The sequence below is a fragment of the Geobacillus jurassicus NBRC 107829 genome, from assembly GCF_001544315.1.
GTDB lineage: Bacteria > Bacillota > Bacilli > Bacillales > Anoxybacillaceae > Geobacillus > Geobacillus jurassicus.
This window is the reverse complement of the sequence record NZ_BCQG01000025.1, coordinates 1-50,413: the sequence shown is the minus strand read 5'-3', so window position 1 is coordinate 50,413 and position 50,413 is coordinate 1. Positions and strand designations below refer to the sequence as shown.

Below are 50,413 nucleotides of genomic sequence, written 5' to 3'. Positions count from 1 at the left end.
TTCGCAACCCGAACATATGTCAACACTTTCATTCTATGATATAATATTGAATGATTTGCGGCAAAAAAAGGAGTGCACGTCCATGTCAGTCAAACCGTATGTATTGACCGAACGCGGCATTGTCCGGTATGAACAAGTAACATATCCGATGGAAGAGCGCGGCTTGCAATTTGGCGACGGCGTCTACGAAGTCGTCCGCTTATATAGCGGGGCATACATTTGGCTTCGCGAGCATCTTGACCGGCTGTACCGTTCGGCGGCCGCCATTCGCCTATCCGTTCCGTTTGGCTGCGAAGAGCTCATCGAACGGCTTGAGGAGCTTCGCCGCCTCAACGACGTGCAAGAAGATGCGATTTTGTATTTGCAAGTGACGCGCGGCAGTTTCCCGCGCAACCATGCGTTCCCAGCCGAAAAACGCCCGAATTTGTACGCCTACATCCAGCCGATGGCGCGGAAAACCGAGGAAATGGCGCACGGCGTGCGCGCGATTTTGACAAAAGATGTCCGCTGGGAATATTGCTATATCAAAAGCTTGAACTTGCTGCCGAACGTATTGGCTAAACAGGAAGCGGTCGAGCGCGGGGCGTTTGAAGCGATTTTCCATCGCGACAGCGTCGTAACCGAAGGCAGTTCGTCAAACATTTTTCTTGTCAAAAATGAAACGGTGTACACTCATCCGGCCACTGAGCGGATTTTAAACGGCATCGTCCGCATGAAAGTGAAGCAGTTTTGCGCTGAGCTCGACATCCCATTGGTTGAAGAAGCGTTTTCCACCAACGACCTCGCCGAAGCGGACGAACTGTTTTTAACGAGCACGACGTCAGCGATTATCCCGATCATTCAAGTCGACGAAACGGTGATCCGAAACGGCGAGCCGGGGGCGGTGACGAAGGCGCTGCAAGCCGCTTACCGACAAGCGACACAACCGGCAACCAAAACGATTTGACCGGCCGACCGAACAGAAGAGGTGTCCCCTTGCCAAGAAGGGACACCTCGTTTCGTTTTATGAGCTGAGCACGGTGCGGTCGCTCGCGAACTGGCTGCCGCGGATGCGTTGGAATGCCTCAAGCAGCCGCTCGACCGTCAGTTCCTCTTTCTCCTTTCCTTCTGCGGCAAAAATGATTTGCCCGCCATCCATCATGATCAACCGATTGCCAAGGCGGATCGCCTGCTCCATGTTGTGCGTCACCATGAGCGTCGTCAAGTTGTGCCGCTCAACAATTTTCTTCGTCAACTCGGTGACAAGCTCGGCGCGCGCTGGATCGAGGGCGGCGGTATGCTCATCAAGCAAAAGCACGTCCGGCTTCGTAAACGTCGCCATCAACAAGGAAAGCGCCTGCCGCTCCCCGCCGGAAAGAAGCCCGACTTTGGCGGTGAGCCGGTCTTCAAGCCCTAAATGGAGCGTTCGCAACGTTTCCCGAAACCATTCGCGCTTTTGCTTTGTAACACCGAAACGCAGTGTGCGCCGCTTCGTCCGATTGTAGGCGAGCGCCAAATTTTCCTCAATCGTCATATGCGGGGCGGTGCCGGCCATCGGGTCTTGAAAGACGCGGCCGATGTAGCGGGCGCGCGCATGCTCCTTAAGCGCCGTCACATTGCGGCCGTTGATCCACACTTCGCCGATATCGGGGGACAGCCGTCCGGAAATGATGTTCATGAGCGTCGATTTCCCGGCGCCGTTGCTGCCGATGACAGTGACAAAGTCGCCGGGAGCCAACGTCAGATCGACGCCGCGCAAAGCAATTTTCTCGTCAGCTGTTCCTTCATTAAACACTTTTGTAATTCGTTTCAGCTCCAGCAACGGTCTCCCCCCTCTCCAACTGCCGCGCTCTCCGTTTTTTCCGCTGCCGCTCTTTTTGCGCCGCCAAAACATTGGGCACGACGAGCGCGAGCATGACGATGAGCGCGGTAATTAATTTCACATCCCCCGTCTCCAAAAACTCGACGCGCAAAGCGAGCGCCAAAATGAGACGGTAGACGATGGCGCCGCCGATCACCGCCCACGTCGCGCGCGCGACGGAGCGGGCGCCAAACAACGCCTCGCCGATGATGACCGAAGCCAGCCCAATGACGATCATCCCGATTCCCATCCCAACGTCGCTGAATCCGCCGTATTGGGCGACGAGCGCTCCGGAAAAAGCAACGAGCGCGTTGGATAGACCAAGGCCAGACACAATCAGCCAATCGGTGTTGGCGGAAAAGCTGGCCACCATCGGTTTGTTGTCCCCGGTCGCCCGCAAGGCAATCCCCACTTCCGTTTTCAACAGCCAATCCAACAGCCCTTTGACCACCAGCGCCACAATCGCCATTGACACAAGCACCGCCCATGTCCGCGGCGCAAAGCCGGTAAAGGAAACGAGGTGGTTGAGCGCCGCATCGAGCCCGACTTTCTGCCAGACGGCGGTGATTTTCGTGATGACCGTTTCCTGCTGCAACAGCGGCACGTTCGATTTGCCCATAATGCGCAAATTAATCGAATACAAAGCGATCATCATTAAAATGCCGGATAACAGTGGATTGATTTTCCCTTTCGTATGCAAAAGTCCGGTCAACACCCCGGCGGCAAAGCCGGCCAAAAGCGCCGCGGCTGAGGCGGCGAACGGGTTGGCTCCATTGACAATGAGCACGGCCGCGACGGACGCACCGGTGACGAAGCTGCCGTCAACCGTTAGATCGGGAAAATCCAAAATGCGAAATGATAAATAGACGCCAAGCGCCATCACGGCGTAAATCAAGCCGGCTTCGACAGAACTGAACATCGCTGTCCACACAACTTTCACCTACCTTTTCGGAAACACACCGAAGGCGCATTTGACACATTGAGTGCAAAAACGCACTTTTCCTATTTTCTTGGAAACAAACCCCTCCTTCATAGAAGGAGGGACGGCTGCCTATTCAATATATTCCGCAATGGAATCCCATTCCGGATTGAGCTCGATGCCCATTTCTTTTGCTGCTTTTTTGTTGATGACAAGCTTCAATTTTTGCGGATATTGCACTGGCAAATCGGCCGGCTTTTTGCCGTCTTGCAAAATTTGCGCCGCCATTTCCCCGGCTTCGTAGCCGATGTCATAATAGTCAAACCCATACGCCGCAAAGCCGCCGCGCTTGACCGAATCCAATTCGCCGACAAAAAGCGGAATGTCGTGTTCATTCGCCACTTGAATCACCGACTCGAGCGCCGAGACGACGGTGTTGTCAGTGATGATGTACAGGCAATCGACTTTGCCGACGAGCGACTCGGTCGCCTGCTTCACTTCCGACGACGTCGATACGGATACCGGAACGATTCGCAAATCGGTTCCTTGCATCGCCTTTTTCACTTGTTCGATTTGGGCGACGGAGTTTTGTTCGCCGGCGTTGTACACCATGCCGACGCGGTTGCCTTTGATATATTTATCAATAAACTGCACCGTTTTCGGAATGGCCTCTGGGTGCGTATCCGTTGTGCCGGTCACATTGCCGCCTGGTTTTTCCATCGATTGGACAAGCTGGGCGCCGACTGGGTCGGTCACCGAGGTGAACACGATCGGAATGTCTTTCGTCGCGTTGAGCGCCGCCTGCGCGCTTGGCGTTGAGTTGGCGAAGATCAAGTCGACGCCGTCGGAGACAAAATTGTTGGCGATCGTTTGGTTGTTGCTTTGGTCGCCTTGGGCGATTTGCACGTCATACTCAACGGACAGCCCTTTGTCTTTTAACGCCTGTTGGAATCCTTTGCGCGCCGCATCAAGTGAAGGATGCTCGACAATTTGCGTCACCCCAATTTTGTACGTCTTTTCTTTTCCACTCTGTCCGCCGCTTCCCTGGTTGCTTCCCGTCTCTTTCGCGCCGCCGCAGCCGCCAAGCAACAAAAAACTGGCCGCACACACTGCGGCGAGCCGCCGGATCGATTGGCCCATGATCCCATCCCCCTATGTAGAAAAATTTAGCCCTTTTAAACTTTTATGTGTTAAATTATATAAATTTCTCTCCTCGTTTTCAATATACTATTCAAAAAAAAGAAAAGGCGCTGAAAATTCAGCACCATCAAGCATGGAAAGAAGCGAGCCGTTCTTTTAACGTTCTTCGCAAAATTTTTCCTGTGGCGTTTTTCGGCAGCTCGTCCAAAAAGTCAATCGCGCTTGGCACTTTATATTTCGCCAGCCGCTCGCGGCAGTAGGCAATGAGCTCCGCTTCCGTCAGCTCTGGATTTTTCGAGACGACGCACGCCCGCACCGCTTCCCCGTAATCCGGGTCCGGCACACCGATCACCGCGGCTTCAACGACATCCGGATGGCTGTATAGCACTTCTTCGACTTCGCGCGGGTACACGTTGTAGCCGCCGACGATAATCATCTCTTTCTTTCGGTCGACGATATAGAAATAGCCGTCCTCGTCCATGCGAGCCAAATCGCCGGTGTGCAGCCAACCGTCGCGCAATGCGGCCGCCGTTTCTTCCGGCATTTTGTAATACCCTTTCATGACGTTCGGGCCGCGGACGACGAGCTCGCCGACTTCACCGACGGGCACTTCTTCTCCGTATTCGTTGACGACCTTATTTTCAACGTTTTTAATGCTCGTTCCAATCGAACCGGGTTTGCGCGGCCGGTCGAGCGGATTGAAGCAGGTGACAGGGGACGCCTCCGAGAGCCCGTACCCTTCCGAGATGATGACATTGAACTTTTTCTCAAAGTTTTCAAGCAAGGCGACCGGCATCGAAGCGCCGCCCGAGATGCAAAGGCGGAGCGTCCGCAAATCGTCTGCGCTTCCTCCCTCATGCTGGTAAAGGAAGTTGTACATGGTCGGCACGCCGGCAAAAATCGTCGCTTTTTCCTCGCGGGCCAGCTGGAACAACTTCGACGGGCTGAACTTTGGCATGATGAGCACCGTTCCGCCGTTCATCAGCGGGGCATTGAGCGCCACGGTCAAGCAAAAGACATGAAACATCGGCAAGGCGGCGATGACGCGGTCGTTTTCGTTGATGCCTAAATAATCGGCCGTATCTTGGGCGTTGCTGTATATGTTTTTATGGGTGAGCATCGCCCCTTTTGGCTTGCCGGTCGTCCCTGACGTGTACAAAATGACGGCAACATCGTCATCATCGAGCTCGGGTCCGGTAAAATCCGGGCTGCCGGCCGCCAACACTTCTGCAAACGATTTCATTCCCTCCGACAGCGAACCCCCTTTCTCCTTCCCTTCCGGCGTTTCGCAAACGATCGCATGCTCAAGCAACGGAAAACGCTTTTTCGCCTCGGCAAACAACGGAGCGAGCAAATCGAGGCCGATCACCGCTTTGACGTCGCCGTTATGCAAAATGTAGGCAATTTCCTCAGGCGTGTAAATCGGATTGATCGGGATGACGGTCGCCCCAAGCCGCAACGCCCCGTACAAGCCGATGACAAACTGCGGCGAATTGCCAAGCAACAAGGCGATATGGTCGCCCCGGCGAACGCCAAGCTGCGCCAAGCCATCGGCAAACTGTGACACCGCAGCATTCAATTGCTGATACGTGCGCCGCTCTTTCATGAACACATACGCTTCCTTGTCCGGCAACTGTTTCGCGATTTGCGCCAACCGCGTCGTTACGTTCATATAAGCTCCTCCCCCAAAATGAATGAATGACCATTCATTTTATAAGTAAAAAAATTCGAACTATATTCATTATAAAAAAAAGAACAGCAAAGAACAAGGGAAAGCGTTTCCTTCGCTGTTCTTTTTTGATGATGTCCTATCGCGCCCACGTTAAGCCAGTGCGGGCGAGGCGAATGACACCGCGGAACGTCCGACTGGCCTCGTCGACAAGCTGCTCATGCCGGCCCACATGCGGCAAATGCGTCAGCCATAATTCCCCGACGCCTGCTCCCTCGGCAATGGCCGCCGCCTCCTCGCTCGTCATATGCCCAGCCGGCGCCGCGTTTTGCCCGGCGTAAAAGTTGCACTCGCAAATGAGCAAGTCCGCTCCTTTGGCAAACGGGATAAACTCCGGTATGTAGCTTGAATCAGCCGTATAAACGACCGTCTTGCCGCCGGCGGAGATGCGCATAGCGTAGCATGGCACAGGGTGAACGGTTTTCATAAAGGCAAGCGAAAACGGCCCAACAGCCAGCGTCTTGTTCGGATCATAGGCGATCCCTTCAGTGATGCCGTCGTGCGTCAGGCGGAAAAACGCCGCCTCGTCTTCCGCATGGCCATAAATCGGCAAGACAGGCAAGCTAGCCCCTAAATTTTTCTGAATGAGGCGCGCGTATTGGAGCGGACCGATGTCGGCGATATGGTCGTAATGGTAATGGGAGATCATGACCGCATCCAAGTTTTCCACAGTCGTGTAATTTTGCAGCTTGGCGAGCGCCCCGCTCCCGCAATCGATAAGCAGGCGAAATCCATCGTGCTCGAACAAATAAGACGATGTCGCTTCATTGGCGGCGGGAAACCCTCCCCAATAGCCGATGACCGTTACTTTCACTTTCTTTTCTCTCCTTTCATCCGTTTTGTCTCCATCATACACAACCGCGCCCATTTTTTCATCTTTGTTGATTTTTGTTTTAAAACACCTATTGACATTCCACTTTGTGTTATAATACAATAAAACTACCAAGACAACGGAGGGGATCGGAATGTTGGTGAAAGTGTTGGAATTTTTCAGAAACTTACCGCCAAAAAAATGCATGCACTGCGGCAAAGAAATTGACGAGCAGCATGAATGCTACGGCAACACGTGCTCTGACTGCCTAGGCGCCGCTTACCGCCAATAGGTGAGCGGGACATTTCCTGCGTCACGACGCCGGCTGCCCCGCCGGCGCTAGGCTGTTCCCCAATGCAGCCTGCCTTTTCTCTTTAACGGCCTCCGCAGCTGGGAGGCATTTTTTTTTTTTTTTGCCAATGTCAAAGGTGTCGTCGCACGCATCTGTTCTATATCCCCTTCGCCATAAGCCCCCCAGCAAATGGTTTTCCTTTCAGCCATTTTCCGATATTGGTCAATATGAAAAGGCGCCCCCATCTTTTCGGGACGCCTTCGAGACGGCCTTTATGGTTCAATCATCACGCTTGAGCTGCTCGTTCCGTTTCTGTCCATACTCCCCAACGGCGGCGATACAGAAGGAGAAAATACGCGAGCGTCGCCAAGGCAAAGACCGCAGCCGTCGCAAGCAAGATCTCCGTTTCCTTCCACATGACCGAGAAATCGCCGCTTGAAATGACCGCTCGCAACCCGCGGATCGCATGGGTCATCGGCAGCCACGGATGGAGCGACTGAAGCGCATCCGGAACGAGCTCAATCGGATACGTGCCGGCGCTTCCGATCAGCTGAGCGATCAATAACAAAATGGCGAGGAATCGGCCCGGGTTGTCAAACAAGGTGACAAGAAATTGGACGATCATCATAAACGTCATGCTGATGATCCAAGTAAACAACAGAAAACGCCCGACGCTTTGCACGTGTAACCCAAGCCCATACAATAGCCACGCGTCGGCCAGCAACGTTTGTGCCGCCGCAGCCAAAACGAGCACACCCCATTTGCCGAAAAACCAGGCGACACCCGACGCCGGCCGCTCGACCGGCTCGCGCAGCGGAAAGACGATTGTCAGCAGCAACGCGCCGACAAACAATCCGAGCGACAAAAAGTACGGAGCAAAACCAGTGCCATAGTTCGGCACATGATGGAGCGGGCGCTTATCGTTTTTTACCGGATCGGCAATCATGTTATAGACATGCTCGTTGGCCTGAACGCCAGCGGCATCTTTTGCTCCTTCATCCAACCGATTCGCCAACTCGGCTGATCCTTTCTCCAACTCCACCAATCCGGATGATAACGACTGGCCGCCGCGGAAAAGGCGTTCCACACCTTGATGAAGCGATGATGCGCCGGCCGCCACCGCGCCGACACCATCGGACAGTTCTCCTGCCCCATCAGCCAATTGGCGCGTTCCGGAAACGAGCTGGCCTGATCCATTGGCGAGTTCATTCACTCCTTCAGCCAACCGACTGCTGCCGTCAGCAAGCGTCTGCGCCCCGCGATAAGCCCGCTCGAGCTGCCCAGCCAGCTCGTTTGCCCCGTCCGTTAATTTTTGCTGGGCACCGGCCAATCGATCAGCCCCGGCCGCAAGTTGCTGCTGTCCGTTGGCGATCTTCCCGATCCCCTCCTGCACCGCTTGTTGCCCGCTCGCGAGCGATGATGCGCCATCGGCCAGACGAGCGGCACCGCTTTGAAGCTGTCCGGCTTTCTCGGCCAGTTCCCCGACGCCGGCCGCCACGGCTTGGCTTCCTTCGACAAGCGGCTGCAGCTGTTGCGCCAATGCTTGTAGCGCTGCTTTTTGCTCTGGGTCGCTCGCTTTTTCAGCCAACTCCTGCAATCCTGCGGCGTATTGCTGCAATCCTTCGCTCACTCTATCCGCACCGGCCGCAGCCTCTCCCGCTTTTTGTTTCCACACTGCCATCCCTTGCGCCAATTGCCCAGCTCCTTCATTCACCATGTTTGCTCCGTCGGTTAGAACGGGAAGACGGGATTGCAATGTTTTCATACCATTTAGCGATTCATGGAGACCCGCCGCCAGCGCAGCGGCGCCGGTTTGCGCTTGTTGTTCCCCATCAGCCAAGCGGCGGCTTCCGTCAGCAAGCTTCCCGAGGCCGTCTCGCAATGCGGCCGCGCCAGTTTGCACTTGCGTTGCCCCGTCGCTTACGGATTGCAGTCCGTTTTCAAACACCACTGATTTCTCGGCGAGTTCAGCTAAGTAGCCAGATAATTGAGCGGCACCGTCCTCGGCTTTTTCCGCCCCTGCGGCCAAGCGGGCACTGCCTTGTTCAGCCGCATCCATCCCCTCGACTAGCTTGCGGCTGCCTTGTTCGGCCGTTTGGATTCCATCACGAAGCCGGGAAGCTCCTTCGCTCGCTTTTTCCAATCCTTTTCCAACTTCTTTCATTTTCGACAACATCGTTTCCGCATAGGCTTTGGTTACATTTTTGGCAATTTCTTCTTTAATAGCCGAAACGGCCGAATCGCCGATTTTTCCGACGAGATAGTTCGCTCCTTCATTTGGGATATACGTGAGGCGGAGCGGCTTCGGCGCTTCATTCTGCACAGTCGTCGCATTGGCGGAAAAATCATGCGGGATGATGACCGCCATGTAATAGTCTCCATTTTTCAACCCTTGAAGCGCTTGTTTCCGACCAACGAAATGCCAAGAAAAGGAATCCTTTTCCTTCAACCGCTTGACGACATCGTCGCCGAGATGCATCGCTTCGCCGTCAAGCTTAGCTCCTTGGTCTTCATTGACGACAGCGACCGGCAGACGGTCCAAATGCCCGTACGGATCCCAAAACGCCCATAAAAATGACCCACTGTAGAGAAGGGGAATGAGCAAAACGGCCAAAATCGGAATGAGCACTTTTGGGCGGAACACAATGGACTGCAGTTCTTTCAACAGCATCAGACATTTCCTCCTTTGCACAAATGACCAAATTGTCCATATGGTCAATTTCCGACAAAAAAAGAGGATTATCTACTTCGACAATCCTTGCAAAAAATATAGCGCAAACAATTCAGCAATTTGCTCTTTTGTCAACGGTTCATGATCTTTTTCCCAATCGACGATCAAGGCGATGTACGTCTTGAGCATCAAAAACGCCGTAATTTCCGAATTGCACGGGCGAATCTCCCCTTTTTCCACCGCCGCATCAATTTTTTGCCGAATGAACTCGACCATCGCCCGGTCCAGTTTGGCAAGCACTTCCTGCACCGCCGCCGTACCGATATTGCGCACTTCTTGAAGCAGCTTCGCCGTCAGCTGATGGCGCTGGCGAAATTCCAAAATACGGTACAAGGCGCGGTGGACGTTTTCGAAAAACGGCAGCGACGGATCCATCGCCAGCTCCGCTTCCGCCTTGATTTCCACAATCAATCCGGAGACGATTTCATCGAGCAGTTCCTCTTTGCTTTTAAAAAACGTATAGATCGTCCCTTTGCCGACGTTGGCGAGCTTTGCGATTTGCTCCATCGTCGTCGCCTTGTAGCCAAAAGCGGCAAACGATTGGGCCGCCGCTTCGATGATTTGCCGTTTGCGGTCGCTTGCCATATCCCTCATCCTTCAAACTGACTAAATGAACGATTTGGTCAATCCGTATTTATCATATCATAGAATCTGCCTCGATGTAAAGGTTGAAACAAGCGTGGCCTTTTGCCTCAGAAGCCAATCGCTTCCGCCATCCGAAGGCGACAAGCAGCGCTCGTCTTTTTTCACCCAAAACATTCGTGAGCGCGTTTCGCACTCCACCCGGGCATGAAAATGGCCAACCAGGGCACGCGCATTTCCATAGAAAGACGGACGGCCGAGCGTCTGGCATCGGACTGAAACAGCGAACCGTTCGGCCGTTTAAAAGTTGTCTGTTAATGGACGTTGCTATACATATTAGATGCCCGCTCGACCGCTGCCGGCCGCAAATACTCAAGCACATCGTGGACCGCTTTTTCACCCTGGTCAATGCAATCCGGCAATCCGAGCCCTTCGTATGAGCTGCCGGCCAAAAACACACCCGGCAGCGCGGCAGCCATCTGCCGCTTAATGTACGCCAGCCGCTCGCAGTGTCCGACCGTGTATTGCGGCATGGCCCGCTTCCAGCGCGAGATGACGGCGAACTCCGGTTGGCCGACAATGTTCATCACTTTATTTAAATCATCCAATACGACGCGGACGATCTCGTCATCGGACTGGTCGACGATCTCCTCATCGCCCGGGCGCCCGACGTAGCCGCGCAAAAGCGCCTTGCCGGGCGGCGCGGTGTGCGGCCATTTTTTATGCGTCCATGTACACGCTGTCATCGTGTAATCGCTGCGGCGCGAAACGACAAATCCGGTGCCATCAATGTCTTGGCGGATCGCCTTCGCTGGGAATGCGAGCGCCACCGTCGCCACCGACGTCAACGGCACCGAACGGAACGAGGCGAAAAACGGATAGTCCGCGAACATGTCCGGCACAACATGATGCGGCGTCGTCACGATGACGCTGTCCGCCTCCCACACCTCGCCTGTGCTCAGTTGCAGCCGATACGTCGAATCAGGGCGAACGATCCGCTCGACGCGCACCCCTTTAATGACGCTGCCCGGCTCAAGCCGTTTTTCCACTTCATCAACGAGCGACTGCAAGCCCGTTTTTAACGTCTGGAACGCCCCTTTTCGCTCTTTTTGCTCTTTCGGCGTCGTTCGTCTCGCGCCACGAACAAGGCTTCCATATTTTTGCTCAAGCTGGAAAAACTGCGGAAACGTCGCCATTAGGCTCATCTCATCGATGTCGCCGGCGTAAATACCGGAAAGCAACGGTTCGATGAGATTGTCCACCACCTCATCGCCGAGGCGGCGGCGGAAAAAGCGGCCAAGCGGCATATCGCCATCCGCTTTCACCGGCGGCAACACAAAGTCAAGCGCCGCCCGCAACTTGCCGGCCGGGGAAAACAGTCCGGTCGTTAAAAACGGGGCGATGCGCGTCGGAATGCCCATTACCGCTCCGCCTGGAATTGGATAAAGTTTGCCGTTGACCAAAATGTACGACTTTCCGGTTGCGTTATGAACGATCTCATGTTCGAGGCCGACTTCCTTCACAAGGCGAAACGCGCTCGTTTTCCGCGCCAAAAACGAGTCTGGGCCGCGCTCAATGACAAACCCATCGCGGACGACCGTCTGCACTTTTCCGCCGAGCCGATGCGTCGCCTCGACAAGTTTGCATGTAAGCGGGAGGCGTTGCTCTCGAATCGCTTTTTGCAAGTAGTAAGCGGCCGTCAAGCCGGTAATGCCGCCGCCGACGATGACGACCGTCCGTTGCCCTTCATTCACGTTGATCGCCTTCTTCCGCCCACCGCTTTAACACAACCGCCGCCAACGCATCAATAAACAATGGATTCGTGTTGGGCATCTCCGGCCGATAATAACGGGCGCCGATCTCTTCTGTCACCTGTTTGCATTCAATGTCATTGTCATACAGCACTTCCAAATGATCAGCGACAAAACCGACCGGCGCGTACACGAACGACGTATAGCCGCATTCTTGATGAAGCTGGCGCGTCAAGTCTAGCACGTCCGGCCCAAGCCATGGTTCCGGCGTCTGGCCGGCGCTTTGCCAGCCGACGGCATAGTGGGCGACGCCGGCTTGCTCAGCGATTCGTTTTGCTGTCTCTTCGAGCTGCTTCGGATACGGATCACCCGCCGCGATGATTTTTTCCGGCAAACTGTGCGCCGATACGATGAGCACCGCTTTTTCCCGCTCTTGTTCCGGCATCGCGTCGAAAATTCGCTTCACTTGTTCAGCCCAATATTGCAAAAACTTCGGCTCATCATACCATTGGGCAATTGTATAAATGACCGGGCCGCCAAGTTTTTCCGCTGCCGCTTTCGCCCGCTCGTTGTACGAGCGGATGCTGAACGTGGAATAATGGGGAGCAAGAACGATCCCAACGGCTTCTTTGATGCCGTCATCATACATGCGCTCGACCGCATCTTCGATGAACGGCTCAATATGTTTGAGCCCTAAATACGCGCGAAACTCGACTTCGTCCTGCACTTCGTTCAGCCGCTCCTCAAGCCGTTTCGCCTGCTCTTTCGTGATTTTGGCGAGCGGCGACAACCCGCCGATCGCCCGGTAGCGCGCTTTTAAATCATCAATTTGTTCTTGCGGCGGCTTGCGCCCATGGCGAATGTGCGTATAATACCGTTCGATATCGCCTTCCCGGTACGGCGTTCCGTACGCCATCACGAGCAGCCCCACCGTTTTTTTCGCCATTGTGCCACCCCCCTCGTTTAGTTCGTTGACGTATATTCGTGGATAAAAGCGGTCAGACGTTTCAGCGTCGCCGGCTGAACGTCCGGAAAAATGCCATGGCCTAAGTTGAAGATATAGCCCGGCCGTTCCATCCCTTCGTCCAAAATGCGCTTCACCCGCTCTTCGATCACATCCCATGGCGCAAGAAGCACCGCCGGATCCAAGTTGCCTTGAATGGTTTTGGCAATGCCTTGACGGCGCGCTTCGCGAATCGACAGTCGCCAGTCAAGACCGATGACATCAAGCGGCAAGTCGTTCCACTCATGCACTAAGTGGCTGGCGCCGACGCCAAACATAATAAGCGGCGCGCCTTCTTCGCGCAAAGCGGCAAAAATGCGCGCCATCGCCGGCTTGATAAACGTCCGGTAATCGTCGGCATTGACAGCGCCAACCCAAGAATCAAAAATTTGCACGGCACCTGCTCCCGCCCGAATTTGCGCCCGCACATAGCGGATCGTCATCTCAGCGAGCTTGTCCATTAAGGCGAACCACGCTTTCGGTTCAGCGTACATGAACGCTTTCGTCTTATGATAATTTTTTGACGGACCGCCTTCAATCATGTAGCTCGCCAACGTAAACGGCGCGCCGGCAAACCCGATGAGCGGCACATCCAACTGCTCGTTGACAAGAAGCCGAATCGTTTCAAACACATACGGCACATCATGTTCCGGATCGATCTCCCCGAGCCGCTCAACATCTTGGAGCGAGCGGATCGGATTGGCGATCACCGGCCCGACGCCGCCCTGAATCTCGACATCCACGCCGATCGCCGGCAGAGGCGTCATAATGTCTTTATATAAAATAGCGGCATCGACGCCATATTGCTCAACCGGAAGTCTCGTGACGTACGCGCAAAGCTCCGGTTGATGCGTAATTTCAAACAGCGAATATTTTTCTTTCAGCGCCCTATACTCCGGCTGCGACCGCCCGGCTTGACGCATATACCAAACCGGCACATACGGCGTTTGTTCGCCGCGGCAGGCGCGTAAAAATGTATCGTTGATCTGTCGGGTCATCTCCATCCGCCTTTCTTTCATCCAATCCCATCACTGGTTTCGCATTTTCTTATCTTTAAACGTTGCCTATCTCCTTTTCACTATACAGCTTTCTGCACCCAATGTATAGAGAAGAAGGCGAACTGTCAAAAAATCGACCGATTTTCAAGTCCATGCCCATTATAGCAAAAAAGCTGCCCCGCCTGCACGGGACAGCTTTTTCTTCAAAGGAGGAACATGGCGACAACGGTCGTGACCACCAAGCCGACAGCAACAGGAATGAGGTTGCGGCGCGCCAGCTCAAACGGATCGACCCCGCAGATTGCTGCCGCCGGAATGAGCGCCCACGGAACGAGCGTACCGCCGCCGACCCAAATGGCAGCGATTTGGCCGAGCGCCGTCAACGTCGCCACTCCGCCGCCAATCGCTACAGAAAACAAATGAGCGACCGAACCGGCGAGCGAAATGCCGGAAAACCCCGAGCCGTCGAGACCGGTAACCGCGCCGACGACCGTGAGCGTAACCGCCCCCACCTCATTGTTCAACGGCACTGCATGGGCCAAGGCGACTCCTAAATCGTTGACGATGCCTTGCGACGCCTGCGGCAAATAGTCACCGATGATTTTCACAAACCCCGCATCGCCAAGATAGAAAAACGCAGCGATCGGAATAACGGGGCCGAACACTTTAAATCCGAACTGAAACCCTTCAATAAAGTAATTCGTCACTTCCGCAAAGCTTTCTTGCCGATGGGCGAGAACAGAGATGAGAATCAAAATGAAAATCGCCGTCCCACCGACCAAGGCGGTCGCTTCCCCGCCTTGCAGCCGCAAATAAAACATCGCGATGACATCAAGGGCGAACAAAACCGGAATCAGCAACGCGAGCCATTTTTTCGTTTGTCCCGTCATTAAATGGCTTGTTTTTTCCAGCATTGAATCGACCGTTGCAGCAATTTCTGCGTCTCCGCTCGTCAAACGCCCTCGTTTCATGTCACGGCGCAAAAAATAAAACGCAGTAATGGTCGTGACAACTCCCATGACAAAGACGAGCGGCACGCTGGCAGCGATGACATCGCCGACCGGCAGCCCGGCGGCATCAGCCGTTAATTTCGGCGCCCCTTGGATGACAAAATCGCCGGAAAGAGCGATGCCGTGCCCGAACAAGTTCATCGCCATCGCCACTCCTAACGCCGGCAGCCCGACGCGGACCGCCGCCGGCAACAAAACCGCCCCCATAAGAGCAACGGCCGGAGACGGCCAGAAAAACCAAGAAATGACCATCATCAAAATCCCGATCGTCCAATACGCCCAAGCCGGCGTGCGAATGAAACGGACAAACGGCGAGATCATGACGTCGTTGATGCCGGTGGCCGATAACACTTTGCTCATTGCCACAATAATGGAGATGACTAAAATCGTCGGCAACAGCTCCGTAATGGCATAAATAAAGCTGTTAAACACCCCGCTGACCGCCGCGCTCAACGAATGGGTGGCGACCGCCGCCAACAAAAAGATGCCGGCAATGCAAATGAGCGATGTATCTTTGCGGGCGACCATAAACCCAATAATGAGCACGATGAACAGCAAGTAAATCCAGTGCAGCGCCACAAGCTCTACACCCATGAACCATTCCCCTTTCTTCCCAACTTCCAGCCCGGCCCGCTGGACATGCGCCCAGGCCGGTGTACTACAGCATATGAAGCGGGAAAAAAGGTGTGAAAGCCCGCAGCGCCCCGTTACAAAAAGAAAAACGCCGGCGCCAGCGTAAACAGCGCTAGCGTCCGGCTTTCCGCCCGCGCCGCGGGCGAACGTACCGCCCCGCCGCCCAAAGCCCCCATATGTTTCCGCCAAGCCAAGTGGCGAGCCAAAGAAGGCGCGGGGAAACAGCCAACAGCACGAGATGAAATACCGTATTTTGCCCGATAAGCAGAATGGAAAGCAGCCGAACCGCCGCAACAACCGGCTGCGCCTGCGGCAACGGGTACAGCCGCGGCCATAGCGAATAGCGATGATGGGAAGGCAACGCGGCCAGTTGAACAGCGGTCGCGTAAAGAAACAAAAACACAATGGCCGCCCGCCCGTATTCGTGATCGACTACAGTGAGCAGGACGCTTCCAATCGCGGTGAGGCGGACATACAGACCAGCATACCCGCCGGCGCGCAAAAACGTGCGGACATACAAATGAAAAAAGACATGCCGCTCGCCATACGGGATCAATGCGAGCAACGGATCAAGCCAACGACGCCGCTTCGCCGTCTCCCGCCATTCCGGAACGTCGGTAAACAAGTTGGCCAGACGGTAAAACGCCCTTGCCGCCCGCTGTTCTTCGGCGATGATCCGTTCCCATTTCCACGTTTTCCCTCTCACCAGCCGTGACAAATAGGTGGAAAGAACCGCCACCAGCCCGACGACAACGACAAAAAACGGCCATGAGGCTCCCGCCAGCACCAAATACACAAACACCGCCGCTAAGCTGAAGCGAGCGAATGCGCTAAAGCGGTGAAACGACGGCTCAGCGATATAGCTTCCTTTGCAAACAGCCCATAAGCTCCATCCTTTGAAGCAGAAAAGACCAAGCAAAAAAAGCGGCCATGGCACCGGAGAAAACCGGGCATGAAGCGGTCCAGCCAACAGCAAAAGCAAAGAAAGGCCGTACGCCTGCCATAGCCATGAGAACAAAAACGCCCGCTGAATATACGGCCGCAACTGCTCTTCCGCCGGCAACAAAAACACCGCATCCGCCTCGCGAAACAAGGTGCGCACCGACCCGGCGGCCGCCGCCCAACCGAACACGACCGCCGCAATCGCCGGATACGGAAACGAGTCGGGAAGCGACGACGCCCAACGCTCGTACATCACCGCTATGCCGCCAAGCACGATGATCAAGCCGACGAGCAAATGGTCGTTGAACATATAGCGCAAATAGCGGATCCGCTTTTGCCACTCCAAGCGGAAGCGCTGCTGCCAAAGACGGCGGGCATCGATCATGACGCATCGTCCTTTGTCAGTTCAATATACAGTTCATCAAGCGTTGCATTGGGCAGCCCGAACTGGCGGCGAATATCATCGAGCGTTCCTTTTGCTCTGACGCGGCCGTTGTGCAAAATAACGAATGAATCGCAATACCGCTCTGCCGTCGCCAAAATATGCGTCGACAACAAAATGCCTGCCCCCTTCGCTTTCTGTTCGTTCATTCGCTCAAGCAAGGCATGAATCGCAAGCGGATCGAGTCCAAGAAACGGCTCATCGATGATATAAAGCGGCGGTTCAAGCAAAAAGGCGCATACAATCATCACTTTTTGCTTCATTCCTTTGGAAAAATAAGACGGAAACGAGGAAAGCCGCTGCTCCAACCGAAATTCGCGAAGCAGCGGCGGAAGGCGGCGTTCATACTCCTCTTCGCTCAACCCGTACGCCATCGCCGCTAGCCGCAAATGTTCCTCGAGCGTCAATTCTTCATACAACACCGGCGTTTCCGGAATAAAAGCAAACTGCCTTCGATACACTTCCGGCCCGTCCGCAAGCCGATGGCCGTTGATGGAAATCGCGCCGCGGCGCGGTTCCATCAGCCCGATAATATGTTTGATCGTCGTGCTTTTGCCCGCTCCGTTTAAACCGATCAACGCCACCATTTCGCCGCGGCCAACTGCAAACGTCACATCTTCAAGCACATTTTGCGCCGTATAGCCTCCGGATAGACCCTCCACCTGCAAAAGCGTCATCGTACGCTCCCTTTCCGTTCTGATGTTTGTCCCCATTGTACCAAACAATCGCCTCTCCTACCAAAAAAAAGATCACACCGTTCTTTTGCATAAATCCACTCAAGCCGGGCATGATAAATAGCGAAGAGGGGATGAGGAATCAAAACATTGATGAACGATCCATCCGAAATGGGGTGTTCGTCAAAGACACCGTTGTGAGCCGCAAGACGTTGTAAACGTTCCTAGGGAGCGACCATCGCATTCGTTGCTGGGAAGCAACGACCTCTCCAAAGGGGATGGTCACGTTGAACAAAGGAAGCGCTCACGCCGAAACGACTTTTGCCGCAAATGGGGTGTTCATCAAACGCACATTTGCTTGAATCATCCTCTCCCCTTTTCACCAATCGGGATGTAGCCCTGCGTTGCGGGATTACATCCCGGTTTTTTTATGGTAAAATGGAGAAAACGGGAAGGAAAGGGTGACCGCAGTGAGCGATTGCATTTTTTGCAAAATCATTCACGGTGAGCTGCCGGCGGCGAAAGTGTACGAAGACGACCATGTGCTCGCGTTTTTGGACATCAGCCAAGTGACGAAAGGGCACACACTTGTCATCCCAAAAGTACATACGGAAAACATTTTCACCCTCACATCGGAGGCGGCTGGCCAGCTGTTTCGCGCAGTGCCGGCAATCGCCAATGCGCTCAAGCAAGCGTTTTCCCCGGTCGGGCTCAACCTATTGAACAACAATGGCGAGCAAGCGGGGCAGACGGTGTTCCATTACCATCTTCACCTCATTCCTCGCTACGGCAAAGGGGATGGGTTTGGCGCAGTCTGGAAATCGCACGCAAGCGACTATACGGCCGCTGACTTGCAGGCGATCGCGGCCACAATCCGCGAACAAATCGGATGATCTCCCGTTGAACAGCAGAAAGGTCAAGCCCACAAATAAAAAACGGAAGCAGGGATGTCCCGCTTCCGTTTTACTGTTTTCCTTGCTCGTCGATCACGTCTTGCAAATCTTTGTCTTTGATCTCAACACCGGCAGCTTTCACCAGTTTGTCCACTTTTGACTGCATCGTCGCAGGATCAAGCTTGTTCCGTTTGACTTCAAACGCAATTTCGTCTTTCATTTCGTTGAACGATTTTTTCTTTTCTTTGTCCGTCACTTTAATGATATGGTAGCCGTAATCCGTTTTCACCGGATCGCTCACTTCGCCGACTTTCAGCTTATAGGCGGCTTCTTCAAACTCCTTGACCATTTTCCCAGGGCCAAACCAGCCTAAATCGCCGCCGTTGGACGCCGAGCCTGGATCTTGCGAATATTCTTTGGCTAGCTTCGCGAAATCTTCGCCTTTATCGAGCTTCGCTTTCACTTCTTTCGCCGTTTTTTCATCTTTCACTAAAATATGGCTGGCGCGAATTTTCGGTTTGTAGTTGTTGTAGTACTCCTTAAGTTCTTTCTCCGTCACTTTAATGTCTTCCACGGCTGCTTTCGTCCGCAGCAAATCGAGCTTGACCATTTCACGGATCACTTTCTCTCCGTTCTGCTGCACGGCCAAATCATATTGCGTTCCGTACGCGTCCTTGATTCGTTCGATTTCGCGGTCGATCTCTTCATCGGTCACCTTGTATTTTTTGCTTAACACTTTTTCGTCGATCAAATCACGAAGGACGGACTTGCCGACGCGCTCTTTCATCTCATTGTAAAACTCGTCTTTCGTAATGTTTCCGTTTTTCGTTTCCACAATTGCTTCCGAATCGCCGTTATTGCAGGCCGACAAAGCCATAAGCGAAACGACGGCAGCGGCCATCATCCATTTTTTCATTCGTTTCACAACCCCTATGTCTTTTTTTCGATTTGCGCGTTTCGCCTCCGCAAAACAGAGCATGCTTGCCTTTTCAATCACGACAATAACTATACCATATTTCAGGCGAAAAAAAAACCTCTTTCCGCTTTAGTCATCCGCCCATAACATGCACGCTTGCCATACATATGATGAGGATGAAGCGCTCGGCAGGCTTCTTCTTGCCGAAAGGGGGTGTTACGATGAGCGCACCTTACTCCGGAGGCTTTGCGTTGATTGTTGTGCTGTTTATTTTGTTAATCATCGTCGGCTGCGCCTGCGTCATCTACTAAACGAAAGAGGGTGCTCCCGCGCCAGGGGCACCCTTTTTTTTTTGCCGCCCTCCTCGAAACGAAAGCAAAGGCGACGGCAACCGAACTCGCTCCATCAAAAGGGAAACATACAAATCCCCGCATCAACCGTAAGAGCAGGGAAAAGTCACGTAAACAACACTTCAAAGTAAGAAGAGATTAATAAAATCGTAATAAGGACATTGATCGTGCGAAAAACCGCCGGCTGCTGCTCCTCCGGGATGTCGCGCTGCGCGCAAAGCGAGTGAGTGAGCTGGTTGATAAAAAATAAGACCGTAACCGCCAGGGGGATGAAATAAAGCGCCAAAGCTGTTCCCCTCCTCTTCATCTTCGCCAAACGCGGCCCATGGTTTTAACTTTACATCGTTCGCAGCCGGAAATCAATCTTTTTTTCTGTTTCCGGCACGGACCGATTTTTCTATTGGTGAATGCGCACAAATCCGATAAAATATATGTAAAAACCGGTCGCATTTTCGTCACCAAAAAGGAGCACATCGTATGGAATCGTTGGAAAAGCGAGTGGCCAAGCTGGAATTCCACCAGTCGCTGCTGATGGAAATGGTCGATGAAGCGAAAAAACCGTTTTATTCCCTCGTCATCCGCGCCGATTTAACAAAGGAAGAAGTCGACGCTTTCTTGGCGTTTTGCCAAGAGCTTGCCGACCAATACGAACAGCAAAAAGCGGAAGGGTTAACGATTTTCACTCCCCTGCTCGTACAGTTTGCTGGGATGCTTCATCCGAACCTTCCGCTGGAACAGACAGTTGATGCTCTTTTAGCCCAACAAATGTTTGTGCCGCTGATGACCGAGTTGAAAACGCTCATTCGCACCGTCAGTTAGCCTGGCTGGCCAATTCTTTCTCGTGCTCTTCCGTTTTTGGCTTTCGTTTGACAAGTTTACCGTCCTGCTCGATGAAATCTTTTTTAATGTTTTCAAACGCCCGCTCGAAAATTTCCATAAAATCATCGCCATAAATGTTGCGGACGATGCACATCATTTCTAAAATTTCTGGAAACTTCCCATACAGCTCGCGCAACGGCAACGCCCCATTGAAAACGGCGTTTTTCGTCGGGTCATACGTCTCCATCAGCTTCATCAGCACTTCTTCGCCTTTTTCTGTCAGCTCAATGTACGTATTGCGTTTGTCATCCTGTTTTTTCGAAAACGAAAGCAACCCTTTTTCTTCCAATTTTTTCGAGAAGTTGAACGCAGTCGAAACGTGCATCACGCCAAACTTGGCGATTTCCGAAATCGAGGCGCCCTTGAAGTGGTAGGCAATCCATAAAATGTGGTGCTCATTGATGTTCAAGTCAAACGGCTTAATCCACTGCTGCCAATCTTTTTCAATCGATTTCCACAGCGCCTTGCTCAGCTGGGCGATCCGTTGGCTGAATAACATCGCCTCTTTGACGGAATAATGCTGTTCTGTCGCTTTCATCGTTCCACCCACTCTTCCCTCACCGTATTTTTTGCTTCCTATTATATCAATAAAACAAAAAGGAATAAAGACAAAAGTATTTATTTTTATGTTTTTTCTTGCATATTCATAATAGTAAGCATGAGGCGCCGACCGCCTATTATAGGAGGAGAATACCATGGTGTATATACAATGGCTGCTTATCACCGTCGGATTCTTATTTTTCTGTCTTTTTATAAACGCATCTTTCGCCTTATGGAAAGCGCGGGCGTACCCGCCGAAAGCATTGCTGAAAGAACGGACTTTGCGCTATATTGGAATAGCGTCCATTTGCTTGCTCGCCGCTTGGCTTCTCAGCTATGTCTAATATACATCGGAAATGAATGGAACGGGAGACGTTTTTCTCCTCATCCTCTCCCTTTGATAGCAAAAAACCCGACCAGCAATGATCGGGTTTTTCGCCGTTTACACGTGCGCTGTCACGTTCATCCGTCGGAAAATCGACGATGCGATCGGATAGATGATGGCCATCGCCACTGCGTTCAACGCCGCTGTCGGCAGTACGATGGTAACAAACAGCGCCGAAAACGTCGCTCCGCCCGGCAACCCGACAAGAAAGAGCGCCGCAGCCAAAAACACGGCGCCGGAAATGACTGTGCCGACTGCCGCCAGCACCGAAGCCCCAATGACCGTTTGGCTGTATGCTTTCATCAAAGTCGCTAGGGCAAACACAACAAGGGCGGTGATGATCTTATCGATCATATTCGGCAGCTGTCCACCTGGGAACGTCGTCGTCATGGCGGAGATCAAGCCAGTGACAACGCCGACAAGGCCAACCGCTTTGACGTTCGGAAAAAGCAAAATCGCCAAAAACATCATCGCCAGCATCATATCCGGCTTCATTCCGAAAAATAACCCCGGAATGACCGCGTGCAGCACGGCTCCGATTCCGACTAACAGCGCCATCGAGACTAATGCTCTCACATTCATGCTCATCTCTCCTCATCTCTCCTCGTCTATTCTCTTGCTCGAGAATTTTTCTATCATTATATCACTTTGCAGTGTAAAAGTGAAGAAGAAATTTTCAGGCAAAACGACGGCGGAACTCGTTCATAAACGACGCGAGCGCTTCGCACGCCTCAAGCGGCACCGCGTTGTAAATCGACGCCCGGCATCCGCCGACCGACCGGTGCCCGCCAAGCCCGACAAACCCGCGCTCTTTCGCCTCAGCGAGGAACGCCTTCGTCAACTCCTCACTCGGCAGCGTAAAGGTGACGTTCATGAGCGAACGGCTTCCCTTTTCGGCATGCGGTTTGTAAAAGCCGCCGCTTTCATCAATCGCCTCGTACAGCACGGCCGCCTTTTGCCGGTTGCGCTCTTCCATCGCCGCCACACCGCCTTGCTCTTCGACCCATTCGAGCACGAGCGACAGCATGTAAATCGCAAACGTCGGCGGCGTGTTGTACAGAGAATTGCTCTTCTGGTGCGTCCGGTAATCGAGCATCGTCGGCAGCCCGTCCGGAATGCGTTCAAGCAAATCGTTGCGGAGAATGACAACCGTGACTCCTGACGGGCCGAGATTTTTCTGCGCCCCGGCGTAAATGAGAGCAAATTGGCTGACATCGAACGGACGGCTTAAAATATCGCTCGACATATCCGCGACCAAGTCAACCGGCGTGTTCGGAAATTCCTTCCATTGAGTGCCGAAGATCGTGTTGTTTGACGTAATATGGACATAGGCGGCGTTTTTCGGCCATTGGACGTCATCAAGCGACGGAATGTATGTGTAGTTCGCTTCTTTGCTTGAAGCGACGACCGTCGTCAAGCCGATTTTTTGCGCCTCTTTCAGCGCTTTTTCCGCCCACGCCCCGGTCAGCACATAACAGCCGATCTTCCCTTCGGTGAGAAGGTTCATCGGCACCATTGAAAACTGCAGGCTCGCCCCGCCTTGCAAAAATAAAATGTCGTACCCATCCGGCACGTTTAGAAGCCGCTTAAGCCGCTCTTTCGCCGCATTGTGGACGGCGGCGTATTCCTTGCTCCGGTGGCTTAATTCCATGACTGACATGCCGGTGTTTTGGAAATTGAGCAGCTCCTTTTGCGCCCGCTCAAGCACCGGAAGCGGCAGCGCCGACGGACCGGCGTTGAAGTTGTACGCGCGTTTCATCCATCATCCCTCACTTTGCCTCCTGGTAGTCCATTGATATTATTATCCTAACATGATTCAGGAAAAAAGAAAGGGAATTTTTCGAAAAAAGCGCTTTCAAATGAAATTTTCCAAAAAAAAGAAAGCCCCTGCTATTGCAAGGACTTCGCCCGTTTCCGCCGTTCGCGCTCCTGGCGGATGCGCTCCATGTAAATCTCTCCTTCTTTTTCGATGAACGCTTCGTCGATTTCCCGCTCGCGCGCCGCCGTTTTCACCGTCATATAGCCGCTGAAAAGAATGCCGGCAACGACTAAATACACCCACCAAGGCAAACTGAGCATCGCCATTCCCCCTCGTCTGCTTGTCTTACTACACTATACGCGCGAGCGGGCAGCCGTATGCATGAAGAAAGAGGCGGGAAAGCCGCCTCTTTCTTAGGGACAACGCTTATGCTTCGTTTCGCTTCTTCTTTTTCCTCTTCGCTTTCTTCCACTGTCGGCGCAGCTCGTTCAACTCTTCTTTCGCCTGTTCATACTGGGTTGTCGGGACGATTTCAATGATCGGTTCGATCATGTTCATCCCTCCTTTTGCCGCCCCCTACTCTTTACTACCCGCGTTTTTCGACTTTGAAACAGACAAAAACGCCGGTTTGTAAAACGAGCGGTTGTCAAGAGCAAAGACACGTTCCGTAAACTCGCCCGGCTTCACTTTCTCAAGCGCGCGGTCGATCATCGTAATTTTCGCATCCAAATTGTCAATGTAATGGAGCACCTCGGCTTCTTTGACGAGCGGCGGCTTCGGGCTGCCCCATTCCGCCTTGCCGTGGTGCGCGAGCACAAGATGCTGCAAAATGACAACTTCTTCGCCTTGAATGCCGAGCTGTTCGGCCGCCTTGCTAATTTCGCTCACCATGATCGAAATGTGGCCGAGCAAATTGCCTTCGAGCGTATACGATGCCGACACCGGGCCGGATAATTCCATCACTTTGCCCAGGTCATGCAAAATGACGCCGGCGTAAAGCAAGTCTTTATTGAGCGACGGATACAAACGAACGAGCGCCTTGGCGAGCTCGAGCATCGACACGACGTGATACGCCAGTCCAGAGATGAATTCATGGTGGTTTTTTGTCGCCGCAGGGTACTCAAAAAACGGCGCCTCGTATTTTTTCAGCAAGTAGCGGGTAATGCGCTGGATATTCGGGTTTTCCATCGCAAATATGTATTCCATGACTTTCGCCTTCATTTCCTCGCGGCTAAGCGGCGCCTTTTCCAAAAAATCATCGAGGCGCACGGCGTCGCCCGGATGAGCGGGACGGATCGAACGGATGCGCAGCTGCAATTTGCCGCGGTAGTTATGGATGTCTCCCGCCACTTTGACGATGCACTCCGGCACATACCGCTCTTCGTCATCCGGCGACACATCCCACAGCTTCGCCTCAATGTCGCCGCTTTTGTCTTGCAAAATTAAGGTCAAAAACGGCTTGCCGTTGCTGGCAATGCCTTTCGTTGCCGATTTGATGAGCAAAAACAGATCGACTTGTTCCCCAACTTCATAGTGGATGATGCCTTTTGCCACTTCGTTCTCCTCCGTTTCTCCATACGTATTTTCTAGTATACCATAACGTTCGGATCGCAAAAAGAAAGCCTCGCCCAAATGGGCAAGGGGCTAGGGACAAATCGTTTATTTTTTTGTCAATTGAACCGCCCGTTTCATGTCTTTCAAAATATTCATCCGGCCATACATGAGCACGCCGCCGCGGTACACCTTAGCCCCCGCATACGCCAGCAGGACGATCGTAGCGACAAGAAGCACGAGACTAAGCGCCACTTCCCACGCAGGCACCGGAACAAGGCCGATGCGCAAGAACATGAGCATTGGGGTGAAAAACGGCACGAACGAAGCGGCTGCGATAAACGAAGAGTCCGGAATGTTCAGACCGAAGATGGCAATCATAAATGCAGCGACAACCAGCATCATGACCGGCGTAATGGCTGGCTGCACATCTTCCACCCGGCTGACGAGCGAGCCGAGCACGGCGAACAGCACTGCATACAAAAGGTAACCAAGCAAGAAAAAGATAATGGCGTACACAAACATCGACGCCGGCAAATGGTTCAGTCCGAGAAAACGCCATACTTCCTGTCCGCTTGTTCGCAAAGCGGTGAAAGCGACGGCGAAAAAGACGGCAAATTGCGTCAAGCTGACAAGAGCGACGCCGATGATTTTGCCAAACAGCTGCTGAACCGGGGGAACGCTGGACACTAAAATTTCCATCACCCGCGACGATTTTTCCGTCGCCACTTCGGTGGCGATCATGCCGCCGTACATAAGGACAAACATATACATGGCAAACAGCAAAATGTACACGAGCGTGCGCGCTTCGTTCAGCTCCTTTTCCGTTTTTGCCTGTTTCTCAAGCGCCACTTTTGCAAACGGCGCCGGCTCATACAATTTTGAAAGTTGCTTGTCTGTCAAGCCGAGCTTGGCGGCGGAAAGCGCCATCTTCAGTTGGTTGAGCGCCCGTTCGAGCTCGTCCGGCACGCGGCTGTCCGCTATAGTGTTTGCATAGTAGACTGCCTTAGGCAACCCGTCCGCATCGGCTGACAGCACCAACAGCCCGTCCCATTTCCCCTCTTTAACAGCCTGTTTCGCTTCGTTTTCCATATCGGTAATTTTCGTTGGCGAGACATCCGACCCGTCCAGTTGCTTCGCAAGCGATTCGTAAAACAAACCGGCGCGGTCGATCACAGCGACTTTCGTTTGTTTGTCATTGACGAAAAACTCGATCATGCGGTGGATGTTGGCCAACCCGATCAAAAGCAGGCAGGTGATCACCGTTGTAATGATGAACGCCTTCGCTTTGAGCTTGGTCACATACGTATGTCCCAATACGAAGAAAAATTTATTCATACGCCGCACCTACTTTTTCAATAAAAATATCATTCAAAGACGGTTCCTCAAGTGCAAACAGACGGACAGTCATCTTTCCTGCTATATGGCTGAAAATCGCCTGGGCAGTTTCCTCATTGGCGATTTGCAACCGCACCCCTTCCGCCGTCCGCTTCCATTGCAAAACACCGGGAAAACGCGCCAGCTCTTCAAACGGCCCATTCCCTTGGATGACAAGCGTTTGTTTGCCGAACGACCGTTTCAACTCGCGCAGCGCCCCGGCCACTACCGCCCGTCCGCGGCGCAAAATGCAGACATGTTCGCACAGCTCTTCGACATGTTCCATACGATGGCTTGAAAAGACAATGGTCGTGCCGTTCCGTTTTAAATCGAGCACCGCTTCTTTCAACAGTTCAACGTTCACCGGATCAAGACCGCTGAACGGCTCATCCAAGATTAATAGCTTCGGCCGATGCAGCACGGCGGCGATAAATTGAATTTTTTGCTGGTTGCCTTTCGACAGCTCCTCCACCCGCTTGTTGGCGTAATCGCGGATATGGAAGCGCTCGAGCCAGCGGTCGATTTCCGGAATGATGTCCGCCTTTTTCATCCCGCGCAACCGCCCTAAATACAGAAGCTGCTCTTTCACTTTCAACTTCGGGTATAACCCGCGCTCTTCCGGCAAATAGCCGATCAGATGGCTTTTCGAGTAATCAACCGGTTCGCCTTGCCAACGGATCACCCCTTCCGTTGGGAACAGAAGGCCTAAAATCATGCGAAAGGTCGTCGTTTTTCCCGCCCCGTTCGCTCCAAGCAGTCCGAACATCTCCCCTTCCGGAACCGTCAACGTCAAATGGTCGACGGCCGTCGTCGAACCAAACCGTTTCGTTACATCAATGATCTCTAAACTCATCCACATTCCCCCAACAAAAAGTAAATTTTCCACCCACATTATTAAAACGTACAGTCTTAAAAAAAGTTTCAGCCATAAGCAGGAATTTTCCGGCCGAACCGCTAATGAAAGAGAAATGAATGGAGATTCAGCGAAAGGAGGGGGCTGCATGCCGATATATACGTTGACCGCGTTTGAGCGCGATGGAGAAAAATTGCTCGATGAGACGTTTGAAGCAGCCAATGATGAAGAAGCGAAAAAGATCGGTGAACAAAAGCTGCGCGAGCGCGGCTGTTGGGACAAAACACACCGTTGCGTCAACGCGAGCGGCAAGCTCATTCTGTTTCACCGTTGACGCAAAAAAAGAGTTGTTTGGCGATACCGCTCCTAGCTTTTGTGAGGCGGAAACACGAAAAGGTGTCCCGCTCCTTCTGGGACACCTTTTTTCGTTTAGCCGAAAATCGCCTCCATCATTTTCAGTTTTTCCTCTGTATACTCGACAAAATGCTCGTTGTACACTTTCGGCTCCTTCGGGTTCGCCTGGCGAGTGATTTTCCGCGTTTGCGGGTCGACGAATTTGCTTGACGCCCCGCAGCCAAGGCCGATGATCGACTGCTGCTCTTCCATAATCATGATGTTGTAGATGCTCTCATTCCCCGGCAGCGCGTAGCCGACGTTTTCAAGGTTGCCAAGAATATTTTTCTGCCGGTACAAGTAATACGGCACATAGCCGTGTTGTTTCGTCCATTCTTGGGCCGCTTTCATCATCGCCTGCACTTCCTCGCGGCTGGCAACTTTGTACTTTTGCTTGTTTTTTGTCATTTCCGACGCCCGCTTGAACGACAGCGTATGGACGGTGAGCGATTCCGGCATGAGCCGCTCCGTCTCGGCGAGCGTATGCGTAAATTCCGCCAGCCCTTCGCCGGGCAGGCCGATGATCAAATCCATATTAATGTTGTTCATACCCATTTGCCTTGCTAAATGAAACTTGTTGATCGTCTCTTCGACCGTATGATGGCGGCCGATCGCTTTCAACGTCTCTTGAATGTATGACTGCGGGTTAATGCTGATCCGGTCAATCCGCCATTTTTTCAACACGTCGAGCTTCTCCGGCGTAATCGTATCCGGCCGCCCGGCTTCGACCGTTATTTCGCGGACGCGATCCACATCCGGAAAAACATCGTACATATGAGCGTACAGCCGGTCCATCTCGTCGGCCGTAATGCTCGTCGGCGTCCCGCCGCCGTAGTAAATTGTCGTAATGCGGATGCCGCGCTCGCGCAAAAAACGGCCGACAGCTTCCATTTCATAATGAAGCCCGGCTAAAAAGGCGTCGACCGACCCTTGACGGCCATTAATGGCGTACGCCGGAAACGTGCAATAGGCGCATTTCGTCGGGCAAAACGGAATGCCGATATAAATGCTCACTTCGTGGGCCAAATCGTATAAATCCGGAACGACGGCCAGCTGGCGGTCGACGATCTCTTGCATTAATTCAATTTTTTCTTTTGTTATTAAATAGTCCTCTGCCAGTTTCCGGTGCGCCTCTTCCTTCGAAAGCCCTGAACGCAACAGCTGATGAAGCAGCTTCACCGGGCGGACGCCGGTCAACACGCCCCACGGTTGAACGAGGCCGGTAAAGCGCTCAAGCAGCGTCAAATAGACGTGCAAGACGGCGTTTTTCAGCTGTTTTTCGTACGTTTTCCCGTCAGCGTCCGCCAGCGCGCTGCGTTCATGACTTGCTTCTTCGACGCGCCCGGCCGTCTTGTCGAGCAGCGTTCCGGAAACAGCGATGCGCCCGTTTTCGTTGACAGAAAACGCAACGGCCATATCGGCCTCGGGAAGCGGCGCCAACGACAGCACCGGCTCTTCGAAAAACAGCTCGGTGATCACTTCGAGCGGGCGCTGAAGCCGTTCCGGATGCGGCAGTCCTTGAATTTCGATCCGCACGTTCATCACCTTTTCTGTCAAACTTCTTTCAGTGTACCGAACTGCCGTTTCCTCCGTCAAGCGGAAGAATGCACCTTTGCCGCCGACTTTATGGAAATGACTCCCGCCCGGCCGACTAAATAAAAAAGCCGGAGCATCCGCTCCCGGCCTTGCTGCCTATTGTTTCCCTTTTCGTGAAAACGGCAAGCGCCCATTGCCTGCTCACCGTTCGCCCTCTCTCAGACGGCTTACTGTTTTGTTTTGAGTTTTTGCAAAAACTCGATCCGTTGCTGTTTGCGGAAATGTTCTTTCACCATGTAGGCGACGCCGAGCTGTTCGTTCGAACGCGTCACCCAGTCGGCCGCCCGCTTCACCTCAAGCGGCGCGTTGCCCATGGCGACGCCAAGCCCAGCCGCTTCAATCGCCGGCAAGTCGTCAAGGCCATCGCCGATCACAACCGTTTCTTTCAACGATACACCGATATGTTGAACAAGCCGGCGCAATCCCGCAAGTTTGGACACCCCTTGCGGGACAATTTCCATTTTTCCGTTTGGCTGCATAATCATATCAATGGACGGAATCGATTTTGTCAATAAAGCGGCCGCTTCATCCCGCTCTTCGTCTTCGGCAAAATATACATCAATTTTCGGCACAGCGATCGGTTCGTCGATTAGCACATCGCCGAGTGAGTCGACAAACTGGGTCGGGTAGAAAAACGGATCGCTTGAGGAGAGCACCGTCTGTACAACAAGATTTTTTTTCACTTTTTTCCGGTTGCCGAGCGAATACCGCTCATGCATGAGGCGAATGTTGCAGTTGAAGTTCTCCAAAATTTGCACGATATTAAACGTCCGCTCCTCAGGAATCACGGCGTCAAACAGCCGATCATCAAGCGTTCTAGCGATCATCGCCCCTTGGAACGCAATGAGCATCCCGTCAAGCCGCAGCGCCTTTGCCACTTTGCGGGCGGAAAGCAAATTGCGGCTCGTGATTAACGTGACATAAACCCCTTTTTTCTTCACATAGTCGACCGCCTCTTTCGTTTCCCGCGACAGGCGGCCGTTGTTTTTTAAAATCGTTCCGTCAATATTGAGCGCCAACAGTTTATACACGGCTGTCTCCCCCTTTTGTCCGTCTCAACCTCTCTTGGCGCCGCCAGCATGCAGGCAGCTGCTTTGCATTTCTTATCATTATTCATGACTATGACGAAACGGACAAAAAAAGAACACCCGACCGGGTGTTTTTCCTATCTTCCTTCCATCAAGGAACGGTGCAGCTCCTCAAGCGGCTTCATGGCGATTTGCTGGACCTCGGCGATGGTCACGCTCATTTGCTGTTCGAGCGCCATCAGGCGGGCGAGTTTCTCGTTTTGCTGGGCGAGCGCCATCGCCTTTTGCGCCTGTTCGATTTCATCAGGCAAAATGGCCGCCCCGCGCATCTGTTTTTCATGGAGCCGAAGCTGGATGTCGCGGACATTAGCGAACATTCGATAGGCGGTTTCATCTCGGCGGACATCTTCGTATGCCCGTTTCAGCTGCTGAAACGGCTCGCTCGCCCGAATCGCCTGCTCAAGCTGTCTAGCGAGCGCATGAAGGGGTTCAGACATAAAAAGAGCCTCCTATACGAATATCGTTCACGTTCTAACGTATGCGCTGTCCAGCGGAGATATTACAGGATTTTGTCGTCTGAAAGAATTTTGCGCTCGCCAACGGTGTTGGCGTGATTCGCATGGAGGACTTATCGGAAATTCGGAATCAACGAAAGTCTAAAACATCTGATCCCGGTCGCAATCTTCACAATTGGTCGTTCTATCAGTTGCAACAAATGATCCGTTATAAAGCAGAGATGGTGGGAATCCGTTTTGAATTGGTGAACCCGAAGTATACGAGCCAAACATGCAAATGTGGTCACCGAGAGGAGACAAATCGACACGGAATCCGATTCGCATGCAATCAATGTGGATACACCATCCATGCTGACCTAAACGGAGCCATCAACATTGCCAAAGCGATTTCAGGTTTGAGTGCTTAACCTAGCGCACTGGTCACAGGTGCGCCGCCCATCGGGGTACAAGGCTAACCCGGTGGGACGGGGTGATGACACACCCCTAAACTTGGGCGTTGTCCGAACCAGAAATGGATGAGGGCGCGAACGACCCAAGAATCCCACGGCTTGAGCTGTGTGGAGTGTCAAAGCCATAAGCCAATGACGCCTTGAACAGCGCCGATCAGCCCGCCAAGCAAAGCGCCCAAATACGTAATCATCCTCAACTCGCGGCGGGCAATCGATAAAATGATCGCTTCCAACCGCCGCAACGAAAACGACTCCACTTGGTCGCGGACAATATCCGCCAACCCAAGTTGCGCAACAATCGCCTCGATTTTATCGCTTAACAGGCAGCTGACCGTTGCCGCCGCCTGAGGGATGAGGCGGTCAAACAATGATTGCTCGTACGGAGCGATCAGCTCATCAAGCGGGCGATGCAGCCAGCCGCCGCTTTGCACCAAGCGGCGGACAGCCGACCGCACCGCCTCATCGATGCGCTGGCGGCCGATCATCTCTTCCACGGTTGCGAGCGGATAGTCGAGCCATTTGTTCCACTCCGTCCAAAGGAGGCGGGAAAGCGCCTCCCTCGTGCCGGCATGGCGCAAAAATTTGCCGAGCTCCGCCTGCACCTTATCGACGAGATTGACATTGCCAAGCAGCATTTGCAGCATATTTCCAACCATCCCGCGCTCTTGGAAAAAACGCTCGATCATGCTGGAAAGCTGCCGTTTTCCTTCCTCTGTGCGAAAATAGTCAAGCGCTCGGTCAGCCAAATAGCCGGCCAAGCTCTCGATGCGCACTTCCATCGTCTGCTTCAGCCCCGCCGGCAATACATCGCGGATCGGCCGCAGGCGCCACGTTTCGCTCCACCGTTCGTACGCCCGCTCAGCTTGCTCAGCCGCAAACGCTTCAAGCCGCTCGGCGGGAGAGCGAATACCGAGGCGTTCAAGCAGCTCAGCCGACGTTTCTTTGCGCGCCAGCCACCGCCGAAGCCGCTCCCGCCCCCACTCGGCCATCCCGGCCGTAAAGGCCGGATCCGTGAGCTTGCGCCGCAATCCTTCCGGCGTCACCAAATGCTCAACGACCGTTTTCCCGAGCTGTTCGGCAAGCTCCCGCCGCCGCTTTGGAATCAATCCGGGAGTAAACGGCAGCCGTTTTCCAAACACGTACATCGGCTCATATGGGCGAAACAGCATCACGATGGCGATAAAGTTCGTCACCCCGCCGATCAGCGCCCCGATCGCCACCATAAACAGCAAATAAACGAACGTCTCCATCCTCTTTCTCCTTCCGTCTCCGCCGCTGTCACCAAACGGCAGCTGTCATCATACGATGGCGATATAAACGTTTGCCTAATTGTTCATTATAGAGCTTGCCTGACGAATGCGCAAATGAGGGACTGCGATGAGCAAACAACGAACGATGGCCGTGCTGACGGAAATCCATGAAACAAGTGAACAACCCTCCTTTGGCTCCATCCATCATTTTTGTGAGGAATTGGCGGCATATGCCAAAAAGCGTGATCTCTTTTTTTACGTGTCCTCGCCGACGCTTTACTTAGAGGGAGTCGGCTATCAGCGAACCGAAAGCGGATGGGTCAAACGCGGCGTGCCTTCGGCCGATGTCGTTTACAATCGCCTTCACTCGCGCAAGTTCGAACGCTCCCCTTTGTTTGCCGAACTGCTCGCCCAGCTGGCCAAAGAAAACGGGTCGATGTTCAATCATCGCTTTTTGCATAAATGGGAAGTGCACTGCCATTTTGAACGTCACGAGTACTTGCACCCGTACTTGCCGAAAACGGCTCTCTGGAGCGGCAAAGATGCGCTCGAGGCATTCCTTGGCGCTTTCCCATCCGTCTTTCTCAAGCCGATCCATGGCAGCCAAGGGCGTGGGATTTTCTGCCTTGAGCGTTCGGACGGCGGCATTTGTCTTCGCCATTCCACTTCCGCTTCAACGGCTGTATACCGTTCGTTTGATGCTTTAGCGTCCGCTTTGCAGCAGCACATCCGAACGCCGATGATCATCCAACAAGGGCTTGAGCTTCGCACCCTCGACGGCCGCCCGGTCGATTTTCGATTGCTTTGCCATCGCGTCCGCCACAATGATTGGCGCGTCACTTCCGCCGTCGCCCGCATCGCGCCGCCCGGCCAATTCGTGGCCAACCTTGCCCGCGGCGGGGAGCTCATGGCGGTCAATGACGTCTTGCGGAAGTGGTACACGAGAGTTGACGCGTTTCAACATAAACAGCTTCTGAAAGACATCGCGCTCGAAGCTGCCTCCGTGCTCGCCTTAGAGGCGGAAGGGCTGTACGGAGAGTTTGGCATCGATCTTGCCATTGATATCCATGGTCAGCCGTGGATCATCGAAGTGAATACGAAACCATCGAAACAGACGGATGCCGCCGCCCCCTATCAAACGATCCGCCCGTCGACAAAAGCGATTATCGACTATAGTTTAACATTGATGGAAGAAAAGGAGTGAACCGTTTTGCTTTCACTCGGTTTTGTCACTCTTGACGAACTGCAAGACAGCGGATATTGCACCGAGGTGGCGAAACGCGCTGGACGCTACGGCATTTCCGTCTGCCGCTTTTCGCCGCTATCGATCGACCCGCAGACGGAAAACGTCCGCGGCTTTCTCTTTCAAGCGGAAACGAACGAATGGACAGACGCCATCTTTGCCATTCCGCCATTTTTATATGACCGTTGCTTTTACGGCAATGATGAGCGGTCCAAAAAAGCAAAGCCGATTATGAACTGGCTGAAGCAGCGGCCTGATGTCACCTTTTTAGGCTATGGCCTGCCGGGCAAATGGGACGTATATGAAGCGCTCTCCTCCCATCCGCTCTTGTCCGCGTACGTTCCCCCGACCGTCCGCCTTGAGCGCGCCGATGATGTGCTTGCGCTTCTCCGCCACGAACAAGCTGTCATCGCCAAGCCGGTGCATGGCTCCGGCGGACGCGGCATTTGCATCTTTCAAAAGAAAGGGAAGGCGCTGTCCGTCCAAGACAGTCTCGGTCAAGAACAGGCGGTCATTGCCCGCCGAAGCGAGCTGGAACAGCTCCTCTCTTCCTTGAACCGCCGCGGCGGGTACATCCTGCAGCCATTGCTTCAGCTATCGACCCCGGAGGGTGAACCGTTTGACCTCCGCATTCTTTTGCAAAAGGATGAAAACGGACGCTGGGTGGAGCGGGTGCGGGCCGTGCGTGTCGGCCGACCGGGGGCGTGGGTGGCCAACGTCCGCTCCGGTGCGGACATTCGCCCGTTTTCCGATTGGCTCGACTGTCTATCTTCTTCCCAACGTCTCTTCGTGCTCGATGGCATGGAGACGATCATCGAGACGTTGCCTCCTTACTTGGATCATACGTTCGGCCCTTTGTTTGAAATTGGCTTAGATCTTGGGGCAACCGACAACGGGGCGGTTTGGATTTTGGACGTCAATTCCAAACCGGGGAGAAAAGTGGCGCATCTTCTGCCCCCGGAGCAACAAAACGAGCTGTACGAAGCGCCGCTTCGATATTGCCTGTTTTTATCCAGAGGGGGAAAAGCCAATGACCTATACGTTGATCATTGACGAACAGCAAACGAATACGGTGATCCTTCCCGCTTCGCTCCAAGCAGCAGGGCAAACGGCGGCTGCGTTCGGCAGCCTTGTCGCCCCATGCCGAGTCATTTCTTCTCCCCGTCTCACCGACCGCGTGATTGTGGCACATGACGTCGCTCGATGCTTGTCGATCCCGTTTGCCGCTGACGTTCATGTCTTTTTGACCGATGAGACCGTTCACTTCGGGCCGCTTGTCGGCATTTTGACCGCCGGATTCACAAAGTCGCCCCACCGCCCGGTCGGCAGCCGGAGCTTCTTTTTCGCCAAGCTGCTGGCGCAAGAAAAGCGAGTCGGTGGATTTGCCTTTTTGTTTGGCGCTCCCCATATTGACTGGGAAAACGGCATGGCGAACGGCTATTTTTACACGGAGCGCGGCTGGGAACGCCATACGGTGCCGCTGCCGAATGTCGTTTACAACCGGCTGCCAAACCGGCGCATCGAAAAGGAGGAAACGTTTCAAACGATTACGAAGACGCTGCAAACCACCTACGGCATCCCGATCTTTAACGGGTGTTTTTTCAACAAATGGGACATTTACCGCCGGCTCGCCGCCCATCCGGAGGCGCAGCCGTATTTGCCGGCGACGTCCGCCCATGTGACGCGGCAAACGATTGAACAGTTTCTCGCCCGCTATCATGAAGCGTACATCAAACCGGCCGATGGCAGCCTCGGCCGCGGCATTTATCACCTGGCGAAAAAAAACAGTGGCTATGAATGCCGCTTTCGCGATGAACACGGAGAATTGAAAACGATGCCGTTTCCGACTGCCATGGCGGTGTGGCATCATTTGCTCGCCCATGCGCCGCTCCATCGCTATGTCATCCAGCAAGCCGTTCCGCTTCTCGCGGTCAATAGCCGGCCGGTCGATTTTCGCGTCCACGCTAATAAAAACGAACACGGCGTATGGCAAGTAAGCGCCATCGCCGCCAAAATCGCTGGAAAACAAAGCATCACGACCCATGTGAACAGCGGAGGCATCGTCAAAACGCTGGAGGAAATTTTCCCAGATGCCGCCGAGCGCGAAATCGTGCTCGCCCGCCTTTCCGACGCCGCCCTTACGCTCAGCCGCTGCCTTGATGAAGCATCAGAAACGTTGATCGGCGAAATCGGGTTTGACCTTGGCGTTGACCAACAAGGAAGAATTTGGATGTTTGAAGCCAATTCCAAACCCGGACGGTCGATTTTTAAGCATCCAAAATTAAAGGAAGCAGACGAACGAACAGCGCGGCTGCCTCTCGCTTACGCCGTCCACCTCAGCAAAACGGCCATCACCGAACCCGAGGCGCTTTGGCCATGGTGACGATCGGCTACCGTCCTGACACCGGCGAGTGGGTGTGCAACAGTCCGGGTGGCCCTTATCGGTTCGGCAGCGGCCGGGTTGCTCCCGCCGCTACCCTTCCCGATCTCGTCTTTCCCGTCCGCGAGCAAGATGGACGGGTGGGACCGCTCGTCGGCGTGCTGGTCAGCGCCTCGTCCCTTTCCGCTTTGCTGGCTGGGAAAAAGCCGTGGCTTGAAACCGTCATCCGCTCCATCCACGCCGCCGGCGGCATCTCCGTCGTCAGTGCGGCCGCCGGCATCGGAGAGAAAGCGGTCTCCGGATATCTATTCGTTCCGACGCTTCATCGTTTCATCGAAGCGGCCGCTCCACTGCCCGATGTCGTCTACAATCGAGTAAAAAGCCGCGAAGAAGAAGAAAGCGAGCCGTTTCAAACGGCGGCTGCCCAGTTGAGCGCCCATGGCGTTCCACTTGTCAACCGCACTTTTTTCCGCAAATCGGACGTTTACGACGCGCTGCGGTCCGACCACCGGCTCTGGCCGCATCTATTGCCGACGGCGTCTGTCCAAACAGCGACCGATCTTCGCGCTTGGCTCCGCCAATACAGCTGCATTTACTTGAAGCGGGATGACGGCGCCAGAGGAATGGGGCTGTTTCGCCTCACCTCCTTGTCGGAGGCGAAAGCCATTTGCGAATATCCGGGCGGCCAAAAACGATTCTGCTCGCTCGATGCGCTCGCATCACTCATTCAGTCCGGCCGCTACATCGCCCAAGCGGCGGCTGAAACTGACGAGTGGAACGGCCGCCGCTACGATTTGCGCGTGCTCGCCCATTGGCACAACGGCCGCCATACGATCACCGGCATCGGCGTTCGTTCGGCGGGCGTCGAGTCGGTGACGACCCATGTGTTTCATGGCGGGGCCGTCCTGCCGTACAAAGAAGTCAAGGAGCGCATCGATGAAGCGGCGCTCGAGCGGCTTATTGCCTTGAGCGGCGCACGCCTTGGCGAACGGTTTGGCTTTGTCGGTGAGTTTTCCGCCGACATCGGCGTCGGCCGCCAGCGGCAGCTTTACATTTATGAAATCAACGCCAAGCCGATGGTGTTTGATGAACCGGAGATCGAAGCGCGGCGGCTCGAGCGGCTCAATCAGCTGTTTGCCGAACTCGCTCATCGTACGCCATAGCTAGAAACTGGCCGCTATAGCGAAGCGCCTGGCGGAACACAGCATCGGCCGCTTGTTTGGCGGCTCCATTTAGGCTTTGGCAGACGTTCTGGCATAACATCGCTTTTTCCCATTCAGCCGCCGCCATGGCTTGCAAGAGCTCAAAACGAGGTGTGCCTGCTTTGCTTTGCTCTCTTTCCGCTCGACCGTCGGCGTTAGCCCCAGCAACTAAATAATGCACGTATTGCCAAAATTTACGCTGCCGCTCGGCTTCAGTCAAGTAGGCCTCCCATGTTTCATCCGTTTCCATCTCAGCGAGCTGACGGGCTTTGTCTTCCGCCGCGGCGGTCGTTTCGAGCAATTTTTTGATAAGTATGATCATCTCTTTCCACCCCTTCTTCCCGCTTGTCCTCTTTCATCCATATGAATGGAATGGATAGCGTATGCCTCTTTTGGACAAACTTTAGGAAAAACGATGAGAGGAAGGAGCGAGATGATGGAACGAAATGAAGCCGAGCGCCGGGATTCATTGTACGAAGGGCGCGATGAATACTATATGGACATCGACCGCATGATCAACGAAGGGATGGCCGGCGGTGCCGTGTACGGCCGCGGCGATGACGTCAACATTGAGGAAGCGCGCGATCTTGTCAAAGAAGAGCCGCCGTACGAAGCCGGCCAGTAAACGGAGCCGATTTTCCCGCCTCGGGAAAGTCGGCCTTTTTTCTATGGAGCCCCTCCGCCGATGCGTTAGGCAGAGATCGTTCGAAATAACCGCTGTTGACCAAGCCGCCCGTTCATCCTGCGGTTGGGCCGCTTTCATCCTTTGGCTTTCTTTCCATTCGCGGGGATTTGGTATAATGAAAACAACGCCAATTCCTCTTCGGCGTGACATCATCCTCGACGGAAAAGGGGGCCGCGATGTTAAAAGAGCTTGAGTCGCTTTATGAAGGGGACATCGTCATCAACGGCCAGCCGGAACACCCCGAAGATTACGAATGGTTTTACACCGCCGACGGGGACGAAATCGGCATCGCCAAGCATCGATTGACAGAGCCCGAGAGACAATTGTTGGCGCTTTTTTTCACCCCGGCCGATCGCCGGCGCGAACCGGAAAATGAAGAGGAGCGGGCCTGGAAACGATGGATGGCAACCGGCAACCCAGCCATGCCCCCGCAGCTCGCCGCTCCGTATTGCCGGTTCATTCATTTTACGGCCAGCCGGCCGATCGCCAGCAAAGAGGAGTTTGCTGGCGCTGTTTGCGGCTTGTTTTCTTCTCCAGTCACCATCGTCTGGGAACAAGATCGGCGCGGGCTGATCATCGAAGCAAGGCAAAAACGGACGGCGGAACCACCCTTGTTGACCGACATGGCCGAAGCGCTCGCTGCCGACTTTTATACGACGATCCATTGGTTGATCGGTCCGATCCGCCCCGTCGATGAACAGCTATATGAGTCGTTTCTTCTTGAAAAAGAATGTTTTTCCGCCGCCCGACTCTTTTGGCCGAAACGAACGGTGTACGAATGGGAAGACGTCATTCCGCTTCCGCTCTTTGAAGAGGGAGCAGTCAGTGAGAAAGCCCGCCGGATCCTCTCGTTTCTTGACGAATTCGACGAGGAGGAAGTGCGGGCGATGGAGACGTTTTTGCAATGCAACTTAAACGTCTCGATGGCAGCGAAAAAGCTGTATATGCACCGCAACAGTTTACAATATCGGATCGATAAATGGACGGAACAAACTGGTGTTGACATCAAACGGTTCAAAGGGGCGGCAGCCGTCTATTTGGCCATCTTGCACCGGCGCCGTTCGTAATCCCCCGCCTTTTTTGTCATGTCGCCGAAAATCGGCGGCATTTTTTGTGCACCTCGTCCATTTACGAATGTTCCTATTTTTCTATACACTGGTCATAGGAAAACGATTTCAACGATAAGGGGGATTCACGATGGCAGAACTGCTTCTTGACCATATTTACAAAATTTACGACAACAATGTGACCGCCGTCAAAGACTTCAATTTACATATTCAAGACAAAGAGTTTATCGTCTTCGTCGGCCCGTCCGGCTGCGGCAAATCCACAACGTTGCGGATGATCGCCGGCCTTGAGGAAATTTCCAAAGGCGATCTTTACATCGACGGCAAACGAATGAACGATGTGCCGCCGAAAGACCGCGACATCGCCATGGTGTTCCAAAACTACGCCCTGTATCCACATATGAGCGTCTATGATAACATGGCGTTCGGTTTAAAACTGCGCAAATTCCCGAAAGCGGAAATTGAAAAACGCGTGCGTGAGGCGGCGCGCATTCTCGGGCTGGAACAATATTTGGACCGCAAACCGAAAGCGCTCTCCGGCGGTCAGCGGCAACGCGTCGCGTTGGGACGGGCCATCGTCCGCGATGCGAAAGTGTTTTTAATGGACGAACCGCTCTCGAACTTGGATGCGAAACTGCGGGTGCAAATGCGCTCAGAGATCGCAAAGCTCCATCAGCGCTTGGAAACAACGACGATTTACGTCACCCATGACCAAACGGAAGCCATGACAATGGCCACCCGCCTTGTCGTCATGAAAGACGGCGTCATCCAGCAAGTCGGAACGCCGCGCGAGGTATACGAAAAACCGGAAAACATTTTTGTCGGCGGCTTTATCGGTTCACCGGCCATGAACTTCCTCCGCGGAACGCTGCAAGACGGCAAGTTTGTCGTCGGTCAAACGTCGTTTGGCGTTCCGGAAGGAAAAATGAAAGTATTGCGTGAGCAAGGGTATGTCGGCAAGGAAGTGATTTTAGGCATTCGTCCGGAAGACATCCACGATGAGCCGCTCTTCCTTGAAGCGTCGCCGGCGACGAAAATTACCGCTCTCGTCGAAGTCGCCGAACTGCTTGGCGCCGAATCGATGATCTATTTTAGCATCGACGGCCAAGAATTGGTCGCTCGCATCGACGCCCGCACGGAGATCAAGCCGGGCCACCGGATTGACCTGGCGCTTGATATGAACAAAGCGCATTTCTTTGACATTGAAACGGAACGGCGCATCCGGGCGGCGGATGAAAAGTAACCCCCATTGTTGTTATAGATTCATTCGAAGGCGTTCCGAAAAAAACGGGACGCCTTTCCTTTCCGCTCCATCAACAGCCTTATTCCTTGATAAAACGCACTTCCTCCTCATGGCAAGTCGGACAGTAAAACAAATGAACACATTCATGATTCGTATACGTGCGCAAATAGCCGTCGACAAGTTTCATGACGTCCGCATCCATATACGGGCTGTAGTCATCGAAATAATCCGTAACTTTCCCTTTATCTTCCATTTGTTGCCGGCAGTAGCTGCAATACACCATCACCCGGCGCAACCCGTTGCACAGCGGGCATACATTCATGCTGCTTCCTCCTCTAAGATGTTCCTTATCTTTACATATTCCCTAATGGTGACGGCGGTAAAACGTTAAAAATTCCCATATTCTCACCATGAATAACAGGCAAAAAACGTCCCAAACTATGAGTACCGCCAGCGAAATCACCCATCCGTTGCAACGGGAACGCTGGCAAAGCCAAAAGCGGGTGGGCCTGTGGGTTCAGCCAAGCTTGGCGGCACGCCTTGCAGTGTGCAGTGCTGGTGCAAATCCAGCCAATCCAACCACACAAAAATTTTTAATGAGGAGATGATCAACGATGGCACGCAACAATAACAACAACCAACTGTTAGTCGCTGGTGCCCAACAAGCCATTGACCAAATGAAGTACGAAATCGCCCAAGAATTTGGTGTGAACCTCGGCGCTGACACGACTTCTCGCGCGAACGGTTCGGTCGGCGGCGAAATTACGAAACGCTTGGTTGCCATGGCTCAACAACAACTTGGCGGCCAATTCGGCAACATTCAATAACCGCCTTACGAACAACTTCACATAGATGGCAAACGCCCCGGGCAGTCAGCCCGGGGCGCTTTCGTATGGAAGCTGGGGGACGAAATCAGGCGCCCCCCGCCTGCTCGGCGAGCGGTTGGCCCAACGAGACGAGCACTTTGCGAATGCGCCGGTTGTCGACTTGGCGGATCGTGAACGTCAACGGTCCGTACTGCAGCGTTTCGCCGACTGCCGGAATGCGCTCAAACATCTCAAAAATCCAGCCGCCCAGCGTATGCGATTCGCTCTCCGGCACGTCGATGTTCATGACTTCGCAAAATTCATCAAGCGGCAGCTCGGCGCTGAATTCAAAGCTATTCTCGTCGATTTGGTGCACCGTTTTCACCGCTTCATCATGTTCATCCCATATTTCGCCGACAATTTGCTCGAGAATATCTTCCAGCGTAATCAAACCGGCGGTGCCGCCGAACTCGTCGACGACGATCGCCATATGCACTTTGCTTTTTTGCAGCTCCGGCAAAAGATCAGACACTTTCATCGACTCGACGACAAACAACGGCTGGCGCAACAAATCGCGGATGCGCACCTCCCGCTTTTGCACAAGCTCGCTGAAAAAGTCGCTTTCCGATAAAATGCCGATCACATTGTCAATATCCCCTTCATAGACCGGGATGCGGGAATATTTCTCTTCCAAAAACACGTCGCGAATCTCTTCAATCGGCTGGTTCACTTCCACCGCCACCATATCAGCGCGCGGCGTGAAAATTTCTCCGACCAAAATTTCATCAAAATCGAGCGAACGTTGGATCAATTCTTTTTCTTTGTTGTCAATGACCCCTTCTTCTTCACTCAGCTCAACCATCACTTTAATATCTTCCTCTGTAACAGCCGGCACGGCCACCCCATTGGCGAACCGCCTGGCGATTCGATCTTTTATGGCTTGGAGCGACGCCGTAACCGGCGTCATCAACTTCATCAGCCCATAGGCAAGGCCGGCATATCGGATGGCAAGCTGCTCCGCATGCTCTTTCGCCATCGATTTTGGCAAAATTTCACCGAAGACGACCAACAAAACCGTCATCACGGCAATCGCAACCCACAGACCGGTCTCTCCAAGCAGCGAAGCGGCGATATCCATAAACAGCGCAACCGCCACGACAACCGTGAGGCGGTTAGCCACGGCGAACGCCAACAGCACGCGGTCAAGCTGACTGATCACCGCTTGGAGGCGCTTATTGTGCGGATGCTCTTCCGCATAATGCCGCAACCGAGCCTTGCTTGCCGAGGAAAACGCCGCTTCCGCTGAAGCGAACAGCGCATTCGCGAGCAGGGCGAGGAAAAACCACCCGAACAACCTTAACGGCCACTCTTCCAACGAATCTTCACACTCCTATGGATGGTGACGATGTTATTCATATCCATTTTTCCGCCGAAACATGCTTATGGAAACAACGTTGGCTGCACGGAGCGCTCGGCCGGCGGAAGCCGGCGTTGCCCTCCTTACTTTAAATATAACAAATTTTTCGCCAACTGACTACAGCTGGCGGTTTTTCTTCCACCATAAATCCAGTTTCTTGAATGAAAACATGGCTGTCTTAAAAGACCGTGTTCTCCTAAGCAGGGAGCAATAGATCGTTTTGATCGTGTTGAATTTATACAGCAAATAACAAATAAGAAAAGGTGTCCCGATCCTTTTGGGACACCTTCACATCATGACTCAAACCAACAAGAACCAATGAAATACACAAGAACAAGCAATGAGGCAATGTTGAACGTCACCGACCACTCGTCCATTCCTTCTCCCTCCCTTTCCATCCCCGCTTTCATCATACCATATAGATCGCGAAAAAAAGGGGAGAGGAAGGACATGGATTTGACAGTTTGATGACATTGCCATATTAAGACGAAAGCGGCCGCCAATGCATGGCGTCGCGCTTTAGCCTAAATAGCGATAATAAATGGCTTTGGCTTCCTGCACATCTTTCGTGCCGTGCACAAGCGCACGGCCGTCGCGAAAGACAACCAATCGCTTGTCGCCGAGCGAAACGGAGACAAGATACGGGTTCGCTTCCGCTTGAAGCCCTTGGCGGCGAAACAGCTCCGCCAATTCATTCAAGTCGTACTGGCGCCGGGCAGACGGACGGATTTGCACGGAATCGCGCCCGCACAACACAGCGGTCTTCGTCCGCTGTTCATAAGAAAGAAAGGGGTAAGATGGATGACGTCCGCACGTCGGGCAGCCGTCCTTTTTCACCCCGTCAATGCGAACGGCGGCGTATTCGTTCGTCCAAAGGTCAAACGAAACGAGCTTGCCGCGGAGCGCCGACCAGTCCTCGACTAAAATTTTTAACGCCTCAGCCATCTGATAGCTGACAACCATTTGCACCGCCGGGCTGATAATGCCGGCCGTATCGCACGTCAATCCCCCTTGCGGCACCGTTTCGAGCAAACAGTATAAGCACGGCGTGCGCCCCGGGATGAAGGCGCAACTGATGCCATAGCTGCCGACGCAAGCGCCGTAAATCCATGGAATATGGTATTTGTAGGCGACATCATTGATGATGAAACGCGCATCGAAATTGTCCGTCGCATCGATCAATAAGTCAGGGCGTTGCATGGCAGCGATCGTTTCCAATTCTTCTGGACCGGCGTCGCCGACAATGGCCTCGATCTCAACCTCACCGTTTACCTGTTCAAGGCGCCGTTTGGCGGCGATCGCCTTTGGCAACCGCTCCTTCGCATCCGCTTCGCTGTACAGTTGCTGGCGTTGCAAGTTGCTCCATTCGACGTAATCGCGGTCGATGATCGTCAATTTGCCGATGCCGGCGCGAACGAGCGCTTCGGCGTTGCCTGTGCCGAGCGCGCCGGCGCCGATTAAGACGACATGCTTTCCCCGTATTTTCTTTTGCCCTTCCTCGCCAATCGGCGCAAATAGTTGCTGCCGGGAATACCGTTCGTTCAAACAACACTCATTCCTTCCGTTGGGCTGCTCGCTGACGCGTACCGTTTTTTCGGGATGCGTCCGGCTTCATAGCCGAGCCGGCCCGCTTCCACCGCCAGCTTCATCGCTTTCGCCATTTTCACTGGATCAGCCGCGCCGGAAACAGCGGTGTTCAAGAGCACCCCATCCGCGCCAAGCTCCATCGCCAGCGCCGCGTCCGCCGGTCCGCCGATGCCGGCGTCGACAATGACCGGCACGTTCGCCTGTTCAATGATAAAGCTCAAATTGAGCGGATTGATAATGCCTTGCCCGGACCCGATCGGCGAGGCGCCCGGCATGATCGCATGACAGCCGAGCTCCTCAAGCCGCTTTGCCAACACCACATCGTCAGATGTGTACGGCAACACAATAAACCCTTCTTCAAGCAGCATTTCCGCCGCTTTCAACGTTTCGACCGGGTCCGGAAGCAGCGTTTTGTCGCAGCCGATCACTTCTACTTTTATCATATCACACAATCCGGATGCCTTGGCGAGCCGGGCGATGCGCACCGCTTCTTCGGCCGTTTTCGCCCCGGCGGTGTTCGGCAAAAGCTTATATTTGCTTAAATCGAGCTGCTCCAAAAAGTTCGGCTGCTCCGGGGAAAAGATGTTCATTCGCCGGACGGCGAACGTTAAAATTTCCGCCCCTGATGCTTCCACCGCTTCTTTTTGCACATCCAAGCTCGGATATTTGCCCGTGCCGAGCAACAGCCGTGAAGAGAATTCATATGGGCCAATTTTCAACATTTCAACCGCCTCCTACAAAATGAACGATTTCCACGCGATCGCCATCGCATAGCGCCGTCGTCCCATACTCATGTTTTTGGATGATGCGGACATTGACTTCGACAATGGCCAGCTTGTTGTCAAGCCGAAAATAGGCAAGCAAGTCGCTCACCGTTTTTACTTCGTCCGGCACGGTGACCGTCTCCCCATTAATCACTAACGTCATTTCATCCCCACCTTTCCGATATGGCGTGTCAACGAAAATGACGCAAGATCAAACGCCGGCTCCTTCCGCTCGACTAAGTCAGCCATCAGCAACCCGGTCAACGGGCAGAGCAAAATGCCGTTCCGGTAATGGCCAGCGGCAACGAATAAACTGCGCCGCTCCGGATGCTCGCCTAGGTAAGGCAGGCCGTCCTCTGTCTGCGGCCGGATGCCGCTCCATGCTGCCACCCATTCCGCCTGTTCGATGTCCGGGACGAGGCGAGCAGCACGGTGAAGCAAGCTCATGACCGCGCCGGCTGATACGCGCCGGTCAAACGTGCCGGGAGTGGATGTCGCCCCGATGAGCAGTCGGTTTCCTGATTTCGGCACGATGTAGCAGCCGTTTTTCGCGAATACAGTCGCCTGCAAAAGCGGAACCGGCGTGCGCACCATGACGCACTCCCCTTTGACTGGGGAAACGGAAAGCGAAAGCCCGATTCGCACGCCAAGCCGCGCCGCCCAAGCACCGGAAGCGATGACGACCGCCTCAGCGGCAAACGTTCCGCTCGTTGTGTCCAGAAGATGACCGCTGGCGTCGGGACGGATGTCGAACACTTCTGTATGCTCATACAAACGAGCGCCGGCGGAAACAGCAGCACATGCGAGAGCGGCAGCCAAATCCGGCGCGCTCACTTGCCCATCGCCAGGGATGTACATCGCTCCAGCAATCGCTTCCGCCGCAAGGCGCGGCTCGATTTCAAGCGCTTCCTCTTTTGTAAGCCAATGCACCGACTCGCCTCTTTCTCGCCAAAATGTATAATGGCGGTAGAGATCGTCTGCTTCCTCCTCAGTTGTCGCTATTTTGATCATTCCTTTTTCGACAAGGCCGATATCGATGCCGGTTCTCTCCCGCAGCTCCTCAGCAAGCGCCGGCATGAGCGCCCGGCTTTGTAAGGCGAGCGGCACGAGCGGGCTTGGCGCCGAAAACTCCGACTGCGCCCCGAGCATGCCGGCCGCCGCGCTTGACGCTCCACTTCCCATCGTTCCTTTTTCCAAAATGGCGACACGATGCCGCCGTTTGACAAGCTCAAAGCCGATGGCCGCCCCGATCACCCCGCCGCCGACAATGATGACATCATAATGATGTGCAATCACTTGACCCTCTCCCCTTTGACAATTTCTGCGAGTCGTTTCGCCTCACTGACTGGATCAGCGGCAAAAAAGACCGCCGACATCACGGCCACTCCCGACGCCCCGACTTCGAGCACTTGGCGGGCGTTGCCGGCATGAATGCCGCCGATGGCGATGACTGGAATGGACACGGCAGCAGCGATTTCCGCAAGCGAGTCCAACCCGCGCGGCGGCAAGTCGGGCTTGCTTTCAGTCGGAAAAATATGGCCATACAAACAAAAGTGCGCGCCATCGTTCTCTGCCTGTTTCGCCTCCTCGAGCCCGTGCACCGAGCGGCCGACCGCCAAGTTGGGAAACGAGCGGCGGACGGCGCGCACCGGCAAGCTGTGATAGGCAAGCTGCACGCCTTTGACGCCGTAGACGGCGGCGACGTCAACCCGGTCATTGACCACGATTTTTTGCGGCGGCACCCCGGCGCGAAGCAACGCCTCGACAAACGCCGCCACTTCGCACGCCGTCTTCCCTTTTTCGCGAATATGAATCAGGTCGGCATACGGATGGGTGTGTGCACAAATCGCGGCGAATTCATCAACCGTCTGACGCCCGGTGGAAACGAAATGGAGAACGCCCATGGCCATCCCTTTCTTTTTACCGTACATCGCTTATGGAAATATACGGATAATGAACGCCTGCATAATAGGCGACGAACATCAAGGCGGCAAACAAGGCGACAAACAACACGTCATACTTGCCGAACCCGATTTCATAATAAAACGTGCGCCGGCCGCTGCCAGAAAATCGTTTTGCCTCCATCGCCACAGCGATGCGCTGGGCGCGGCGGATGCTTTGCGACAACAGCGGAATGGCGTAGCGCTTCACTTTGCTGAGGCCGCCCTTGTTCGGCACGCCGCGCACTTTTAACGCATAGCGGATCGTCTGAAACTCTTCAAGCATAATCGGCAACAGGCGAACGGCCGCCAAAAAACTGTACGCATACTTCGGCTTCAGCTTCAGCTGTTGCATGAGTGAATAAAACAGATGCACCGGCCGAGTCGTCAGCGAAAAAATCAACCCGAGAAGCCCAAGCGCCAGAGCGCGAAACCCGATATGCACTCCGCGCCAAAAGCTTTCCGCCGTAATATGGATGAGCCCCCAGCGAACCCATGTGGTCGTTCCTTCGCCAAACATCATCATCGATGAGGCCGTCGAAACAAAGACGAGGAAAAACGGCAAAAACAGCCAAAACAACACGTTTGCCGGATAGCCGGTGCCAAAGCAAAACAAAACAAACAGAGCGAGCGAAACGTTGATCAGTACGTTCGGGTTATGAATGAACAACACAGCGAAAAAGAGCACGACAAGCACAATGAGCTTTAAGCTCGGGTTCGTCTCATGAAGCCATGTCTCGCGGCAGCGAACCTCCCATTTCATCGCCCCGCCCCACCTTCCGCCAACGCCGGCTCTCGGATGTCAAGCTGTTCGTCCCGAACGAGCGTCCCGTCTTCAATCACCCACCGTCTCGTCGCAAAGCGGCGGACGATTTGTTCGTCATGTGTAACCATCATGATCGCCGCTCCTTGTTCGCGGTGCGCTTCAAGCATTTCAAGCAAAGCAAACGTGTTTTTCGCGTCTTGACCAAACGTCGGCTCATCAAGCAAAAAGAGGCGTTGGCCGGCGACGATCGAAGCGGCGACGCTCAACCGCCGTTTTTGCCCAATCGACAGCTGATACGGGTGTTGGTCTTGCTGCTCAACAAGGTCAAATTCACGCAACAGGCGAGCGATCGTTTCCTCAATTTCCGCTTCCGGCCGCCCTTCAAGCCGAAGCGAGTAGGCGAGCTCTTCGCGAACCGAATGGGTGACAAATTGCCACTCCGGATTTTGGAAAACAAAGGCAATATGGCGGTAGAGCGGGTGTTGCTGCTTGATGTCGGCCCCTAGCAGCACATACTCGCCGTCTGTATGAATGAGTTGCATAAGCGCGTGCAGCAACGTGCTTTTACCGGCGCCGTTTTTTCCAGTGACAGCAATCCATTCGCCGGCGTGCACCGTTGCTTCAGGAACATAGATTTTCGCCTCCCGGCCGCGGAACCCGCGAAAACAGCTGAGGCGAAGAAGCTCCTCGCCTTGATGGCGATTTCGCCTCCTTGCCGTCCGGTCATAGTCGTCCCAGACGCCTGGATACCAAATGCCTTCGGCGGCAATGACGTCTTTATAGTCGGAAAACACCGCCTTCGCCTCGCCGTCGGCGATGATGCGCCCATCGCGGCCGAGCAAAACAATGCGATCTACAAAGTCCAGCACATGATCGATTTTATGCTCAACGATGACGACCGTTTTGCCGCGGTCCACCTGTTTCACCGTCTGCCATACCGCCTTCGTCCCCTCTTCATCAAGCAGGGCCGTCGGCTCATCCAAAAACAAGACATCCGGCTCAAGCGCCAGCACCGAAGCGAGCGCCAACCGCTGCTTCATTCCGCCGGACAGCGTATGAATATCGGTATGCGGGATGATCTCTAAGCCGACTTGGTCAAGCAGCGCGCGGATGCGGGCGGGCATTTCCTGGCGCGGCACGCTTCGATTTTCGAGTGCAAAGGCGATTTCCTCATCCGCGTATGGCATGCAAAATTGCGCATCCGGATCTTGGAACACATACCCCCATCGTTCCGGCCGCTCAAGGCGCTCCGCTTTCATCGGCACATCGACCGAGTGGGGAATGATTCCAGCCATTACTTGCAATAATGTCGACTTGCCGCACCCGGACGGACCAAGGAGGAGCACTTTCTCCCCCTCGGCAATCGACAGCGACAAGTCGCGAAACAGCAACCCGTCGCGTCCGGGAAATTTCAGGCGCAGCCGGTCAATCGCAATGATGTTTTTCATCGTTCACCGACCTCAACGGTTCAACGCATCGTAATCGTCTTTCGAAGCCGGCCGCCACATTTGCGTCACTCCGGTTTTTTCGATTGCTTTTGCCAATGAAACGGCAAACACGCCGGAGATGAGGACGGCGCCGATAAAGCGCGCGAGCAAAAAGAGCGCCATATTCCATGGGGCGAGCGCCTCAATATAACCTTTGTAAAAGTCCATGATGAGCGAGCCGACCGTCGCCCCGACCGCGCCGAGCGATACAACGAACGTGTCAAAGCGCCGGTAGCGGAACACAGCAAAGACGATCTCGGCAAACAGCCCTTGGACAACCCCGTAAATGAGCACTTCAAGCCCCCACTGCGATCCCATGACAAGCTCGCCGGACGAGGCCGCAATCTCGGCGAGCAGCGCCACCCCCGGTTTACGGATCAACAAATAAGCGAGCGAAGAGGCGATAAACCACATGCCGTAAATGAGTTGATCAAGATGAAACCCCAATACTCCTACTGCACTGTACAACGGACCCCATAATTTGTAAATGACGCCGAATACAATCGCAATGACGATCGTCGTTAAAATATCGGCCAATTTTAATCCTTTTGTTGTCGTTTCCATCCCATTTTTCCTCCTTGTCTCATCCCATCCGTCAACGGCTCGCCGCCAATTCAGCCGACGGCCACTGCTCAAGCCGATACGCCATCTCCCAAAACTCGTACTCATATTCGCTGCTGATGAGGAAATGCCGCTTCATCCGATGGCGATCCTCTTCGGTGACCGCGTCAGCGATGTCGTCAAGCCGCGCGATTTGCTCTTCAACAAGCGAGCGGAACCAATCCGAACTGTAGGTGCCGATCCATTTTTCATAAATCGGATCGTTCGGCCGGCACGTTTTCAAGCGCTCGCCAATTTCGTAATACAGCCAGTAGCACGGCAAAATGGCAGCGATGACATCGCCGAGATGCCCTTCATACGCAGCGCGGTACATGTGCGACGTGTAGGCATACGCCGTCGGCGCCGGAATGAACGCCGCCCGCTCCTCCTCGGTGATGCCAAGCAGCTCGGCGAACGTTTCATGCAGCGACAGCTCGGCCTCGCACGTGCTTTGCGCATGGTGCGCCAACCGGGCTGTTGTCGCCAAATCCGGCGATTTCGCCGCCCCGATCGCCTGCACGCGGGCAAAATGGCGCAAATAGTAGGCATCCTGCATCACGTAATAGCGAAATTTCTCGCGCTCAAGCGTTCCTTGGCCAAGCTCCTGAACAAACGGATGGCGAAAACTTGCCTGCCAGATCGGATCGGCCGCCTGGCGCAATTGCTTTGCAAATGACATTCGTCCTCCCCCTTTTTGGCAAAATAAAAACGCCGCTTCCTTTGCCGATTGGCGTAAAGAAAGCGGCGTGGGCATGCAACTTGGCAAGTCAAAGCCTAGCCACGGCGTGCAGCTCCTCCACTTCCCTACGCTGGCATTACCCAGATCAGGTGCTAAGGGTCTCAAAGGCACACTTTGATCTCAGCCTTTCTAAAGGCCCCCCTAGTGGATGGCGATGGTGCAATTTTCAATTTTCTTTACACTTATCATACCATGGCATGGGCGGTTGTCAATCTTTTTTTGGGTGGCGTTGCGCCGCGCGTTTCAATCCGCTATG

The 50,413-nt window shown here is 54.0% G+C and carries 54 protein-coding genes, 1 pseudogene and 1 riboswitch; of the genes and pseudogenes, 16 read left to right on the top strand and 39 right to left on the bottom strand.

Annotated features, from left to right (window positions below; genetic code table 11):
• The first annotated feature begins 82 nt into the window (after positions 1–82).
• Entirely contained in the window at positions 83–946 is an 864-nt protein-coding gene (dat, locus tag GJ1_RS08940; RefSeq protein WP_066231330.1) for a D-amino-acid transaminase, read from the top strand.
• A gap of 57 nt (positions 947–1,003) precedes the next feature.
• Here the strand turns inward: dat and GJ1_RS08935 are convergent, their stop codons facing one another.
• From GJ1_RS08935 to GJ1_RS08915, 5 genes are all read right to left on the bottom strand, one after another.
• A complete protein-coding gene (locus tag GJ1_RS08935; protein WP_066231326.1) occupies positions 1,004–1,801 on the bottom strand; it encodes an ABC transporter ATP-binding protein in 798 nt (265 codons plus the stop codon).
• Positions 1,767–2,759, bottom strand: coding sequence for an ABC transporter permease (locus GJ1_RS08930; RefSeq protein WP_066231350.1), 993 nt, complete (start codon positions 2,757–2,759; stop codon positions 1,767–1,769). The genes GJ1_RS08935 and GJ1_RS08930 overlap by 35 nt, the downstream gene beginning before the upstream one ends.
• 132 nt (positions 2,760–2,891) lie before the next feature.
• Positions 2,892–3,899 carry an ABC transporter substrate-binding protein gene (locus tag GJ1_RS08925; RefSeq protein ID WP_066231323.1) on the bottom strand — a complete coding sequence of 336 codons (1,008 nt, stop codon included), beginning with the start codon at positions 3,897–3,899 and terminating at the stop codon, positions 2,892–2,894.
• A gap of 127 nt (positions 3,900–4,026) precedes the next feature.
• Positions 4,027–5,571 carry a fatty acid--CoA ligase family protein gene (locus tag GJ1_RS08920; protein WP_066231320.1) on the bottom strand — a complete coding sequence of 515 codons (1,545 nt, stop codon included), beginning with the start codon at positions 5,569–5,571 and terminating at the stop codon, positions 4,027–4,029.
• A gap of 136 nt (positions 5,572–5,707) precedes the next feature.
• The gene (locus tag GJ1_RS08915) at positions 5,708–6,442 is read right to left on the bottom strand and encodes an MBL fold metallo-hydrolase (protein WP_066231347.1); all 735 of its coding nucleotides are present in this window, start codon (positions 6,440–6,442) and stop codon (positions 5,708–5,710) included.
• A gap of 151 nt (positions 6,443–6,593) precedes the next feature.
• Between GJ1_RS08915 and yhfH the strand changes: the two genes are divergently transcribed.
• Positions 6,594–6,731 (top strand): protein YhfH, encoded by a 138-nt coding sequence (gene yhfH, locus GJ1_RS17830; protein WP_083509981.1) that lies wholly within the window; start codon positions 6,594–6,596, stop codon positions 6,729–6,731.
• Between the two features lie 286 nt (positions 6,732–7,017).
• Here yhfH and GJ1_RS08910 read toward each other — a convergent pair whose 3' ends face one another.
• The 8 genes from GJ1_RS08910 to GJ1_RS08875 form a co-directional block, all read right to left on the bottom strand.
• A complete protein-coding gene (locus GJ1_RS08910) occupies positions 7,018–9,402 on the bottom strand; it encodes a YhgE/Pip family protein (RefSeq protein WP_066231318.1) in 2,385 nt (794 codons plus the stop codon).
• A gap of 72 nt (positions 9,403–9,474) precedes the next feature.
• A complete protein-coding gene (locus GJ1_RS08905; RefSeq protein ID WP_066231315.1) occupies positions 9,475–10,047 on the bottom strand; it encodes a TetR/AcrR family transcriptional regulator in 573 nt (190 codons plus the stop codon).
• A 311-nt stretch (positions 10,048–10,358) separates the two neighbouring features.
• Entirely contained in the window at positions 10,359–11,798 is a 1,440-nt protein-coding gene (gene hemY, locus GJ1_RS08900) for a protoporphyrinogen oxidase (RefSeq protein ID WP_066231312.1), read from the bottom strand.
• The gene (gene hemH / locus GJ1_RS08895; protein ID WP_066231310.1) at positions 11,791–12,741 is read right to left on the bottom strand and encodes a ferrochelatase; all 951 of its coding nucleotides are present in this window, start codon (positions 12,739–12,741) and stop codon (positions 11,791–11,793) included. Before hemH ends, hemY begins: the two co-directional genes overlap by 8 nt.
• A gap of 17 nt (positions 12,742–12,758) precedes the next feature.
• A complete protein-coding gene (gene hemE, locus GJ1_RS08890) occupies positions 12,759–13,796 on the bottom strand; it encodes a uroporphyrinogen decarboxylase (RefSeq protein ID WP_066231307.1) in 1,038 nt (345 codons plus the stop codon).
• Between the two features lie 203 nt (positions 13,797–13,999).
• A complete protein-coding gene (locus GJ1_RS08885; RefSeq protein ID WP_066231304.1) occupies positions 14,000–15,400 on the bottom strand; it encodes a hypothetical protein in 1,401 nt (466 codons plus the stop codon).
• 151 nt (positions 15,401–15,551) lie between these two features.
• Positions 15,552–16,766 (bottom strand): ABC transporter permease, encoded by a 1,215-nt coding sequence (locus GJ1_RS08880; RefSeq protein ID WP_066231301.1) that lies wholly within the window; start codon positions 16,764–16,766, stop codon positions 15,552–15,554.
• Positions 16,763–17,500: an ABC transporter ATP-binding protein gene (locus GJ1_RS08875; protein ID WP_066231298.1), complete on the bottom strand. Its 738-nt coding sequence runs from the start codon at positions 17,498–17,500 to the stop codon at positions 16,763–16,765. Before GJ1_RS08875 ends, GJ1_RS08880 begins: the two co-directional genes overlap by 4 nt.
• Positions 17,501–17,967: 467 nt before the next feature.
• Between GJ1_RS08875 and GJ1_RS08870 the strand changes: the two genes are divergently transcribed.
• Positions 17,968–18,390: an HIT family protein gene (locus GJ1_RS08870; protein WP_066231294.1), complete on the top strand. Its 423-nt coding sequence runs from the start codon at positions 17,968–17,970 to the stop codon at positions 18,388–18,390.
• Positions 18,391–18,460: 70 nt separating this feature from the next.
• On the opposite strand, the gene GJ1_RS08865 is transcribed toward GJ1_RS08870, so the two are convergent.
• Positions 18,461–19,306 (bottom strand): peptidylprolyl isomerase, encoded by an 846-nt coding sequence (locus GJ1_RS08865; protein WP_066231344.1) that lies wholly within the window; start codon positions 19,304–19,306, stop codon positions 18,461–18,463.
• Positions 19,307–19,527: 221 nt separating this feature from the next.
• Here GJ1_RS08865 and GJ1_RS17825 point away from each other — a divergent pair, with 221 nt between their 5' ends.
• The gene (locus GJ1_RS17825; RefSeq protein WP_021322511.1) at positions 19,528–19,617 is read left to right on the top strand and encodes a YjcZ family sporulation protein; all 90 of its coding nucleotides are present in this window, start codon (positions 19,528–19,530) and stop codon (positions 19,615–19,617) included.
• Between the two features lie 145 nt (positions 19,618–19,762).
• Here GJ1_RS17825 and GJ1_RS08860 read toward each other — a convergent pair whose 3' ends face one another.
• Positions 19,763–19,942 (bottom strand): hypothetical protein, encoded by a 180-nt coding sequence (locus GJ1_RS08860; RefSeq protein ID WP_066231290.1) that lies wholly within the window; start codon positions 19,940–19,942, stop codon positions 19,763–19,765.
• Between the two features lie 191 nt (positions 19,943–20,133).
• On the opposite strand from GJ1_RS08860, the gene GJ1_RS08855 reads away from it, so the two are divergent.
• Positions 20,134–20,475 carry a YhaI family protein gene (locus GJ1_RS08855; protein WP_066231288.1) on the top strand — a complete coding sequence of 114 codons (342 nt, stop codon included), beginning with the start codon at positions 20,134–20,136 and terminating at the stop codon, positions 20,473–20,475.
• On the opposite strand, the gene GJ1_RS08850 is transcribed toward GJ1_RS08855, so the two are convergent.
• Positions 20,468–21,073 (bottom strand): HTH-type transcriptional regulator Hpr, encoded by a 606-nt coding sequence (locus GJ1_RS08850; RefSeq protein WP_174520110.1) that lies wholly within the window; start codon positions 21,071–21,073, stop codon positions 20,468–20,470. The two genes, GJ1_RS08855 and GJ1_RS08850, sit on opposite strands and share 8 nt — an antisense overlap.
• A gap of 157 nt (positions 21,074–21,230) precedes the next feature.
• Between GJ1_RS08850 and yhzF the strand changes: the two genes are divergently transcribed.
• A complete protein-coding gene (yhzF, locus tag GJ1_RS19510; protein WP_066231282.1) occupies positions 21,231–21,419 on the top strand; it encodes a membrane protein YhzF in 189 nt (62 codons plus the stop codon).
• Positions 21,420–21,517: 98 nt separating this feature from the next.
• Here yhzF and GJ1_RS08840 read toward each other — a convergent pair whose 3' ends face one another.
• The 7 genes from GJ1_RS08840 to GJ1_RS08810 form a co-directional block, all read right to left on the bottom strand.
• Entirely contained in the window at positions 21,518–22,042 is a 525-nt protein-coding gene (locus GJ1_RS08840; protein WP_066231279.1) for a tryptophan transporter, read from the bottom strand.
• Positions 22,043–22,136: 94 nt separating this feature from the next.
• Complete coding sequence (serC, locus tag GJ1_RS08835) at positions 22,137–23,219, bottom strand: 3-phosphoserine/phosphohydroxythreonine transaminase (protein WP_066231276.1); 1,083 nt, start codon at positions 23,217–23,219, stop codon at positions 22,137–22,139.
• 131 nt (positions 23,220–23,350) lie between these two features.
• The gene (locus GJ1_RS08830; protein WP_066231272.1) at positions 23,351–23,539 is read right to left on the bottom strand and encodes a sporulation YhaL family protein; all 189 of its coding nucleotides are present in this window, start codon (positions 23,537–23,539) and stop codon (positions 23,351–23,353) included.
• Positions 23,540–23,645: 106 nt separating this feature from the next.
• Entirely contained in the window at positions 23,646–23,771 is a 126-nt protein-coding gene (locus GJ1_RS08825; protein ID WP_066231270.1) for a phosphohydrolase, read from the bottom strand.
• 24 nt (positions 23,772–23,795) lie between these two features.
• Positions 23,796–24,773 (bottom strand): 3'-5' exoribonuclease YhaM, encoded by a 978-nt coding sequence (gene yhaM / locus GJ1_RS08820; protein WP_066231265.1) that lies wholly within the window; start codon positions 24,771–24,773, stop codon positions 23,796–23,798.
• Between the two features lie 105 nt (positions 24,774–24,878).
• The gene (locus tag GJ1_RS08815; protein ID WP_066231263.1) at positions 24,879–26,108 is read right to left on the bottom strand and encodes an ABC transporter permease; all 1,230 of its coding nucleotides are present in this window, start codon (positions 26,106–26,108) and stop codon (positions 24,879–24,881) included.
• Entirely contained in the window at positions 26,101–27,000 is a 900-nt protein-coding gene (locus GJ1_RS08810; protein WP_066231260.1) for an ABC transporter ATP-binding protein, read from the bottom strand. Before GJ1_RS08810 ends, GJ1_RS08815 begins: the two co-directional genes overlap by 8 nt.
• A 148-nt stretch (positions 27,001–27,148) precedes the next feature.
• On the opposite strand from GJ1_RS08810, the gene GJ1_RS08805 reads away from it, so the two are divergent.
• Positions 27,149–27,334: a YhzD family protein gene (locus tag GJ1_RS08805; RefSeq protein WP_066231257.1), complete on the top strand. Its 186-nt coding sequence runs from the start codon at positions 27,149–27,151 to the stop codon at positions 27,332–27,334.
• 95 nt (positions 27,335–27,429) lie between these two features.
• Here the strand turns inward: GJ1_RS08805 and GJ1_RS08800 are convergent, their stop codons facing one another.
• The 3 genes from GJ1_RS08800 to GJ1_RS08790 all read right to left on the bottom strand — a co-directional run bounded on the left by GJ1_RS08800 (position 27,430) and on the right by GJ1_RS08790 (position 30,514).
• On the bottom strand, positions 27,430–28,935 hold the full coding sequence (locus GJ1_RS08800) for a coproporphyrinogen III oxidase (RefSeq protein WP_066231336.1): 1,506 nt from the start codon (positions 28,933–28,935) through the stop codon (positions 27,430–27,432).
• Positions 28,936–29,156: 221 nt separating this feature from the next.
• A complete protein-coding gene (locus tag GJ1_RS08795; protein WP_066231254.1) occupies positions 29,157–30,020 on the bottom strand; it encodes a Cof-type HAD-IIB family hydrolase in 864 nt (287 codons plus the stop codon).
• A 134-nt stretch (positions 30,021–30,154) separates the two neighbouring features.
• Positions 30,155–30,514, bottom strand: coding sequence for a YlbF/YmcA family competence regulator (locus tag GJ1_RS08790; protein WP_066231252.1), 360 nt, complete (start codon positions 30,512–30,514; stop codon positions 30,155–30,157).
• Positions 30,515–30,600: 86 nt separating this feature from the next.
• Between GJ1_RS08790 and GJ1_RS17820 the strand changes: the two are divergent.
• Positions 30,601–30,939: pseudogene (locus GJ1_RS17820) on the top strand (RNA-guided endonuclease InsQ/TnpB family protein); the annotation flags it as partial.
• A 158-nt stretch (positions 30,940–31,097) separates the two neighbouring features.
• Here GJ1_RS17820 and GJ1_RS08785 read toward each other — a convergent pair.
• Entirely contained in the window at positions 31,098–32,231 is a 1,134-nt protein-coding gene (locus GJ1_RS08785) for a DUF445 domain-containing protein (protein WP_066231249.1), read from the bottom strand.
• A 127-nt stretch (positions 32,232–32,358) separates the two neighbouring features.
• On the opposite strand from GJ1_RS08785, the gene GJ1_RS08780 reads away from it, so the two are divergent.
• Genes GJ1_RS08780 through GJ1_RS08765 form a run of 4 tightly spaced genes read left to right on the top strand, consistent with a single transcriptional unit; the run spans position 32,359 to position 37,017 of the window.
• Positions 32,359–33,435, top strand: a complete 1,077-nt coding sequence (locus tag GJ1_RS08780) for a YheC/YheD family endospore coat-associated protein (RefSeq protein WP_066231245.1) — start codon at positions 32,359–32,361, stop codon at positions 33,433–33,435.
• Positions 33,436–33,441: 6 nt separating this feature from the next.
• Positions 33,442–34,527, top strand: a complete 1,086-nt coding sequence (locus GJ1_RS08775; RefSeq protein ID WP_066231242.1) for a YheC/YheD family endospore coat-associated protein — start codon at positions 33,442–33,444, stop codon at positions 34,525–34,527.
• On the top strand, positions 34,505–35,857 hold the full coding sequence (locus GJ1_RS08770) for a YheC/YheD family endospore coat-associated protein (RefSeq protein ID WP_066231240.1): 1,353 nt from the start codon (positions 34,505–34,507) through the stop codon (positions 35,855–35,857). Before GJ1_RS08775 ends, GJ1_RS08770 begins: the two co-directional genes overlap by 23 nt.
• Positions 35,851–37,017, top strand: a complete 1,167-nt coding sequence (locus GJ1_RS08765; RefSeq protein ID WP_066231237.1) for a YheC/YheD family endospore coat-associated protein — start codon at positions 35,851–35,853, stop codon at positions 37,015–37,017. Before GJ1_RS08770 ends, GJ1_RS08765 begins: the two co-directional genes overlap by 7 nt.
• On the opposite strand, the gene GJ1_RS08760 is transcribed toward GJ1_RS08765, so the two are convergent.
• Positions 36,977–37,378: a hypothetical protein gene (locus GJ1_RS08760; protein WP_066231235.1), complete on the bottom strand. Its 402-nt coding sequence runs from the start codon at positions 37,376–37,378 to the stop codon at positions 36,977–36,979. The genes GJ1_RS08765 and GJ1_RS08760 overlap by 41 nt on opposite strands.
• A 114-nt stretch (positions 37,379–37,492) precedes the next feature.
• Between GJ1_RS08760 and GJ1_RS08755 the strand changes: the two genes are divergently transcribed.
• From GJ1_RS08755 to GJ1_RS08745, 3 genes are all read left to right on the top strand, one after another.
• Entirely contained in the window at positions 37,493–37,681 is a 189-nt protein-coding gene (locus GJ1_RS08755; protein ID WP_066231232.1) for a hypothetical protein, read from the top strand.
• 236 nt (positions 37,682–37,917) lie between these two features.
• Positions 37,918–38,808, top strand: a complete 891-nt coding sequence (locus GJ1_RS08750; RefSeq protein ID WP_066231230.1) for a PucR family transcriptional regulator — start codon at positions 37,918–37,920, stop codon at positions 38,806–38,808.
• 130 nt (positions 38,809–38,938) lie between these two features.
• Positions 38,939–40,051 (top strand): ABC transporter ATP-binding protein, encoded by a 1,113-nt coding sequence (locus GJ1_RS08745; protein ID WP_066231228.1) that lies wholly within the window; start codon positions 38,939–38,941, stop codon positions 40,049–40,051.
• A gap of 79 nt (positions 40,052–40,130) precedes the next feature.
• On the opposite strand, the gene GJ1_RS08740 is transcribed toward GJ1_RS08745, so the two are convergent.
• Positions 40,131–40,373, bottom strand: coding sequence for a hypothetical protein (locus GJ1_RS08740; RefSeq protein ID WP_066231225.1), 243 nt, complete (start codon positions 40,371–40,373; stop codon positions 40,131–40,133).
• Between the two features lie 292 nt (positions 40,374–40,665).
• Between GJ1_RS08740 and GJ1_RS08735 the strand changes: the two genes are divergently transcribed.
• On the top strand, positions 40,666–40,878 hold the full coding sequence (locus tag GJ1_RS08735) for an alpha/beta-type small acid-soluble spore protein (protein WP_011230133.1): 213 nt from the start codon (positions 40,666–40,668) through the stop codon (positions 40,876–40,878).
• Positions 40,879–40,963: 85 nt separating this feature from the next.
• On the opposite strand, the gene GJ1_RS08730 is transcribed toward GJ1_RS08735, so the two are convergent.
• From GJ1_RS08730 to tenA, 10 genes are all read right to left on the bottom strand, one after another.
• Entirely contained in the window at positions 40,964–42,232 is a 1,269-nt protein-coding gene (locus GJ1_RS08730; protein ID WP_066231222.1) for a hemolysin family protein, read from the bottom strand.
• Positions 42,233–42,793: 561 nt separating this feature from the next.
• Positions 42,794–43,819, bottom strand: a complete 1,026-nt coding sequence (locus tag GJ1_RS08725) for a thiazole biosynthesis adenylyltransferase ThiF (RefSeq protein WP_066231219.1) — start codon at positions 43,817–43,819, stop codon at positions 42,794–42,796.
• A complete protein-coding gene (locus GJ1_RS08720) occupies positions 43,816–44,583 on the bottom strand; it encodes a thiazole synthase (RefSeq protein WP_066231216.1) in 768 nt (255 codons plus the stop codon). Before GJ1_RS08720 ends, GJ1_RS08725 begins: the two co-directional genes overlap by 4 nt.
• A 1-nt stretch (position 44,584) precedes the next feature.
• Positions 44,585–44,788 (bottom strand): sulfur carrier protein ThiS, encoded by a 204-nt coding sequence (gene thiS / locus GJ1_RS08715; RefSeq protein ID WP_066231215.1) that lies wholly within the window; start codon positions 44,786–44,788, stop codon positions 44,585–44,587.
• Entirely contained in the window at positions 44,785–45,918 is a 1,134-nt protein-coding gene (gene thiO, locus GJ1_RS08710; protein WP_066231333.1) for a glycine oxidase ThiO, read from the bottom strand. The genes thiS and thiO overlap by 4 nt, the downstream gene beginning before the upstream one ends.
• Positions 45,918–46,529, bottom strand: a complete 612-nt coding sequence (gene tenI, locus GJ1_RS08705) for a thiazole tautomerase TenI (RefSeq protein ID WP_066231209.1) — start codon at positions 46,527–46,529, stop codon at positions 45,918–45,920. Before tenI ends, thiO begins: the two co-directional genes overlap by 1 nt.
• A gap of 16 nt (positions 46,530–46,545) precedes the next feature.
• Entirely contained in the window at positions 46,546–47,328 is a 783-nt protein-coding gene (locus GJ1_RS08700) for an energy-coupling factor transporter transmembrane component T family protein (protein ID WP_066231206.1), read from the bottom strand.
• A complete protein-coding gene (locus GJ1_RS08695; protein WP_066231203.1) occupies positions 47,325–48,779 on the bottom strand; it encodes an ABC transporter ATP-binding protein in 1,455 nt (484 codons plus the stop codon). The genes GJ1_RS08700 and GJ1_RS08695 overlap by 4 nt, the downstream gene beginning before the upstream one ends.
• Positions 48,780–48,791: 12 nt before the next feature.
• Positions 48,792–49,382 carry an ECF transporter S component gene (locus tag GJ1_RS08690; RefSeq protein WP_066231200.1) on the bottom strand — a complete coding sequence of 197 codons (591 nt, stop codon included), beginning with the start codon at positions 49,380–49,382 and terminating at the stop codon, positions 48,792–48,794.
• 31 nt (positions 49,383–49,413) lie between these two features.
• A complete protein-coding gene (gene tenA / locus GJ1_RS08685) occupies positions 49,414–50,097 on the bottom strand; it encodes a thiaminase II (RefSeq protein WP_066231197.1) in 684 nt (227 codons plus the stop codon).
• Positions 50,098–50,202: 105 nt separating this feature from the next.
• Positions 50,203–50,310, bottom strand: a riboswitch (TPP riboswitch).
• Positions 50,311–50,413: the final 103 nt, after the last annotated feature.

Coding starts and splice junctions, on each gene's coding strand:
- tenA (WP_066231197.1), bottom strand. CDS start 50,097: ATGTCATTTGCAAAGCAATTGCGCCAGGCGGCCGATCCGATCTGGCAG.
- GJ1_RS08875 (WP_066231298.1), bottom strand. CDS start 17,500: ATGACGCTTTTGCAGGTGGAGGGTCTATCCGGAGGCTATACGGCGCAA.
- GJ1_RS08700 (WP_066231206.1), bottom strand. CDS start 47,328: ATGAAATGGGAGGTTCGCTGCCGCGAGACATGGCTTCATGAGACGAAC.
- yhzF (WP_066231282.1), top strand. CDS start 21,231: ATGGTGTATATACAATGGCTGCTTATCACCGTCGGATTCTTATTTTTC.
- GJ1_RS08905 (WP_066231315.1), bottom strand. CDS start 10,047: ATGGCAAGCGACCGCAAACGGCAAATCATCGAAGCGGCGGCCCAATCG.
- GJ1_RS08930 (WP_066231350.1), bottom strand. CDS start 2,759: ATGTTCAGTTCTGTCGAAGCCGGCTTGATTTACGCCGTGATGGCGCTT.
- GJ1_RS08785 (WP_066231249.1), bottom strand. CDS start 32,231: ATGGAGACGTTCGTTTATTTGCTGTTTATGGTGGCGATCGGGGCGCTG.
- GJ1_RS08750 (WP_066231230.1), top strand. CDS start 37,918: ATGTTAAAAGAGCTTGAGTCGCTTTATGAAGGGGACATCGTCATCAAC.
- GJ1_RS08800 (WP_066231336.1), bottom strand. CDS start 28,935: ATGAACGTGCGGATCGAAATTCAAGGACTGCCGCATCCGGAACGGCTT.
- GJ1_RS08790 (WP_066231252.1), bottom strand. CDS start 30,514: ATGTCTGAACCCCTTCATGCGCTCGCTAGACAGCTTGAGCAGGCGATT.
- dat (WP_066231330.1), top strand. CDS start 83: ATGTCAGTCAAACCGTATGTATTGACCGAACGCGGCATTGTCCGGTAT.
- GJ1_RS08885 (WP_066231304.1), bottom strand. CDS start 15,400: ATGGGTGTAGAGCTTGTGGCGCTGCACTGGATTTACTTGCTGTTCATC.
- GJ1_RS08850 (WP_174520110.1), bottom strand. CDS start 21,073: ATGAAAGCGACAGAACAGCATTATTCCGTCAAAGAGGCGATGTTATTC.
- GJ1_RS17825 (WP_021322511.1), top strand. CDS start 19,528: ATGAGCGCACCTTACTCCGGAGGCTTTGCGTTGATTGTTGTGCTGTTT.
- GJ1_RS08840 (WP_066231279.1), bottom strand. CDS start 22,042: ATGAATGTGAGAGCATTAGTCTCGATGGCGCTGTTAGTCGGAATCGGA.
- GJ1_RS08865 (WP_066231344.1), bottom strand. CDS start 19,306: ATGAAAAAATGGATGATGGCCGCTGCCGTCGTTTCGCTTATGGCTTTG.
- hemH (WP_066231310.1), bottom strand. CDS start 12,741: ATGGCGAAAAAAACGGTGGGGCTGCTCGTGATGGCGTACGGAACGCCG.
- GJ1_RS08920 (WP_066231320.1), bottom strand. CDS start 5,571: ATGAACGTAACGACGCGGTTGGCGCAAATCGCGAAACAGTTGCCGGAC.
- GJ1_RS08805 (WP_066231257.1), top strand. CDS start 27,149: ATGCCGATATATACGTTGACCGCGTTTGAGCGCGATGGAGAAAAATTG.
- GJ1_RS08855 (WP_066231288.1), top strand. CDS start 20,134: ATGGAATCGTTGGAAAAGCGAGTGGCCAAGCTGGAATTCCACCAGTCG.
- GJ1_RS08755 (WP_066231232.1), top strand. CDS start 37,493: ATGGAACGAAATGAAGCCGAGCGCCGGGATTCATTGTACGAAGGGCGC.
- GJ1_RS08815 (WP_066231263.1), bottom strand. CDS start 26,108: ATGAATAAATTTTTCTTCGTATTGGGACATACGTATGTGACCAAGCTC.
- GJ1_RS08770 (WP_066231240.1), top strand. CDS start 34,505: ATGACCTATACGTTGATCATTGACGAACAGCAAACGAATACGGTGATC.
- serC (WP_066231276.1), bottom strand. CDS start 23,219: ATGAAACGCGCGTACAACTTCAACGCCGGTCCGTCGGCGCTGCCGCTT.
- GJ1_RS08695 (WP_066231203.1), bottom strand. CDS start 48,779: ATGAAAAACATCATTGCGATTGACCGGCTGCGCCTGAAATTTCCCGGA.
- GJ1_RS08880 (WP_066231301.1), bottom strand. CDS start 16,766: ATGATCGATGCCCGCCGTCTTTGGCAGCAGCGCTTCCGCTTGGAGTGG.
- GJ1_RS08760 (WP_066231235.1), bottom strand. CDS start 37,378: ATGATCATACTTATCAAAAAATTGCTCGAAACGACCGCCGCGGCGGAA.
- GJ1_RS08830 (WP_066231272.1), bottom strand. CDS start 23,539: ATGCTCAGTTTGCCTTGGTGGGTGTATTTAGTCGTTGCCGGCATTCTT.
- GJ1_RS08780 (WP_066231245.1), top strand. CDS start 32,359: ATGAGCAAACAACGAACGATGGCCGTGCTGACGGAAATCCATGAAACA.
- GJ1_RS08720 (WP_066231216.1), bottom strand. CDS start 44,583: ATGTTGAAAATTGGCCCATATGAATTCTCTTCACGGCTGTTGCTCGGC.
- GJ1_RS08765 (WP_066231237.1), top strand. CDS start 35,851: ATGGTGACGATCGGCTACCGTCCTGACACCGGCGAGTGGGTGTGCAAC.
- GJ1_RS08740 (WP_066231225.1), bottom strand. CDS start 40,373: ATGAATGTATGCCCGCTGTGCAACGGGTTGCGCCGGGTGATGGTGTAT.
- GJ1_RS08825 (WP_066231270.1), bottom strand. CDS start 23,771: ATGATCGAACCGATCATTGAAATCGTCCCGACAACCCAGTATGAACAG.
- GJ1_RS08910 (WP_066231318.1), bottom strand. CDS start 9,402: ATGCTGTTGAAAGAACTGCAGTCCATTGTGTTCCGCCCAAAAGTGCTC.
- hemE (WP_066231307.1), bottom strand. CDS start 13,796: ATGACCCGACAGATCAACGATACATTTTTACGCGCCTGCCGCGGCGAA.
- GJ1_RS08690 (WP_066231200.1), bottom strand. CDS start 49,382: ATGGAAACGACAACAAAAGGATTAAAATTGGCCGATATTTTAACGACG.
- GJ1_RS08810 (WP_066231260.1), bottom strand. CDS start 27,000: ATGAGTTTAGAGATCATTGATGTAACGAAACGGTTTGGTTCGACGACG.
- GJ1_RS08925 (WP_066231323.1), bottom strand. CDS start 3,899: ATGGGCCAATCGATCCGGCGGCTCGCCGCAGTGTGTGCGGCCAGTTTT.
- yhfH (WP_083509981.1), top strand. CDS start 6,594: ATGTTGGTGAAAGTGTTGGAATTTTTCAGAAACTTACCGCCAAAAAAA.
- tenI (WP_066231209.1), bottom strand. CDS start 46,529: ATGGGCGTTCTCCATTTCGTTTCCACCGGGCGTCAGACGGTTGATGAA.
- thiS (WP_066231215.1), bottom strand. CDS start 44,788: ATGACGTTAGTGATTAATGGGGAGACGGTCACCGTGCCGGACGAAGTA.
- GJ1_RS08745 (WP_066231228.1), top strand. CDS start 38,939: ATGGCAGAACTGCTTCTTGACCATATTTACAAAATTTACGACAACAAT.
- GJ1_RS08735 (WP_011230133.1), top strand. CDS start 40,666: ATGGCACGCAACAATAACAACAACCAACTGTTAGTCGCTGGTGCCCAA.